This is a genomic window from Sinomonas susongensis (assembly GCF_005877005.1).
Lineage (GTDB): Bacteria > Actinomycetota > Actinomycetes > Actinomycetales > Micrococcaceae > Sinomonas > Sinomonas susongensis.
Window position 1 is genome coordinate 228831 of record NZ_SSNH01000006.1, and the last position, 42500, is coordinate 271330.

40 protein-coding genes and 1 tRNA gene (1 of these 41 only partly in view) are annotated in these 42500 nt (G+C 68.2%); 25 read left to right on the plus strand and 16 right to left on the minus strand.

From position 1 onward, the window contains the following. Positions 1–536: the 3' portion of an FUSC family protein gene (locus E6A21_RS10270; RefSeq protein ID WP_138444040.1), read on the plus strand. Its footprint begins 586 nt before the window's first position; the window shows 536 of its 1122 coding nt (coding positions 587–1122); the start codon falls outside the window, past its left edge; its stop codon occupies positions 534–536. 20 nt (positions 537–556) lie between these two features. Here E6A21_RS10270 and E6A21_RS10275 read toward each other — a convergent pair whose 3' ends face one another. From E6A21_RS10275 to E6A21_RS10285, 3 genes are all read right to left on the minus strand, one after another. Continuing rightward, a complete protein-coding gene (locus E6A21_RS10275) occupies positions 557–925 on the minus strand; it encodes a hypothetical protein (RefSeq protein ID WP_212745909.1) in 369 nt (122 codons plus the stop codon). A gap of 227 nt (positions 926–1152) precedes the next feature. Continuing rightward, on the minus strand, positions 1153–1353 hold the full coding sequence (locus tag E6A21_RS10280; RefSeq protein WP_246036349.1) for a hypothetical protein: 201 nt from the start codon (positions 1351–1353) through the stop codon (positions 1153–1155). A gap of 134 nt (positions 1354–1487) precedes the next feature. Then, positions 1488–1793 (minus strand): helicase associated domain-containing protein, encoded by a 306-nt coding sequence (locus tag E6A21_RS10285; protein WP_138444043.1) that lies wholly within the window; start codon positions 1791–1793, stop codon positions 1488–1490. A 152-nt stretch (positions 1794–1945) separates the two neighbouring features. Between E6A21_RS10285 and E6A21_RS10290 the strand changes: the two genes are divergently transcribed. After that, entirely contained in the window at positions 1946–2914 is a 969-nt protein-coding gene (locus E6A21_RS10290; RefSeq protein ID WP_138444044.1) for a magnesium transporter CorA family protein, read from the plus strand. 266 nt (positions 2915–3180) lie between these two features. Here E6A21_RS10290 and E6A21_RS10295 read toward each other — a convergent pair whose 3' ends face one another. Continuing rightward, entirely contained in the window at positions 3181–3411 is a 231-nt protein-coding gene (locus E6A21_RS10295) for a helix-turn-helix domain-containing protein (RefSeq protein ID WP_138444045.1), read from the minus strand. Between the two features lie 250 nt (positions 3412–3661). Between E6A21_RS10295 and E6A21_RS10300 the strand changes: the two genes are divergently transcribed. From E6A21_RS10300 to E6A21_RS10310, 3 genes are read left to right on the plus strand one after another with little or no spacing between them, the layout of a single operon-like run. Further along, a complete protein-coding gene (locus tag E6A21_RS10300) occupies positions 3662–4927 on the plus strand; it encodes a four-carbon acid sugar kinase family protein (RefSeq protein WP_246036356.1) in 1266 nt (421 codons plus the stop codon). After that, on the plus strand, positions 4924–5943 hold the full coding sequence (pdxA, locus tag E6A21_RS10305) for a 4-hydroxythreonine-4-phosphate dehydrogenase PdxA (RefSeq protein WP_138444047.1): 1020 nt from the start codon (positions 4924–4926) through the stop codon (positions 5941–5943). The genes E6A21_RS10300 and pdxA overlap by 4 nt, the downstream gene beginning before the upstream one ends. Further along, complete coding sequence (locus tag E6A21_RS10310; protein ID WP_138444048.1) at positions 5940–6710, plus strand: DeoR/GlpR family DNA-binding transcription regulator; 771 nt, start codon at positions 5940–5942, stop codon at positions 6708–6710. The genes pdxA and E6A21_RS10310 overlap by 4 nt, the downstream gene beginning before the upstream one ends. Here E6A21_RS10310 and E6A21_RS10315 read toward each other — a convergent pair. Then, entirely contained in the window at positions 6699–7709 is a 1011-nt protein-coding gene (locus tag E6A21_RS10315; RefSeq protein ID WP_138444049.1) for an adenosine deaminase, read from the minus strand. The genes E6A21_RS10310 and E6A21_RS10315 overlap by 12 nt on opposite strands. Before the next feature lie 159 nt (positions 7710–7868). Then, positions 7869–8822, minus strand: coding sequence for an FUSC family protein (locus E6A21_RS10320; RefSeq protein WP_138444050.1), 954 nt, complete (start codon positions 8820–8822; stop codon positions 7869–7871). 200 nt (positions 8823–9022) lie between these two features. On the opposite strand from E6A21_RS10320, the gene E6A21_RS10325 reads away from it, so the two are divergent. The 3 genes from E6A21_RS10325 to E6A21_RS10335 are packed head-to-tail and all read left to right on the plus strand — an operon-like array spanning position 9023 to position 10457. Beyond that, the gene (locus E6A21_RS10325; protein WP_138444051.1) at positions 9023–9895 is read left to right on the plus strand and encodes a hypothetical protein; all 873 of its coding nucleotides are present in this window, start codon (positions 9023–9025) and stop codon (positions 9893–9895) included. Then, positions 9855–10211 carry a hypothetical protein gene (locus E6A21_RS10330; RefSeq protein ID WP_138444052.1) on the plus strand — a complete coding sequence of 119 codons (357 nt, stop codon included), beginning with the start codon at positions 9855–9857 and terminating at the stop codon, positions 10209–10211. Before E6A21_RS10325 ends, E6A21_RS10330 begins: the two co-directional genes overlap by 41 nt. 24 nt (positions 10212–10235) lie before the next feature. Then, positions 10236–10457, plus strand: a complete 222-nt coding sequence (locus E6A21_RS10335; protein ID WP_138444053.1) for a hypothetical protein — start codon at positions 10236–10238, stop codon at positions 10455–10457. A gap of 19 nt (positions 10458–10476) precedes the next feature. Here E6A21_RS10335 and E6A21_RS10340 read toward each other — a convergent pair whose 3' ends face one another. The 4 genes from E6A21_RS10340 to E6A21_RS10355 all read right to left on the minus strand — a co-directional run bounded on the left by E6A21_RS10340 (position 10477) and on the right by E6A21_RS10355 (position 12234). Further along, a complete protein-coding gene (locus E6A21_RS10340) occupies positions 10477–10821 on the minus strand; it encodes a DUF2171 domain-containing protein (protein WP_138444054.1) in 345 nt (114 codons plus the stop codon). A gap of 94 nt (positions 10822–10915) precedes the next feature. Further along, complete coding sequence (locus E6A21_RS10345; protein WP_138444055.1) at positions 10916–11602, minus strand: DUF805 domain-containing protein; 687 nt, start codon at positions 11600–11602, stop codon at positions 10916–10918. Positions 11603–11809: 207 nt separating this feature from the next. Beyond that, positions 11810–11885: transfer RNA gene (locus E6A21_RS10350), tRNA-Thr, on the minus strand. A 64-nt stretch (positions 11886–11949) separates the two neighbouring features. Beyond that, positions 11950–12234 carry a hypothetical protein gene (locus E6A21_RS10355; protein WP_138444056.1) on the minus strand — a complete coding sequence of 95 codons (285 nt, stop codon included), beginning with the start codon at positions 12232–12234 and terminating at the stop codon, positions 11950–11952. Positions 12235–12491: 257 nt separating this feature from the next. Between E6A21_RS10355 and E6A21_RS10360 the strand changes: the two genes are divergently transcribed. Continuing rightward, positions 12492–13214, plus strand: coding sequence for an HAD-IA family hydrolase (locus E6A21_RS10360; RefSeq protein WP_138444057.1), 723 nt, complete (start codon positions 12492–12494; stop codon positions 13212–13214). A gap of 14 nt (positions 13215–13228) precedes the next feature. On the opposite strand, the gene E6A21_RS10365 is transcribed toward E6A21_RS10360, so the two are convergent. Genes E6A21_RS10365 through tmk form a run of 3 tightly spaced genes read right to left on the minus strand, consistent with a single transcriptional unit; the run spans position 13229 to position 16621 of the window. Further along, on the minus strand, positions 13229–14785 hold the full coding sequence (locus E6A21_RS10365) for an alpha/beta hydrolase (protein WP_138444058.1): 1557 nt from the start codon (positions 14783–14785) through the stop codon (positions 13229–13231). Between the two features lie 13 nt (positions 14786–14798). Then, entirely contained in the window at positions 14799–15941 is a 1143-nt protein-coding gene (locus tag E6A21_RS10370; RefSeq protein ID WP_138444059.1) for a DNA polymerase III subunit delta', read from the minus strand. After that, a complete protein-coding gene (tmk, locus tag E6A21_RS10375) occupies positions 15938–16621 on the minus strand; it encodes a dTMP kinase (RefSeq protein WP_138444060.1) in 684 nt (227 codons plus the stop codon). Before tmk ends, E6A21_RS10370 begins: the two co-directional genes overlap by 4 nt. A 50-nt stretch (positions 16622–16671) precedes the next feature. On the opposite strand from tmk, the gene E6A21_RS10380 reads away from it, so the two are divergent. The 4 genes from E6A21_RS10380 to E6A21_RS10395 all read left to right on the plus strand — a co-directional run bounded on the left by E6A21_RS10380 (position 16672) and on the right by E6A21_RS10395 (position 19949). Continuing rightward, the gene (locus E6A21_RS10380) at positions 16672–17868 is read left to right on the plus strand and encodes a trans-sulfuration enzyme family protein (protein WP_138444061.1); all 1197 of its coding nucleotides are present in this window, start codon (positions 16672–16674) and stop codon (positions 17866–17868) included. An 88-nt stretch (positions 17869–17956) separates the two neighbouring features. Continuing rightward, on the plus strand, positions 17957–18265 hold the full coding sequence (locus E6A21_RS10385) for a DUF2516 family protein (RefSeq protein WP_138444062.1): 309 nt from the start codon (positions 17957–17959) through the stop codon (positions 18263–18265). Between the two features lie 48 nt (positions 18266–18313). Beyond that, a complete protein-coding gene (locus tag E6A21_RS10390) occupies positions 18314–19132 on the plus strand; it encodes an O-methyltransferase (protein WP_138444063.1) in 819 nt (272 codons plus the stop codon). A gap of 70 nt (positions 19133–19202) precedes the next feature. After that, positions 19203–19949, plus strand: a complete 747-nt coding sequence (locus E6A21_RS10395; RefSeq protein ID WP_138444064.1) for a phosphoglyceromutase — start codon at positions 19203–19205, stop codon at positions 19947–19949. An 81-nt stretch (positions 19950–20030) separates the two neighbouring features. On the opposite strand, the gene phoU is transcribed toward E6A21_RS10395, so the two are convergent. After that, positions 20031–20690: a phosphate signaling complex protein PhoU gene (gene phoU / locus E6A21_RS10400; RefSeq protein WP_138444065.1), complete on the minus strand. Its 660-nt coding sequence runs from the start codon at positions 20688–20690 to the stop codon at positions 20031–20033. 173 nt (positions 20691–20863) lie between these two features. Here phoU and E6A21_RS10405 point away from each other — a divergent pair, with 173 nt between their 5' ends. Further along, complete coding sequence (locus E6A21_RS10405; RefSeq protein WP_138444066.1) at positions 20864–22135, plus strand: sensor histidine kinase; 1272 nt, start codon at positions 20864–20866, stop codon at positions 22133–22135. Continuing rightward, entirely contained in the window at positions 22132–22812 is a 681-nt protein-coding gene (locus tag E6A21_RS10410) for a response regulator transcription factor (RefSeq protein WP_043124848.1), read from the plus strand. Before E6A21_RS10405 ends, E6A21_RS10410 begins: the two co-directional genes overlap by 4 nt. A gap of 87 nt (positions 22813–22899) precedes the next feature. Here the strand turns inward: E6A21_RS10410 and E6A21_RS10415 are convergent, their stop codons facing one another. Then, entirely contained in the window at positions 22900–23514 is a 615-nt protein-coding gene (locus E6A21_RS10415; protein ID WP_138444067.1) for a hypothetical protein, read from the minus strand. Between the two features lie 247 nt (positions 23515–23761). Here E6A21_RS10415 and E6A21_RS10420 point away from each other — a divergent pair, with 247 nt between their 5' ends. The 7 genes from E6A21_RS10420 to glgX all read left to right on the plus strand — a co-directional run bounded on the left by E6A21_RS10420 (position 23762) and on the right by glgX (position 31604). Next, positions 23762–24244 carry a CarD family transcriptional regulator gene (locus tag E6A21_RS10420; protein ID WP_043124850.1) on the plus strand — a complete coding sequence of 161 codons (483 nt, stop codon included), beginning with the start codon at positions 23762–23764 and terminating at the stop codon, positions 24242–24244. Between the two features lie 451 nt (positions 24245–24695). Then, positions 24696–25562, plus strand: coding sequence for a 2-C-methyl-D-erythritol 4-phosphate cytidylyltransferase (ispD, locus tag E6A21_RS10430; RefSeq protein WP_138444104.1), 867 nt, complete (start codon positions 24696–24698; stop codon positions 25560–25562). Continuing rightward, the gene (ispF, locus tag E6A21_RS10435; RefSeq protein WP_138444069.1) at positions 25559–26080 is read left to right on the plus strand and encodes a 2-C-methyl-D-erythritol 2,4-cyclodiphosphate synthase; all 522 of its coding nucleotides are present in this window, start codon (positions 25559–25561) and stop codon (positions 26078–26080) included. Before ispD ends, ispF begins: the two co-directional genes overlap by 4 nt. Next, positions 26077–27600: a cysteine--tRNA ligase gene (gene cysS / locus E6A21_RS10440; RefSeq protein ID WP_138444070.1), complete on the plus strand. Its 1524-nt coding sequence runs from the start codon at positions 26077–26079 to the stop codon at positions 27598–27600. Before ispF ends, cysS begins: the two co-directional genes overlap by 4 nt. Beyond that, positions 27601–28599 carry a 23S rRNA (guanosine(2251)-2'-O)-methyltransferase RlmB gene (gene rlmB / locus E6A21_RS10445; protein ID WP_138444071.1) on the plus strand — a complete coding sequence of 333 codons (999 nt, stop codon included), beginning with the start codon at positions 27601–27603 and terminating at the stop codon, positions 28597–28599. Between the two features lie 5 nt (positions 28600–28604). Next, positions 28605–29399: a carbon-nitrogen hydrolase family protein gene (locus E6A21_RS10450; RefSeq protein WP_138444105.1), complete on the plus strand. Its 795-nt coding sequence runs from the start codon at positions 28605–28607 to the stop codon at positions 29397–29399. Between the two features lie 57 nt (positions 29400–29456). Then, on the plus strand, positions 29457–31604 hold the full coding sequence (gene glgX, locus E6A21_RS10455; protein ID WP_138444106.1) for a glycogen debranching protein GlgX: 2148 nt from the start codon (positions 29457–29459) through the stop codon (positions 31602–31604). A gap of 10 nt (positions 31605–31614) precedes the next feature. Here glgX and glgP read toward each other — a convergent pair whose 3' ends face one another. After that, positions 31615–34233, minus strand: a complete 2619-nt coding sequence (gene glgP / locus E6A21_RS10460; RefSeq protein WP_212745912.1) for an alpha-glucan family phosphorylase — start codon at positions 34231–34233, stop codon at positions 31615–31617. A gap of 217 nt (positions 34234–34450) precedes the next feature. Here glgP and E6A21_RS10465 point away from each other — a divergent pair, with 217 nt between their 5' ends. The 3 genes from E6A21_RS10465 to glgB all read left to right on the plus strand — a co-directional run bounded on the left by E6A21_RS10465 (position 34451) and on the right by glgB (position 42105). Next, the gene (locus E6A21_RS10465; protein ID WP_138444072.1) at positions 34451–36478 is read left to right on the plus strand and encodes an alpha-1,4-glucan--maltose-1-phosphate maltosyltransferase; all 2028 of its coding nucleotides are present in this window, start codon (positions 34451–34453) and stop codon (positions 36476–36478) included. A gap of 99 nt (positions 36479–36577) precedes the next feature. Continuing rightward, positions 36578–38383 (plus strand): maltose alpha-D-glucosyltransferase, encoded by a 1806-nt coding sequence (treS, locus tag E6A21_RS10470; protein WP_138444073.1) that lies wholly within the window; start codon positions 36578–36580, stop codon positions 38381–38383. Further along, positions 38380–42105, plus strand: coding sequence for a 1,4-alpha-glucan branching protein GlgB (gene glgB / locus E6A21_RS10475; RefSeq protein WP_138444074.1), 3726 nt, complete (start codon positions 38380–38382; stop codon positions 42103–42105). Before treS ends, glgB begins: the two co-directional genes overlap by 4 nt. The last annotated feature ends 395 nt before the right edge of the window (positions 42106–42500 follow it).

A 42500-nucleotide genomic window follows, 5' to 3' on the forward strand; every position in this document is an offset into this window, starting at 1 on the left:
CGCTCGCACGGCAGCTCGAGGACATGGCGGAGGCCATGGACGAATCCTGGCCGCCGGACCACAGCGACTGGGCGGAACGGGACGAGCAGCTCGCACGGACGGCCGGCGAGGTCCGGCAGGCCGTGCACCGCGCCGAGGTGAGCGCGCGCGCCAACCCGCGGCGCCGTCGTCATCCGCGCGACCTCGGCGAGGACCTCAAGGACCTCCGCGCCGTCGAGCGCCTCACCTTCCAGGTCCAGGACATCACCGACGTCCTCGCGAGCGCCATCTGGGAGGAGCGCGCAGGGACCACGGTTCCCCCCGAGCTGACGCGGGAACTCGGAGTAGCGCTTCGAGCATCATCCAAGGTCGTGCGGGCGTGGGGAGAGGACGACGTCGATGGGCTGGTGGAGGAGGCCGAGGGCGCCCTGGCCGTGCTCAGCACGGGGTTCGCCGAGGTCATTTCGAGGGACGTGTCGGTCAACGCCACAGCGTCCGTCGCGATGAGCCTCCGGCGTATGGTCCAGATCGTGAGGAGCCGCTCCTCGGCTCGCTAGCGCTCGCCGGCGCTCGAGTGCTAGCGGGTGGCCGGCCGCTGCGAGGGGCGGGATTCGACGGTTGGGGACCGGGATCCGGCCATTCGGGACTGGGACATGTACGAACGGGACCGGCGACGCTCCGTCGCCGCGACCAGATCGGCGACACTGATCTCGATGCCCTGCCACGGATTCTGACTGCTCGGCAGCACGAGCTCGCTCAACGGCACGTCCCGGCGCTGGGTGCGGCCCGTGCCGCAGACCCACAGCACCTTGGCCCGCGCTTCGCCGACGGACACCAGGTAGCCGTGGACCTCCGCCTTTCCCTTGCGGACGATGACCTTCCGGTTTCCGGCCATGGCGATGGCCAGATCCTCGCGGCTTGCACCGTTCGCGTCGGTAGGTTCCACCACAGCACCCCCTGAGCAGAGGCTCCTACACAGGTACAGGATGGACCGCCGGACGGCAGGGCGCCAGAGACTTTCAGAAGGAATTCAGGCCGGCGTGAGGTCGCTCGGAGAGGAGCCGAAATGGCGCCCGCGAGGGAGGGCCGGACATGGCCGACCGGAGGACTCCCCGGCCCTTCGGAGTCCTCCGGCCGGTATCTCTGGGGGGGGTCTGTGCCTGACGGCTGGCGTCAGAGCACCTTCTTCTCCTCGAGCCTCAGGGCGATGCCGATCGCAAAGAACGTCGGCGCCCAGTGGCCCACGAAGATGCCCCACCGGTCGGATTGAGCGCGGTCATGCCGCGGGTTGATCCGGCTGAAGGTCCAGGAGAGGACCGAGAGCCCGATTGATCCGAATCCCGCCATGTAGGCGTATTCGCTCTTGATTCCCATGTCATGCAGTTTCTCCAGCATGACTCCTCAATGCCCAGCCGCCGCGGTTTGAATCCTCATCGTGCCACCCATCATTTGGGGAAAGGATGAACTCTGACCAGAATCGTGCTCCCAGGCAAAGCCCAGCGGCGCGGTCAGTTCGGCGTGATGGCGTCGATCGACCACTCGTGGCCGAGGATCTCTTCGAGCACCGAGCGGCGCTTTTCGCAGAGGGTTCCGCGCTGGGCGTGCCCCTTCTGGGCCTCGAGCCAGCGGCCGAGGAGGGCTTCATCGGCATGCCGGCCAGTCGGTTCCGGTGCCCTGCGGTGGGTTCTGCAGAAGTCTCTGAGCTGATCGACAGCGGCACCGAACAGCCCGTCCTCGGGCTGCGGCACTTCGCGGACGTCCGTGATCTGGCGGGAAAGCTCCCGCCTCATGAACTCGTCCAAGAATTCCCCCATTCGTTTTACGTGCTTGATGGCCGGGATTATTCAACTTCAAGCTGGGAGCCAGCTGTCAGTTTCCGCGTGACCCTACGCCGTCTCGGGTGGGCACCCAAGTCGCCCAGCATCCTTTCCGAATGCCGGACACATTCCATCGATAGGATGGCCGAATGGTGCGTTCCCGGCTTTACCGCGACGGCAAGCTCGAGCGCGAGGATCTGGCTCTCGATGAAATCGAGGGCATCCTCGCCCAAGATGGAGTGGCGGTCTGGATCGACTACGAGTCGCCCAGCGAAGAGGATCTCGGGGCCATGGAGACGATCTTCGGGCTCCACCGGCTTGCGATCGAGGACGCGATGCACGAGCACCAGCGCCCCAAGCTCGATCGCTACCCAACCCACCTCTTCCTTGCGGCCTACGAGGCCTCGCTCGTTCCGGAGGGGAATGAGCTGACCGTGAGCGAGGTGAAGGCGTTCATCACCCGCAAGGCACTCGTCACCGTCCACGGTGCGGACTTTGCCTCCGAGCGTCTGGCTGAGAAGTGGGACCAGGAGAACGACCTGGCGGGCCACGGCACCGCCTTCCTGCTCTGGGGCCTCGTCGACCTCCTCGTGGACGGCCATTTCGACGTGGTCCAGGACCTCGACGAGCGCATCGAGGGCCTTGAGGACGCCCTTTTCGACGATCACTCGTCGGACCACGATCTCCAGCGGCGCTCCTTCGAGCTTCGGAAGAGCCTCGTACGGCTCCGCCGAATCGTGCTCCCCATGCGCGAGGTGCTCAACACGGTCCTGCGCCGGGACCTCGACATCGCGGACCAGTCGATGCAGCCGTTCTTCCAGGACGTGTACGACCACGTCCTGAGGGCCTCCGACTGGACGGAGTCACTCCGCGATCTGGTCGGCAGCATCCTCGAGACGCACATCAGCATCCAAGGCAACCGGATGAACCTCGTGATGAAGAAGCTCACGAGCTGGGCTGCGATCATCGCGGTCCCCACGGCGGTGACTGGCTTCTTCGGCCAGAATGTGCCGTTCCTCGGGTTCCAGAGCATGCTCGGCCTCATCCTGTCGCTGAGCTTGATCATCGTCGGGGCGTTCGGTCTGTATGTGCTCTTCCGGAGCAAGGAATGGCTCTGACCCACAGGGATGGGCAATCGCCTTACCGTCGGGTAACATCATCGGTTGTGGGTGACGAAACTCACACTCGGCTACTCGGGACTGGGGCATCAATGGACGTAAGCACCATGCGCGAACTCGCGCTGCAGATCAGCGGCATCGATACTGTCGTTGCCCTCTCCGCAACGTCGGGAACTCCCGTGGTGACGCCCTCCGATGCAGCGTCTTCTGGCCACGATGCCCAGGCGCCCTCAGCTCCGGCGACTGCCCGTTAGGCGGCAGGACCTCTAGTAGGACTGGGCCCTCCGGAGCAGTTCACTCGGGTCGACCTCGAGGCTGTCGCAGATCGCCAGGAACGTCATGAGCGGCATGTCGCGGATCCCTGCGAGGTACTGGAACAGGACATCCACGGGCACGCCGGACCGGTAGGCGAGGAGGTCCATGGAGACCTGCCGCGCCGACTTCTCAACGCGTAGCTCTGCGGCGACAGCCGAGACGCGGGTATCCCCGTAAACCATAGAGGGAAAGTACCCGGGGAGAAGGCCGGGCTAACGGCCGTTATGCGAATGTGTCTCCGGTTGCTGGCCCCGCTAGCGAAGGGCACTCAGGCTGCTCGAAAATGCGCATGGTCGGCGCAGAGAGGAATCGATTGACCGCTCAAGGTGCGCTGTGTGAGCATAAATGTGCTCGATAAGAGCAAGAGCTGATGCTCCTCCTGTTCGCCCTGCCTAGTCAATCGAGGGTCATGCCCGTTTGGACCGATGCGTGATGGTCTCCACCGTCGTCATCGCCGATGATCTCACCGGGGCTGCCGATTCCGCCGTCGCGTTCGCTCGCCGGGCCCGCACTGTTGTGGTCACGCGCCCTGGCGCCGAGTGGCCCGAAGCGGAGGTCGTCGCGGTCTCGACGGAGAGCCGTCATCTGGACCCCGAACAAGCCCGAGCCCTCGTGAGGGACGCGACGTGGAAAGCAGCGAGAGCAGGGGCGCTCGTCTTCAAGAAGATCGATTCGCTCCTGCGAGGAAACGTCGGAGCGGAAGTGGCCGGAGTCCTCGACGTCTTGGCGCCCAGAGGCCCCGTGCTTGCAGTCTTGGCGCCAGCGTTCCCCAGAACGGGACGCACGACCGAACGAGGCAGCGTCTTGCTTGACGGCGTCCCTCTTCCTGGTCGTTCGAGCGTGTCCGAGGCGATGGCAGGGGTCGGGCTGAGCTGCGCCGTCGTGCAGCGTGCGGACTGGACCGACGAACAGTCCTTGATCCGACGCCTCCGCGCCTTGCTCGCCTCGGGCATTCAGGCGGCAGTAGCCGACGCCGCGACCGAGGAAGACCTGTCCGCGATCGCAGCGGCGACTGAAGCCTTGGGAAGAGAAGCATTCCTCGTGGGAACCGGTGGCATCGCCGCGCATCTGGCCGGGCGGGCAGAAGCTGGTCGGGCTCCTCTTCCCGACAGGCCAGCGTCTCCCCGCAGGCCACCGCTCGCAGCAGTCGAGCCGCCTCCACCTGCCGGAAGCCGCCCGCTGATGGTGGTGGGCAGCTACTCGACGACGAGCCGGCTTCAGCTGGAGGAGCTGATTCGGATCGGTTTCCCACACGTCCAGCTGCCTCGCCTCAGTGCTCCCCTCGGCCCCGAGGAGCGGGACGCCGTCGGAGCCCTGCACGCCGCCTTGGGTGAGGGCGGCGCCGTGCTGACCCCGCATCTGGGCGATCCCCTCGACAAGTCTCGGGCCGCCCTTGTCTCCCGAGCTCTGGCTTCGGCCGTGGCCGCAGCCGTGCCGTATGCCTCAGCCCTTGTCGTCTCAGGGGGAGAGACCGCGGCTGCGGTGCTCGAGGCGCTGGGCACCCCACTGTTCTGGCCGCACACCGAGCTGCTGCCCGGCGTCGTCCTCGCCGAACTGCCCGGACAGACCCTCCCCTTCGTCATCAAGTCCGGCAGCTTCGGGGGAACGGAGACCTTGGCAGAGGTCGCCGCCCTCCTGGGCTGGACCCACCCCTCGCTTTCCGCCCCACACCCTGAGAAGAGGAGCACGAGGCCATGAGCCTTCCGATCGTTGCCGTCACGATGGGAGACCCAGCAGGGGTCGGTCCCGAGATCATTGCGAAGTCCATGGCGGACGAGAGGCTGCACGAGCAGGCCCGCGTGCTCGTCATCGGGGATCTCCACCGCCTCCAGCAGGCGATGGACATCGTCGGCAGCACGCTGTCTGTCCGCTCCATCGCTTCCGTCGGGGAAGCGCTCTTCGAGCGGTCCGGCATCGACGTCTTCGACATCCCGGGCCTCGACCCTGACCTGCCGTGGGGCGAGCTGTCGCCGCAGGCCGGCCACGCGGCATACCTCTACATCAAGAAGGCGGTCGAGCTCGCTCTCGGCGGCGAGATCGACGCCATCTGCACGGCACCGCTCAACAAGGCCGCACTCCATGCAGCCGGGCACCGGTATCCGGGGCACACGGAACTCCTGGCCGAGCTCACCGGAACCCCCGAGGTCTCGATGATGCTCACCGCTCCGCGCATGCGCGTCATCCACGTGACGACCCATATCGGTCTCATCGATGCGATTGCCAAGATCGACGGTCCGCTCGTCTACCGCACCATCCGTCGCGGCTACGAGCTGCTGGTCCGCGCGGGAATTGAGAACCCACGCATCGGGGTGGCCGCCATCAACCCCCATGCGGGCGAGAATGGGCTCTTCGGCTACGGCGAGGAGGCCGAGAAGATCGCCCCGGGCATCGCACGGGCGGAGGCGGAGGGCATCCACGCGGAGGGGCCGCTTCCTGCTGACACGCTCTTCTTCCGGGCCGGACGCGGCGACTACGACCTCGTCGTCGCCATGTACCACGATCAGGGCCACGGCCCCGTGAAGGTTCTCGGGCTGGAAAACGGAGTGAACATCACGGTCGGCCTTCCCGTCGTCCGGACTTCCGTGGACCACGGCACCGCGTTCGACATCGCCGGCAAGAACCTCGCCGACCACGCGTCCATGCTCGAAGCGCTCCGCGCCGCCGTCGACCTCGCCGGCGTGCGGGACGGATCCACGAAAGAAACGGGGGCATGAACGCTGCCGAGCGGCGCTCGCGCATCGCCGCGAGCCTCGAACTGCGTCCGGCAACCGTGGACGAGCTCGCCGGGGAGTTCGATGTGTCCCTCTCCACCATCCGGCGCGACCTCGACCGCCTGGCCGGCAGTGGGCGGATCCTGCGCACCTACGGAGGCGCGGCCCCTGCCAGTCCGAAGAGGGAGCAGAGCCTGCGGGAGCGTGAACTGACGGCGAGCGAGGCGAAGGAAGCCATCGGACGTCAGGCCGCCTCCCTCGTGGCGCCTGGCTCGGTGAACATCCTCGACGCCGGCACCACCGTCGGGGCGCTTGCCCGCTGCCTGACGGCGCGCGAGGACGTCACCGTCGTCACGAACGGCATGACGACGGCGCGCGCACTCGAGCATGCTGACGGCGTCGAAGTCGTGCTGCTCGGCGGCCGCTTGCGCCACATCAGCTCCGGGACCGTCGGCCCACTCGCAGAGGCGGCCCTCGCCGCTCTGACCGCTGACGCCGCGTTCCTCGGCGCGGACGGTGTGAGCGCCCGCCGGGGGCTCAGCGAAGAGACGGACCAGCAGGCCTCACTCAAGCGAGCCATGGTCCAAGCCGCCGAGCAGCTCTACGTCCTGGCAGACGCAACGAAGCTCGAGGCCAGCGCGGGCCACTGGTGGACTCCCATCGAACGGCCGTGGACCCTCATCACCGACGCCTCGGCGAGCGAAGACCAGCTCCGGCCGTTCCGAGACAATCCTCACGTCACCCTGCTGGTCGTCGAATCAGGCGCGTGAAGCCCACTCGTCGATGAGCGCATGGAGCTCGGCCTTGCGCTCATCACTCGCGAACGATGCCTCGACTGAGTTGCGGGCGAGCCGTTCGAGGGCGCCGTCGAGAGCGGGGAACGCGTCAACGAGCCCGGCCATGTTGTCGGCGAGATAGCCGCCGAAGTAGGCCGGATCGTCCGAGTTGACCGTCACCAGGATCTCTTTGTCGAGCAGGTCCAAGATGGGATGCTCCGCAAGGGTGGGGATGACGGCGAGCTTCACGTTGGAGAGCGGGCAGACCGTCAGTGGGATCCGTTCGCGGCGGAGCCGTTCGATGAGTTCTGGGTCTTCGAGCGAACGGATGCCGTGGTCGATCCGTTCGGCGCCGAGGAGATCGAGGGCTTCCCGCACGTAGGCTGCTGGGCCTTCCTCCCCGGCGTGCGCCACGAGGCGGAGGCCGAGCTCCTTCGCACGGGCGAAGACGGGCGTGAAGAGTTCAGGCGGATAGCCGACCTCGGCGGAATCCAAGCCGACGCCGAGCAGGTCCCCGGCACGATGGGCCAGCGATTCGAGAGTCTCAAGCGCTTCCGCCACCGGGCGGTCGCGAAGGAACGAGAGGATGAGGCCGCCGCTGATCCCCTTCCGTGCGCCGGCTTCGAGGGCGTCGAGCAGGCCGTCGAGGACTTCCTCCGCATCGACTCCGCGGATCGTGTGCGCTTGGGCGTCGAAGAAGATCTCGGCGTGCCGGACCCCTTGCTCGTAAGCCCGCTCGAGATACCGCTCGCCGAGGGTCCGAAAGTCCGCCCGCGTCTGCAGGACGGACATGCAGTCGTAGTACAGATCGAGGAAGGACTGCAGGCTCGTGAACTGGTAGCGCTCCCGGAGCGCCTCGACGGAATCGAAGGGGAGGGCCACACCATTGTTCTCGGCGAGCTCGAAAACCAGCTCGGGTTCGAGCGTTCCCTCGATGTGCAGATGCAATTCCGCGGTGGGCAGCGAAAAGATCCGCGTGTTCGAGGGAGCCATAAGTTCTTCCTTTCCTGATGCCGCTGAAGGGCGGACAGCAAGGAACCTAGCACAGGGTCCGCCGGTGGAAATCCGCGGCGTTTGCAGACGTAAATAGGGGGTATCTGATGTTCAGGCGCCGCTGAGCTCCAAGCGGAGGTGGCGCCGGTGAGTGGTGTTTCATGGGTGGATGCCAGGGGAAGATGGCGGGTCGGATTCCGGCCCGCCATCTCTGCTGATTGCCCCCGCCAGGACGACTGTGAATCCGACCAGTACGCCCAGAATGGTTTCGACGGCGCGGTCTGTGATCATGGCCCGCGGTGAGCCGGGCATTGCGAGCCAGGTCATGAGAAGGATCAGCGGCGTGAAGAAGAACAACGCCAGAGCGTAGTGCCGGAGCATGAACAGCTCGGTCGGGAACTGAAGTGCCACGACGAGGATGCCCATGACCAGCGGTGACGGGTGAGCTGCGAGGATCACTCCTGTCAGGCCGAGTCCAGCAAGCGTTCCGACGACTCTGTGGACACCGCGCCGGACCCGGCCCGAAACGCCGACGGCGGAGAGGGGCACCGCCGCGGCGGCCATGGCCCAATGTGGATGGCCGATACCGATGGCCAGAGCAGTGAGGCCCGAGACGGCGACTGCGGTCGCATAGCCAGCAGCCCTCCGCAACGACGGACGCACGGCGGGCGCGGGCATGATGGGCCTTGCTGCGGCCCGAGGCGAAGAGGCCCCGATGGCCAGCGCGAACGCGGCCGAACCCAGAGCGATCAAGGTCGCCACCAGCGGGTTCGCACGGTCGAGTGCGGCGCAGGCACCGAACGCGAACAGGGCGAAGAAGGGGCCGGCGGGGCGGAAGCCGACCCGGTCGGCGACCAGGGAGGCGAGTCCAGCGAACACCGCTTCGCCCACCACGAGGACTGCCTCCGGGGAGCGGAGGTAGGACAGCCCAGACCCGAGCCCGACCCCGGCCACGAGCAGGGCGCCCGCGAAGGATTGGTGCCGCAGCCGGACGGCACGGTTCGCCCCGCGACCGTACATGCCCGCAAACCCGCCGAACACGGCATCGATCACGAGATCGCTACGCCCGGCGAGCAGCAGAACCACGGTCGGTATGCCGACGCCCAAGGCCATTCTCAGAGCCGGCCAGTGGTCCTGGTCAGCGGGGCCGAGGGCAGCGAATCCCCGCACATGCGAGACCAGCAACCGCACCCTGGCGCTCCCTTCCTCCGCCGCCGCGCCAGCCGCGGGACGAACACCGGCGTTGACGCGGGCACGGAGGCCCTCCTGCCTCTAAGCATAAGTGCCGGCCGTGGGCGGCCCCGGACGGGCTGGTGTCGGAGCGGTCCATCTCCTTCGACCTGACCATCCCGCCCGCGTTCGCCATCGTCGGTCCAAGGGACCAGGTACTGGTGCCGCTCGCCCTCATCGAAAAGGGCGCTCTCCGGCGGGTCGACACCGATGATCCCGACCGGCACCCCATGCCCGTCCTCGGGGCGGCCGACAACAGCAGGCTCACCGCCGAGCTGCTCGCCTTCCTGCTCGACCCGGCCACCGGCCCCGGCGGAGGCGCCCCGTCCGCAGGCCTGCGGCTCCTTTTGGACAGGCTCGTGGGGTTCCGGCCCGGCATCGACAGGGACGCTGACCGTTCGCGGATCGAGTCGGACCTCGGGCAGGCCATCAGGAACGCCTGGCCGGACCCGAGCCCCGAGCAGGCCGAGGATGCCGCCCTCGCCGAGCACATAGCCAAGGGCTTCCTCGACCACTTCCTCTTGATCGTCGCGGTTTCCGGACAGCTCGTGGGGCGGAGGATCGTGCTGAAATTCGGCTACGACCGCGAGGTGGGTGCGCCCGAAAGGGGCAACCGCGTCGGGGCCGTCCGGTTCACTCTGCCCGACGCCGGTCTCAGCCACAGCCAGCACGTCGAGTTCGAGGGACCGCCCGGGCTGAAGGTCGTGGAGCTCGACGTGTCGGAGACGTTCCGCGAGAGGGCGACCGGCAAAGGGGGAGTGGACCATCCTGCCGAGCAGCGCGCCGTCGCCCACATCGCGTTCACCCCGACGCGCCCGCTCTCCGGCGCCGAGGTCCGCGTCGAGATCGCCCCTGTCGGATCGGGCATCCTCACCTTCACCGTTGCCGCGGTCCTCGCTGTTCTCGAGCCTTGTCGTGAGCGAGCGATTGCACTGGTTCCGACCGATCTCCCCTGACTTCCACGCGCCGTCGCAGGCCCTTTCACTGCTGCTGATCGGTCCAGCGTTGTTCCTGTCCTGGATGGCGAGGGCGCCCGAGCATCGTGCTCTGGCAGCGCTCCTGGCACCGCTTCGGCTCATGCTCGTGGTGTGCACCGTGGTGCTGCTCCTCGCCGGGTTCGCCGCCGCCGTCCCGTTGGAGAGGTGGGCCTGGGATGCGGTCTGGGTGGCGGTCCCGGTCCTCGGACTTCTGAATTCAATCGCACTGCTCCTCTATTCGTTGAATGCTCCCGGGTATGTCCGGGCGCTATTCGAGAGACAACCCGCCACGTAGACTTCTGGGTGGAGGGAGGTCGCAATGCGAAACGACAACAAGCGGGCAAAGTCGAACGGCCAGCGGCGGTCCCGCCGCACGTACACGGACTTGTACATCAACATGGGCGGCGGCTCACTCGTCAGCAAGGATCTCCCGCTGACCGAGGAGCAGGCCGATCGCGCCGTCAACTCTCTCCTCGACAGGGCCCAGAAGGCAGTTGCTGCCCGTCGCAATGCCAGCGGGTACCAGCCGAAGAGCGCCTGACTCAGGATTCGCTTCTTCCTCAGGATCGCTTTTTCGCGGCGCCTACCTTGAGCCAGAGGGTGTCACCCTCGACCCGGTCCAGGTCGTCCGAAGCGACATATTCATGGCCTCCGAACAGGCCGGACCTGTCGATCTTCACGTAGCCCAGCCGTAGAAGTCTCTCAGCGGTATGTCTGGGCAGCCTGGAGGTTTCGGCGAAGTCGTCAATGACGCTGCCCACGAGCCCCCCGGTTTCAGGAGCAGTCTGGCCGTCCGCCGTCACTGCATCCGGATCGCCCATCTTGAGGTCGTCGACCTTGCCGATCTTCTTTCCATCCGGCCCGACGACGTGCATTCCTTCTCGTACCTGCTCGATGACCATCATGGTTGGCCTCTTTCCACCGGTCCGGTGAGGGATGCCCACATTGTAGAACCGGCGCCGCGCTACGAGAATGCGCAGAGGCGGCGAACTTGTCCGTTCAGAAGCCGCGTGCGGCGTACGTCGGGACGTCGAAGCGCTGGCCCGCCGGATGCGGCGGCAGCAGGGTGAAGGCGAGCACAACAAAGCCCCCGACGAAGGGGACCAAGGCGATGAGGTACATCCATCCGCTCATGTTCACGTCGTGCAGCCGGCGGACAGTCAGCGCGAGCGTCGGAACAAGGATGGCCAGGGCCCAGATCAGCACGAGGATGTACGCGATGATCGCGACCGGCCCGAGGGTCGGGGTCACGTAGCTCTGTCCGTGGTAGGTGCTCCGGGTGTAGGTCATGCCGGCGAAGACGAAGATTTCCATCAGGAGGCCGACCAGGCTCCCGGCGAGGGTCCACCACCAGTACTCCGCACGGCTCGCGCGGCCCGAGAACGTGGCGTACTTCTTGAAGAACCTCTGGACCGCATCTCTGAACGGGGCACCGTAGTAGGGCGCCCACAGCGGAGGGGCAGTGTTGAAACCGCCTGGGGCATGGCCCGGGTACTGCTGCGGGTACGGGTACTGCTGGCCGTAGGGGTAGGGCTGCGGATATTGGTACGGCCCGCCGTAAGGGTGCTGCTGGCCGTACGGATACGGCTGGCCGTACGGATACGGCCCGCCGTACGGATACGGCTGGTCCGGGGACTGCGGATGGTTGGGGTCCTGCTGAGGGTCGGGATTCTGCGGCGTGGTCATGGGTCCCCCTGCGTCCAATGTGATGACGAGCCGATACTACGGGCCGTTGGACATGTGCGACAGGGGTGCCCCAAGGAGCTCTGGCTCTCGCTGCCCCTTCGGCCGGCCTCGGACGAGCAGCCGTCTAGGGCCCCAAACGGGTGGTGGCAGCGCCGAAACGCAAAAGCCCCTCTCCGATCCGCGTTTCCGCAGGCCGAAGAGGGGCAGTGGAGCCTCCTAGCAGGATCGAACTGCTGACCTTCTCATTACGAGTGAGACGCTCTACCGTCTGAGCTAAGGAGGCAACCGGATAGGCCGCCGAAGCGGAACCACCGAGTGAATACTCTAGTGGAGCGGGCTGTCCGGGGTCAAAACGAACGGTCGGCCGTCGTCCTGCCCAAGTATTCGACCGCACACGCGACGGCCGCGGAGAAGAGCCGCCACGAGCGGTAGTGAGCCGAATCGACGTAGGCGCTCCCGCCCTGGCTTCGCAGGCACGCGAGCGTGCTCTGCCGACCGCCCGGTCGTTCGGGGTACACGACGATGTCCACCGAACCGATCATCCCGAGGGCGAGGCGCGCCCCGGTCCCTTTCAGAGCAGCCCGGAGCTGCCTGCTGACCTGCAGTCTGTCCAGCGCGGTGGTCCCCGTCACCCTGTGCTCCCCATGTTGTCTGGCCGCCCGGGCGGTGGCCGCCACCCTCAGCGTGGCGTCGCCGCTGGGGGAGAACAAGTGCACCGCGCCGTATGACGCAATATTCCCTAAATTCCCTGGGGATCTGGCTCCGAATCTTTCTCGGGAGCTGTTCATCCTGCGTACGCGGCGAATTCAGGGTCGGGACGCGAGTGGATGCCACGGTGGTAATTCAGTCGCCGGAGCTGCCCGGCGCAAGAGAGAATTCGGGAGCCTAAGTGTCTGTGCCGAACCTGCCGCCGGCCGTGGCCCGCTGCATCCGTCTCGCCGTACTCGATCTGAACGGCACGACGGTCGTGGACGGAGGCGCCGCGGAGCGGGCCATCGCCGAGGTGCTGGGCACATTCGGTATTTCGGGGGAGCGGCTCGAAGCAGCGCTTGCAATGTCGCGGCGCAGCGCGGGGCTGGACAGGGCCGAGCTTTTCGAGCGGATCTTCCCGGACGACGCCGAGAGCGCTCGGGCGGCGAGCCGCGCCTTCGCGGTTGCCTATGACCGGATGATCACGGCTGGTTGCCTCAGCCCGGTCCCGGGGGCGGAGGAGACGATTCACGTCCTCCGAGAGCACGGCGTCAAGGTCTGCCTCGCCACCGGATTCGGGCGTCACACGCAGAACAGCGTGCTCGACGCACTCGGCTGGATGGGCCTCGCCGACCTTTCGCTCTGCTCGGAGGACGCGGGCCGGGGACGTCCTTACCCGGACATGGTCCTCACCGCAGTGCTGGCACTCGATCTCGACGACGTGCGAGAGGTCCTCGTTGCCGGGGACACGACGGCGGACATCACCTCGGCCCTCCGCGCGGGGGCCGGCGCCGCAGTCGGCGTCCTGACCGGCGCGCAGATGGCAGGCGAGCTCCGAGCGGCGGGAGCGACCGCCGTCGTCAGTTCGGTCGCAGACCTGCCGAGCCTCCTGTGGGGCCGAGAGGCAATCGCAGCAGGCTAGGGGCGTCGGCCTCTTCAGCAGCGAGTGCCGTCTTTCGGGGCAGCCCCGCCGACGAGGTAGCCGTCCACGGCGTTGTCGATGCAGCTCGAGCCGCGCCCGTACGCAGTGTGGCCCTGGCCATTCCAGGTGAGCAGGCCCGCGTTCCCGAGTTCGTTCCGGAGGGATTGCGCCCACGGGTAGGGAGTGGCCGGGTCTCCGGTGGTGCCGACGACGACGATCGGGCTGCTTCCCGTGTAGTGCGCCGGGGCGGGGGAGCGCACCGGCTTGTACGGCCAGTCGCGGCAGTTGACGCCTCCGTAGGCGAAGAACTGGCCGAAGGTCGGCGAGGCCTGCGTGAGCTGAGCGGCCTCTGCGGCCATGCCCGCAGCGTCCGACGGTTCGGAGTAGTCGAGGCAGTTGTAGGCCATGAAGGCGAAGTTGCTGTTGGAGGAGTACGTTCCGTCCGAGGCGCGGTCGGCCGCGAGGTCGGAGAGCCGGAGCATTGCCGTCCCGTCGCCCCTGAGCGCGCTCGTGAGGGCGTCTGTGAGGGCGCTCCAGTTCTGGTCGTTGTAGAGCGGGATGATCATGCCGTTCACGAAGTCTGTGATCGGCAGGATGCGTCCGCTCGTCGTCGGCATGGGCTGCTTCACGACCGACTGGAGGAGGTTCTGCACCTGGGCGACTGCCTCGTCCTCACTGCCGTGGAGCGGGCAGCCGGAACCGGCCAGGCACGATCGGATGTAGGCGTGGAGGGCATCCTCGAACCCCTTCGCCTGCCCGATCGTGATCTCGCTTGCCGTGAGCGCCGGATCGAGGGCGCCGTCGAGCACGAACCGTCCTACCCGGTCCGAGAAGAGCGAGGCGTAGGTCGCACCGAGGAAGGTCCCGTAGGAGAACCCGAGGTAGTTGAGCTTGGACTGCCCCGCAGCAACGGCCCGGATGACGTCCATGTCCCTGGCAGAGCTCACAGTGTCCGTGTGCGCGAGGACGGGCCCAGTGTTCGCCTTGCACGCGTCGATGACGGTCTTCTGCTCCGCGAAGGACTGTTCGAGGCCGGCCGGCGTCGACGGATCGATGTTCATCTGCCGGGCCGCGTCCTCCTGCGAGGCGTTCAGGCACGTGACCGGCGCGGAGCGCTTCACGCCGCGGGGATCCCAGCCGATGATGTTGTACGCGTCCCTCAGCTTCTGCGAGAACATCTGGGTCGCGGAGTCGCGGACGAGGTCGATTCCGGACGCGCCGGGGCCACCGGGATTCACGAGAAGGCCCGCGGAGGTGTTCTTCCCCCGGAGACGGGCGACGGCGAGCTGGATCGTGTCGCCGTCGGGCTTCGAGTAGTCCACAGGCACGGTGACCTTCGCGCACTCGAGCCCGTTCTCGCACGACGACCACTGGATCTGCTGCTGGTAGAACTTCGCCAGCTCCGGAGGGGCACCAGCGGTGGCCGAGGGGTCCAGCCCCGGCGTCGCCCCCTGGCCCGGGCTCAGGAGGGGCGTGCAGGCGGTGAGGGCAAGCACGATCACCGCGAGGCCCGCGATCACGGCGAGAACCGCGCGGAGGGGAGACCCCTGGTTTGGGGCAGGTGTGCTCACAGGGGCTGTCTCCTCAGATCAGGCTTACTGCCATGGCCTCGACCGCGAGGAGCGGGGCCACATTCGTGGTCGTGATGCGTTGTCTCGTGGTGTTAACCGCATCCATGCGGGTCAGGGTTACGTCGGGGGTCGAAGCTGCCGCGAACTCGGCGATCTCGGCGGCGATCTCCGTGTTCACGGGCTCGACCCCGCCGCCGAGCTGGACCATGAGCACGTCCCGGTAGAACGAGAGCAGGTCCGTGAGGGTCCGATCGAGGGAGTCGGTGACCGAGCGCTTTGCCCGGCGCTTCTGATCCTCTTCGAGCTGGCGCACTTGAGCGCGGAGGCTCGGCGGCAGCTTCTCGTCGCCGGAGACCCCGAGGGTCTCGAGGAGGCGTGCCCGCTCCTGCGCGTCCCGCTCCTCATTGGAGCTCGCGGCCTCGTCGGTTGCGATCTTCACGAGCTGCTCCGCGAGGACCACGGCCTGCGAGACGGTGGAGAGGGTGAGCGGCAGCCGCACAGTCGCGGCGCGCCGCTCGCGCGCGGCCCCGTCGTGGACGAGCCGGCGGGCGATCCCGATGTGGCTCTGCGCCGCGCGGGCAGCCTGTTGCGCGAGCTCGGGGGCCGCGCCGTCGCGCTCCACGAGCAGCGCGGCGACGTCGTCGACGGGCGGCAGGCGCAGGTTCACGGCCCGGCAGCGTGAACGGATCGTGACGAGGACGTCGGCGGGCGACGGCGCGCAGAGCATCCACACTGTCCGGGGTGTGGGCTCCTCGATCGCCTTGAGCAGGACGTTCGTGGTGCGTTCGGCCATGCGGTCGGCGTCCTCGACGACGACGATGCGCCAGCGCCCGGTCGATGGGCGATCGCCCGCCTTGGCGACGAGCTCTCGGGCCTCGTCGATGGTGATCGTGATCTTCTCGGTCCGCACGAAGGTCACGTCGCTGTGGGATTCCGCCAGCACCGTTCGGCACCCCGCGCACACGCCGCACCCACGCTGCGTGACGTCGTCGGCCTCGCAGTTGAGAGCGGCGGCGAACGCCTTCGCCGCCGTCGACCGCCCCGAGCCCGGGGGGCCCGTGAAGAGCCACGCGTGCGTGAGCCCCTCGCCAGCGGCGGCACGCCGCAGCTGGTCGACGACGGGCTCCTGCCCGACGAGCTGCTCCCACACCGTCATGGGCGTGCCTCGAGCACCCGCGTGACCGCTGCGAGGATCCGCTCGGAGAGCTCTTCGAGGCTGCGCCGGCCGTCGAGCACGAGATACGAGTCAGGCCGGGCTTCGGCCAAGTCGAGGAATGCGGTGCGGACGTCGCGGTGGAAGTCGTCGGACTCGGATTCGAGCCGGTCCTCGACTGCATCGTCGGCGGCCCGCCGCGCGCGCCCCTCGCCCTCGTCGACGTCGAGGAGCACCGTGAGATCGGGCCAGAGGCCGTCGGTCGCCCAGACATTGAGATCGCGGACGGGCTCGATGCCGAGACCGCGCGCAACCCCCTGATAGACGATGGAGGACCCTATGTAGCGGTCCGTGATGACCACGCTGCCTCGATCGAGGGCGGGCCGGATCGTCTGGGCGACATGGGCCGCGCGCGCGGCCGCGAAGATGAGGGCCTCGGTCCGTGCGTCGACTTCCCCCTGGCCGTGCTCGAGCACGAGGGACCGCAGCTTCTCTCCGATGGGAGTCCCACCCGGCTCGCGTGTGAGCAGGACCTCGTGGCCGGCTGCAAGGAGCGAGCCCGCGAGGAGCCGGGCCTGAGTCGACTTCCCCGCGCCGTCGCCGCCCTCGAACGCGACGAAGAGGCCACGGGCGGGCCCGGGGCCAGGCGCACTGTCGGGGGTGGCGGGGGAGGAGGAGGTCACCGTCCAAGCCTACCGACTCAGGCCCACTCGCAGAGGCATACCCTAGGGGCATGACCGACGTCCCGGAAGCCGGCTCCCCCCTGCCCGAGTACACCTTCCCGCATCTCGATGCCGCGGCGCTCTGCGCACTCTCGCCTGAGACGCTCGCAGTGGCAGCGGGCCGCCCTGAACGCGGGCACGATACGCCCGTGAACCCGAGTGTCGTCTTCTCGTCGACGTTCGTCGGGCTCGGGTCGGTGGGCGAGGGCGCGAGGGGCTACGCGCGCTTCTCCAACCCCACCTGGGAACCTTTCGAGGAGGCGGTGGCACGTCTCGAAGGCGCCGACATCCCCGCGCTCCTCTTCTCCTCCGGCATGGCCGCCGTCGCGGCCGCTCTGAGCCTCGTTCCGGTGGGCGGCGTGCTCGTCGCCCCCGCCCACGCATACTCGGGCACGCTCGGGCTTGCCCAGGCCAAAGGCGCACGCGGCGAACTCGAGCTCCGCTCCGTGGACATCGCAGACACGGAGGCCGTCACCGCTGCCCTCGACGGCGCCGACGTCCTGTGGGTCGAGAGCCCGACCAACCCCATGATGGAGGTAGCCGACCTCCCCGCCCTCGCCGCCGCCGCGCACGCCGCCGGCGCCCTCGTCGTCGTCGACAACACATTCAGCACCCCGCTCGGGCAGCGACCCCTCGCGGTGGGCGCCGACCTCGTCGTGCACTCCGCCACGAAGTACCTCGCAGGTCACTCCGACGTGCTGCTCGGCCTCGCCGTCACGGCCGACGACGAACTGCGGGCCAGGCTCCTGGGCCATCGAACGCTGCACGGGGCCATCGCCGGGCCCATGGAGGCGTGGCTCGGCCTCCGCGGCCTCCGCACCCTCGCGTTACGGGTCGAGCGCTCGCAGGCGACGGCGGCAGAGCTCGCCCGCCGCCTCGAGGGCCACCCGGCCGTGCGGCGAACCCGGTACCCCGGCCTCCCCTCCGACCCCGGCCACGTCCGCGCCGCGGCCCAGTTCGACGGCTTCGGCTCGATCATCAGCATCGAGCTCGACGACGCCGCAGCAGCGGACGCGCTCGTCGCGGCGCTCGCCCTGTGGCTCCCCGCGACGTCGCTCGGAGGGGTCGAATCCACGATCGAGCGGCGCCGTCGTCACGCCGCCGAACCGGCGACCGTCCCCGAGGGCCTCGTGCGGCTGAGCGTGGGGATCGAGAACGTCGAGGACCTGTGGGCGGATCTGGCCCAGGGGCTCGACGCGCTCGCGTGAGGCCGTGGAGCCCGGGAGACACGGATACGTCTCTTCGCGCTGGTCGTGTGGTCGCGCTGATCGCGCAGATCCTCTGTAGGCTGGGGGAGTGATCGGCAGCTACATCATCGGCTACAGCGACCTCATCGTGGGCTACGCGGTCTCGCTGCTGTGCCTCGTCATCTCCCTGTGGGCCTTCATCGACTGCGCCACCCGCAGGGGAGAGGCCTTCGAAGCGGGATTCAAGCGCACGAAGGGCTTCTGGCTGGGCATCACCGGAGGCGCGACGCTCGTCGGGATCCTCGCTGCGGTGAGCCCCATCAGCCCGCTCTTCGGCCCGAGCCTGTTCACGCTCGCTGCCGTGACCGCCGCCGGCGTCTACCTCGCGGACGTCCGCCCGGCCGTCTCGTCGCGCTGACCTCACTGATCCCCGGAGTGACCGCTACGACCCCGACGGGCTGAGAGCGTGGTCCAGAAGGCGAGCCCGATCAGGGCCACACGCGGGGGCCCCGTGGGGAATGTGACCCGTGGGACCACCAATCCCAACCGTATGCGGCGGGTCGACCGCTGGATCACGGGCGTGCACGGGCGCCGCTTCCGGGCGCTGCCCGCCTCGCCCCTCGCGGTCGACCTCGGCTACGGCGCCTCGCCGGCGACCGCCGTCGAGCTTTTCGAACGGCTCCGCGCGGTGCGGGACGACTTCCGTCTCACCGGCATCGAGATCGAGCCGGGACGGGTCGCGGCGGCCAAGCCGCTCGAGCGTGAGGGGCTCGACTTCCGGCTCGGCGGCTTCGAACTGCCGGTCGACGGCGCTCCCGCGCTCGTGCGCGCGTTCAACGTGCTGCGCCAGTACGAGGAGGCCGACGTCCCAGCGATCTGGGAGCTCGTCTGCTCCCGCCTCGCATCCGGCGGGCTGTTCGTCGAGGGGACGTGCGACGAGATCGGGCGCCGCGCCGCGTGGGTGGCGCTCGACAGCGGGGGCCCGCGGACGCTGTCCGTCGCCTTGCGCTTCGGCTCGTTCGAGCGGCCGTCCGACGTCGCGGAGCGGCTGCCGAAGGCGCTCATCCACCGCAATGTGCCCGGCGAGCGGATCCACGAATTCCTCGCGGCATTCGACGCACTCTGGGCCGCGGCGGCCCCGCTGGCTCCGTTCGGGAACCGTCAGCGGTGGATCACGGCGGCGCGCTCGCTCAAGGACGCAGGCTGGCCCGTGCTGCACGGCCCCGCGCGCTGGCGGCTCGGAGAGCTGACGGTCGCGTGGGAGGCCGTGGCTCCCTCCCGTTGAGCGGTGACGGGGCGGTGTCACGGAAGGAAGGGCACGGGTTCCGTCGATTCGGCCCCGCTAGCATGAGTCCATGACTTACACGCTGATCCTGCTGCGCCATGGGCACAGCGACTGGAACGCCAAGAACCTCTTCACGGGATGGGTGGACGTCGACCTCAACGACCAGGGCCGCGAGGAGGCACAGCGCGGGGGGGAGCTGCTCGCCGAGAAGGGCCTCCTCCCGGACATCCTGTTCACGTCCCGTCTCAAGCGCGCGATCAACACGGCGAACCTCGCGCTCGCCGCTGCCGACCGCGGGTGGATCGACGTGAAGCGCTCATGGCGGCTCAACGAGCGCCACTACGGCGCCCTGCAGGGCAAGGACAAGGCCCAGACGCTCGCCGAATTCGGCGAGGAGCAGTTCATGGAGTGGCGCCGCTCGTACGACGTTCCGCCGCCCCCGCTGGCCGACGACTCGGAGTTCTCGCAGGTGGGCGACCCGCGCTACGCGGACCTCGGCGACGACGTCCCGCGTACCGAGTGCCTCAAGGACGTCCTCGAGCGCCTCCTGCCGTACTGGGAATCGGAGATCAAGGCCGAGCTCGCGGCCGGCAAGACGGTGCTCGTCACGGCGCACGGCAACTCGCTGCGTGCCCTCGTGAAGCATCTGGACGGCATCAGCGATGACGACATCGCTGGCCTCAACATCCCCACGGGCATCCCGCTCGTCTACGAGCTCGACGAGGACTTCCGGCCCACCAGCCCGGGAGGCACGTACCTCGACCCGGCGGCCGCGGCCGCGTCGATCGAGGCCGTGAAGAACCAGGGCAAGAAGTAGCCGAGAACAGACGACGACGGCCGCCCACCGAACAAGGAGGGCGGCCGTCGTCGTCTCTTGGGTTCCGGGGCCGGGCGGGCCTCAGTTCGACGTCATGTCCCCGTCCCACTCACCCGTGACAAGGTAGGAGACCTTGCGGGCGACCGAGACGCCGTGGTCCGCGAAGCGCTCGAAATAGCGGCTGGCAAGGGCAGCATCCACCGCGAGGGCAGGCGAGCCGGTCCACCCGGCGTCGGCGATCGCGCGGAAGACGCTCGCGTGGAGATCGTCGATCTCCGCATTCGTGCCCTGGATTTTCGCGACGAGTGCGAGGTCATGGGTGTCGAGGAGCTGCGCGACGTCCTCGATGAGGGACTTGTCGAGGTCGGCCATCCGCGCGAACGTCCGTGCGAGCGGCGCTGGGACCGCGTTCTCGGGGTACCGGAGGCGGGTCAGCTGAGCGATGTGGCGCGCGAGGTCGCCCATGCGCTCGAGCGACGCGCTCATGCGGAGCGAGCCGACGATGGTGCGGAGGTCGCTCGCCACAGGGCCCTGGAGGGCGAGGATGTCGATGGCGCGCTCGTCGAGCGCGGTCTGGCGGAAGTCGATGCGCGCATCCTCCGCGATGACTTCCTGGGCAAGATCGACGTCCGTGTTCTGGAAGGATTCGACAGCCTTGTCGAGCGCTGTCTCGACCAGCCTTGCGATCTCTACGAGGTCCTCGTGGACCAGCTTGAGCTCTTCTTGGAATACTTTGCGCACGGCGGTGTCCTTCCGTCCTGTCCCCACCCATTGCCCTTTTCGGACACTCCGACTCGTCACACTCTCAGCAGCAGATGAATACTTGTCCGCGCCCATATGAACGATACGTGAACCGGGGCCGGTGGGGGCGGAATGCGGACCGCGGTCCTCACCGCGCCCTCTAAGCTAAAGAGGTGGATCCTCTCGTCGTCGGCATCGTGGCGGGTCTTCTGGGCCTGTCCTTCGGCGCCTTCGGCGTCCTCGCGTTCCGCGCGAGCGAGCGCCAGCGAGCGCTCCTCGAAGAGGGGCCGGGAGATGCGTCGTTCCCCGAGGGGGCGGCCGATGTGCTGTCCGTCCTCGGCAAGGCCTTCGTCGTCGTGGACGCCATCGACAGCGTGGTCCGGGCCAGTCCGGCAGCCTACGCGTACGGCCTCGTCCGCGGGCACACTGTGGTCCACCGGGAGCTCCTCGAGATGACGGCGAAGGTGCGGGGCAACGGCGTCGTCATCGAAAAGCAGCTCGAACTCCCGCGCGGTCCCCTCGGCCAGGGGACGATCATCATCCAGGTCCGCGCGGCCATGCTCGGCGAGGAGTACATCCTCCTCCTCGCGGACGACCGCACCGAGATCACGCGCACCGAGCGGATCCGCAACGACTTCGTCGCGAACGTCTCGCACGAGCTCAAGACTCCGGTAGGCGCGATCTCCCTCCTCGCGGAGGCGCTCGAGGCCAGCCCGGACGACGAGGACGCCGTCCGCCGCTTCGCCCAGCGCATGCGCAAGGAGTCGGTTCGCCTCGCAGCCCTCGTCCAGGACATCATCGAGCTCTCCCGGCTCCAGGGTGCGGACATCGTCCATCAGGGCAAGGTCGTCGACATCAACGAGGTCGTCGCCGATGCCGTGGACCGCTCACGCCTTGCCGCCGAGGCGAAGCACATCTCCGTCGTCGTCGGCGGGTCGAGCCAGGGCAAGGTCTACGGAGACCCCGATCTGCTCGTGAATGCGTTCCGCAACCTCATCGACAACGCGATCCGCTACTCGCCGGAGAACACCAAGGTGGGCGTCGGGCTCCGGGACAAGGACGGCCTCGTGTCGGTGTCGGTCGCCGACCAGGGCGAGGGCCTGCGGCCCGAGGACCAGGAGCGCGTATTCGAGCGCTTCTACCGTGTGGACGCTGCAAGGTCGCGGCAGACGGGCGGCACGGGCCTCGGCCTGAGTATCGTCAAGCATGTCGTCGAGAACCACGGCGGCGAAGTGACCGTGTGGTCGCAGCTCGGCAAGGGCTCGACGTTCACCGTGCGGCTGCCCGAAATGGACGAAGACCAGAACGCGGAGGATCCGCCGACGCGGGCCCAGCGCGCAGAGGCGCAACGCGCAGAGGCCCAGCGCAAAGAGGGCCGCCGCAAGGATGGGCAAGAACGCCAAGATGGGGCCGCACGGCCCCCCGAGCAAGGAGCAATGGCTTGAGCAGGATCCTGATCGTGGAGGACGAAGAGTCGTTCAGCGACCCCCTTTCCTTCCTCCTCGGCAAGGAAGGCTACGAGGTCGAGGTCGTTGACAACGGCACCGACGCCCTCGTCGAGTTCGACCGCAACGGGGCCGACCTCGTGCTGCTCGACCTTCAGCTTCCCGGCACGCCCGGCACCGAGGTGTGCCGCCAGCTGCGCCAGCGCTCGAACGTCCCCGTCATCATGCTGACGGCCAAGGACTCCGAGATCGACAAGGTCGTGGGACTCGAACTGGGCGCGGACGACTACGTCACGAAGCCCTATTCGTCCCGCGAGCTCGTGGCCCGCGTGCGCGCCGTCCTTCGCAGACACGGCGAGCCGGAGGAGCTCATCTCCTCGACCGTTCAGGCGGGCCCGGTGCGGATGGACGTCGAGCGGCACGTGGTGAGTGTCGAGGGCGAGCAGGTGGCCCTCCCGCTCAAGGAGTTCGAGCTGCTCGAGATGCTGCTCCGCAACTCGGGCCGGGTGCTCACGCGCGGGCAGCTCATCGACCGGGTGTGGGGCTCCGACTACGTGGGGGACACGAAGACCCTCGACGTGCACGTCAAGCGGCTTCGCAGCAAGATCGAGCCCGATCCTTCGAGCCCCCGCTACCTCGTCACCGTGCGGGGCCTCGGCTACAAGTTCGAGCCGTAGGCCTCAAGGCGAACGACGACGGCCGCTCACCCCGCGCTGGGAGTGGGCGGCCGTCGTCGTTCGCTGCGAAGCTTCCGGAGGCTACGGTCAGTGGCTCGCCGTCGCTGACGGCGTCGCGGAGCTGGACGCGCTCGACGAAGCAGAGCTCGATGCGCTTGAAGCTGAGTTCGACGTCGCGGAGCTGGACGCGCTCGACGACGGCGTCGGAAGGTACTGGCGGTACTGCGAGAGAGTCCCGTCGAGGACGGGGATCTGAACGTCCTGGGTCGAGCTCCCGTCGGAGACCTTGACGCTCACGAGGGAGCCGGGGATGCCGCCCACCTGGGCGAAGTCGACCGGCGACGCATCGGACTCGAGCCTGATCGTGCCGTTGCTCGGGACGGTCAGGCTGACGGTGCTCTGGCCGGGGGTCGTCATGGTGACCGAGATGTCGTTGGACGACGTGTTGTAGAGGCTGCCGAGCAGTCGGCCGGAGGCGTTGGCGCTCGGCGTCGGCGAGGAGCCCTCCTTGCCCGAGGAAGCGATGAGTGCGTTGCGCAGCTGAAGTGATCCGACGTTGGCATCGATGCCGTCAGACGCCGCGTAGGGGGAGGCGGTCTGCTGCGGGTTGATGTATCCGCAGCCGGTGGCCGTCAGCAGGCCCACGCCGATCGCGGCCGCGAGGGCAACGCGCTTGACGGGGGTCGAAGCAGTGAAACGCACAGCTCGCTCCTGTTGGATGGGTGTAAGAGGTCAGGTCGCCCCTAGCGTAGCCCGAATTTCGACAGACTGTAGATTCCGAGACGTGCCGCGCCGTGACTTGAAGCACTTTCTTGAGGATTCGTCAACCCCCACCCCAGCCGGTCCAGAAAGCGCTCTCCCGCATGATTCCGCCGATCGCGGGCCCTCCCGAGCCCAGATCCAACTATCGGGCGTGATAGACTAGTTAGCGGGAAAGGGGAATGTCCACATGGTTTTTGAGGTTGGCGAGACGGTTGTTTACCCCCACCACGGTGCAGCCAAGATCGAAGAGATCAAAATGCGCACCATCAAGGGCGAAGAGAAGATGTACCTCAAGCTCAAAGTGGCCCAGGGTGACCTGACGATTGAAGTACCAGCTGAAAACGTGGATCTCGTAGGAGTCCGCGATGTTGTGGGCAAGGAAGGTCTCGAGCACGTATTCGACGTCCTTCGTGCCGAATTCACCGAAGAGCCGACCAACTGGTCCCGCCGTTACAAGGCAAATCTTGAGAAGCTCGCTTCCGGCGATGTGATCAAGGTTGCCGAGGTCGTCCGCGACCTGTGGCGCCGCGATCAGGATCGTGGCCTCTCCGCCGGTGAAAAGCGGATGTTGGCCAAGGCCCGTCAGATCCTCATCTCCGAGCTCGCGCTCGCTGAGAAGACGGATGAAGAGCAGGCCGCGAGTGTCCTCGACGAGGTCCTCGCTTCCTGAGTTCCAGACTCCCGAAGGCCCTGCAGCAAACGCTGCGGGGTCTTCGTGTTTTCCGGGACCCTCTGCGTGCCCCAGTTTCACCGCCGGGTTCCCCAGTTTCCGTTCCGGGTTCCCCAACTTCACCACCGGGTTCCCCAGTTTCACCGCCGGGTTCCCCAGTTTCCGTTCCGGGTTCCCCAACCTTCGGAGTGTCCACGCCGCGGGGGCTGCTGAATCACGGGGGATCCCGGCGCAGATGTTGGGGAGTTCGGCGCAGATGTTGGGGAGTTCGGCGTGGAAGTTGGGGAGTTCGGCGCAGATCCTGGGGAGTTCGGCGTGAAAGTCGGGGAGTTGGGAGCGAGGCCTCGGGAACCCGTCAGGGCCAGCGCGCGGACGACGGCGGCGCCCGGGTCAGCGCCCGGCTCCCGCTAGGCTTTCTCCCGTGACTTCGCCCGCCAGCGCCCCAGCGCCAATCCCGCCAGCTGACGCGCCCGACCAGCCGGTCGCCGTCGTCGTGGTTGCGGCAGGGTCCGGAACCCGCCTCGGACACGGGATGCCCAAGGCTCTCGTGCCTGTGGGCGGAGAGCCGATGCTCGTGCACGCGCTCCGCGGCGTCGTCGCCGCGGGAGTCGCACGGCAGGTGTGTGTCGCCGTTCCGGCGGACGACGCCGAGCTGACGGCCGTGTGCCGAGGGTTCGCCCACGAGCTGTCCGCGTCGGAGGGCGCCCCCAGCGCCCCCGAGATCACTATCGTCGAAGGCGGTGCGACGAGGCCGGAATCGGTCCGTGCGGCCCTCACGGCCCTCCACCCGGGAACCGCATACGTCCTGGTGCACGACGCGGCCCGCCCGCTCACGCCCCCCGAGGTGTTCCACCGAGTGGTCGCCGCGCTCCGGCACCGGGCGGCAGCCGTCATTCCCGCGATCCCGGTGACAGACACCGTCAAGAGTGTCGCGCCGACGATCGACGAGGAGGCATCCGTGGCGGGCGAGGTCGTGACCGGGACGCCGGCGCGGGAGACGCTCCGCGCCGTGCAGACCCCGCAGGGCTTCGACGCCGAGACGCTCCTCCGGGCCCACCGCACGTCGGACAGCTGGCCGGAAGAACGTGCTGCTGCCATCACCGATGACGCCATGCTCGTCGAGTCGCTCGGCCTCCCGGTGTACGTGGTCCCTGGTGACCCGCGCTCGCTCAAGATCACGACGCCCCTCGATCTGCAGCTTGCCGAGACACTCGCGGCGGCCGCCGCCGCCCCTGCCCGTCGCAGTTCCGACCCCGCCCAACCCGAACGCGCGCGCACCGGCTCTGCCCCGTCCGCCCAAGCCCAGGAGGCGTCATGATCGTGCCGCGCACCGGCGTCGGCCTCGATGTCCATGCTTACGCGCCGGACGGCGAGCCGCAGCCCCTGTGGCTCGGCGGTCTCCTGTGGGAGGGGGAGCGGGGCCTCGCCGGCCATTCCGACGGCGATGCGGTGGCCCATGCCGCGGCGGACGCATTGTTCTCCGCGGCCGGGGTCGGCGATCTCGGCACGCACTTCGGGACCGGGCGCCCCGAGTACGCGGGCGCGTCGGGCGCCGCGCTGCTCGCCGAGGCGGCCCGCATCGTGCGCGCCGCCGGTTTCGAGATCGGCAACATCGCGGTTCAGCTCATCGCGCAGCGGCCTGTCTTCGGGCCCCGTCGGGAGGAGTCGCAGCGGGTCCTTTCGGAGGCCGCGGGCGCCCCTGTGTGCGTCTCGGCCACGACGAGCGATCACCTCGGCTTCACGGGAAGGCGCGAGGGTGTCGCCGCCGTCGCGACGGCCCTCGTGTACCCCGCGCCGCCACCGGACGCACTCCCGACCGATACCCTTGACGAGTGACCCTGCGCTTCTACGACTCCGCCACCCAGGAAGTCCGTGACTTCCTTCCGCTCGTGCCCGGTCAGGCGACCGTGTACTACTGCGGCGCGACGGTGCAGGGGTCGCCTCACGTCGGGCACGTCCGTTCCGCTATCGTCTTCGACCAGCTGACGCGCTGGCTCGCCTACCGCGGCTTCGAGACGACGGTGGTCCGCAACGTCACCGACATCGACGACAAGATCCTCGCCAAGAGCGAGGCTTCCTTCGAGCCCGGGTTCGTCCCCGAGGGCACCTATCGGCCGCGGGAGCAGTGGTTCGCCCTCGCATACCGCTATGAGCAGGAGTTCGAGGCGGCGTACGAGACGCTCGGAGTCCAGCGCCCCACCTATGAGCCGCGCGCTACCGGCCACATGACGGAGATGCACGAGCTCATCGCACGGCTCATCGAGCGCGGACACGCCTATCCGGCCCAAGACGGCTCGGGAGACGTGTATTTCGACGTCCGCTCGTGGCCCGAGTACGGCGCGCTCACGCATCAGAGCATCGATGACATGCAGGCGGCAACCGACGTCGAAGCCCAATTCAAAGACAGGAAACGGGATCCCCGCGACTTCGCCCTCTGGAAGGGGCACAAGGCCGGCGAGCCCGAGACGGCGAGCTGGCCGAGCCCGTGGGGGCGGGGGCGCCCCGGCTGGCACCTCGAGTGCTCGGCGATGGCCACGAAGTACCTCGGCGCGCGCTTCGACATCCACGGCGGCGGCCTGGACCTGCGCTTCCCGCACCATGAGAACGAGCTCGCGCAGTCGACCGCGGCCGGCGACGGGTTCGCGAACTTCTGGATGCACAACGGCATGGTCACGTTCGAGGGCGAAAAGATGTCGAAGTCCATCGGAAACGTCGTGTCGCCGGCGGAGATGCTAGAGCTTGCGAGCCCCCGGGTCGTCCGCTATTACCTCGGGCAGGCCCACTATCGCTCGGTCCTCGACTACCGTCCGACCTCGCTTCAGGAGGCGGCCGCGGCCGTCGAGCGAATCGACGGCTTCATCGAGAAGGCGCGGGCGAGGACTGGCACCCCGGTGTCGAAGGCAGCGGACGACGGCGCGGGCACGGCCCGCGGGGCAGCAGAAGCCGCTGTCCCCCCGGCCTTCGCGGCTGCCATGGACGACGACCTCAATGTTCCGCAGGCCCTCGCGGTCCTCCACGAGACGGTCCGGCGGGGCAACACCGCGCTCGCCGAGGGAGATGTCGAGGTGGCCGGGCAGGCCCTCGACGAGGTCCTCGCGATGACGTCGGTGCTCGGACTGGATGCCGCGGGCACCGTGGGCCGAACGTCCGACGACGTCGCCCACCGGGCGCTGGGCGCGCTCGTCGCCGCGCAGCTCGCGGCCCGCGCGGAGGCCCGCGCCGCGAAGGACTGGGCCGCCGCGGACGCGATCCGCGAGAACCTCTCGGCGGCGGGAATCCTTGTCGAAGACTCGAGCGATGGGGCCACCTGGAGCCTCGCGCAACCTCAGATCAGCACTACCGGAACGGGAGCATAGATGGCCGCCAACGGGCGCCCCGGCGCACGCAAGACCAACAAGAAGGGTGCGACCGTCGGCACGGGAGGCCACGGGCGGAAAGCGCTCGAGGGCAAGGGACCCACGCCGAAGGCAGAGGACCGTGTCTACCACAAGGCCCACCGGACCAAGGAACTCGCGGCCCGTTCGGCATCGAAGCGACAGGGCCAGCCGGGCCGGCTTGCCGAGGGGCGGGGATCGGGCAGGCCGAGGGGCATGGAGGAGATGGTGACCGGCCGCAACTCCGTGGTCGAGGCGCTCCGCGCGGGGGTCCCGGCAAAGACCCTGTATGTCGCCGTGCGCACCGAGATGGACGATCGGGTCCGCGAGTCCATGAAGCTCGCGGCGGAGGCGGGCATCCCGCTGCTCGAGGCCCAGAAGCCCGAGCTCGACCGGATGACGGGGGACGCGATCCATCAGGGCCTCGCCCTCCAGATCCCGCAGTACGAGTACCCGGACGCGTTCGAGCTCGTCGAGGAGACCATGGGGAAGTGGCACAAGGGCCACATTCCGTCGATGCCTCTGTTCGTTGCGCTCGACGGGATCACCGATCCCCGCAACCTCGGCGCCATCATCCGCTCCGTCTCGGCCTTCTCGGGACAGGGCGTGATCGTGCCCGAGCGCCGGAGTGTGGGGATGACGGCGGCCGCGTGGAAGACGAGCGCGGGCGCTGCCGTTCGCGTTCCCGTTGCGAAGGCCGCGAACCTGAACACCCTGCTGCGCCAGGCCAAGGAGGCAGGGTACTTCGTGCTCGGCCTCGACGGGGACGGCGACGTGAAGCTCCCCGGACTCGAGCTGGCCACCGAGCCGATCGTCCTCGTCGTCGGATCCGAGGGCAAGGGGCTCTCGCGCCTCACGCGCGAGCTCTGCGACCAGATCGTCTCGATCCCGATCGATTCCGGCATGGAATCGCTCAACGCCGGGATGGCGGTCGCGATCTCCCTCTACGAGGTCTCCACTCGGCGGGCCGGAGCCCGCTGATGGCCGTGCGCGTCGCCCTCGTGCAGCTCACCACTGGCCGCGAGCTCGAGGCCAACCTCGAGCTCGTCCGAGCCGGGATCCGGCAGGCGGCGGCGCGTCGTGCTGACATCGTCGTCTTCCCGGAGGCGAGCATGCGCGCCTTCGGGAACTCGCTCGTCGACATCGCCGAGCCGCTCGACGGCCCTTGGGCGACGGCCGTCCGCACGGCCGCCGACGAGGCGGCCGTCGTCGTCGTGGTCGGGATGTTCACGCCGGGGGAACCCGGCACCGTGCGCAACACGCTGCTCGTCCACGGGCGTGGGATCGATACGCATTACGACAAGATCCACCTCTACGACGCGTTCGGGTTCAAGGAGTCGGAGACGGTCACCGCGGGCATCGAGCCCGTCCGATTCGAGCTCGATGGCGTCACATTCGGTCTCGCGACGTGCTATGACGTGCGGTTTCCGGCCCTGTTCACCGCCAACGCGGCCGCCGGAGCCCAGGTTCACATCGTCTGTGCGTCGTGGGGGGCCGGGCCGGGTAAAGCCGACCAGTGGGACCTCCTGGTGCGAGCCCGTGCCGCCGACACGACGAGCTACGTGCTCGCGTGCGGGCAGTCCGACCCGTCCGCGGCGGGAGTCGAGGCGCGCCGCGGTGCGCCGACGGGCATCGGCCGGAGCGCGGTTGTCGGGCCGTACGGCAAGCTCATCGAACGCGCCGGCGATGCTCCGGAGGTCCTGTACGCGGACGTCGACCCCGGGACTGCCGAGGAGGCGCGGCGGGCCCTCCCGGTGCTCGCCAATCGAGTCACCCTCTGAACGGTCGCAACCCTGTGGTCACCGAGCGAAAGTAGGATGGGCGCGATGAGCAGCAACATGACGATGCCGCTGGCCTTCGTGGTCACTCCATCGCAGCCGTTCCCGCTCGGTCTCACGCCAGCACGCAGCGCGGAACAGCAGGCGACCCAGACCGTCAACCTGGCGGTCTACGCTCCCGCGCTCGACGCCGTCGACGTGCACTTCCTCGATCAGGGCGGGACGTGGCACAAGGAGCCGTTGCCGGAGCTCACGGACGGCGTGCACCACGGCCTAGTTGCGGGCATGCCGGAGGGGACCCGCTATGCCTTCGCCGCCCGGACCACGGCGAAGGGCAAAGTGCCTAGGCCTGGGGAGGGACAGCTCCTCCTCGATCCCTACGCTCGCGCGGTGGTCACTGTCGAGCTTCCGGACGAGACCGGCGAGTCGGAGCGGGAGCAGCTCATGGGCGTGCGCGTGCACGACCACTTCGACTGGGGCGGCATCGGCAAGCCCGGAACCCCGTGGCGCGACTCGATCATCTACGAGGCGCACGTTCGAGGCCAGAGCATGCGCCACCCGGACATCCCGGAGGACCTGCGCGGCACCTACGCCGGCATGGCCCACCCCGTGATGATCACCCACCTGCAGCAGCTGGGCATCACCGCCGTCGAGCTCCTTCCCATCCACGTCCACCTCGACGAGTCGCACCTCCAGTACCTCGGCCTCGAGAACTACTGGGGCTACAACACGGCGGCCTTCTTCGCCCCGCACGCGGCCTATGCGACTGCATCAGCCCAGGCAGCAGGGCCCCAGGCGGTGCAGGACGAGGTCAAGGGCATGGTCAAGCTCCTGCACGCCGCCGGCATCGAGGTGATCCTCGACGTCGTCTACAACCACACGGCGGAGGAGGGGCCGAACGGCCCGCTCGTGAACTTCCGCGGGCTGGGGGACAGCAACTACTACCGCACGGATCCCGAGGGTCGGTACATCGATACGACGGGCTGCGGGAACACCCTCGATTTCGGGAACCCGCGCGTCGTCCAACTCGCGCTCGACTCCCTGCGCATGTGGGCAGAGGACTACCAGATCGACGGGTTCCGCTTCGACCTCGCCGTCACGCTCTGCCGTGACGCCCAGCACCAGTTCACGCCCCTGCACCCGTTCCTCGTGGCCGCGGCAGCCGATCCCGTCATCTCGCGGACGAAGCTCATCGCCGAGCCGTGGGACGTCGGCATGGGCGGCTGGCAGACTGGCCGCTTCCCCCAAGGCTGGGCGGACTGGAACGATCACTACCGCGACACAGTCCGCGACTTCTGGCTCTCCGACCGGGGAGCGATCGAGAACGGCGGCCAAGGCGGCCCGACGGCGCGGCTCGCGGACGTCCTCTCAGGCTCGCACGGGCTGTTCGCCGGTTCGGGCCGGACCGCCATAGCGTCGATCAACTTCGTGACCGCCCACGACGGCTTCACGCTTGCCGATCTCACCGCCTACCAACGCAAGCACAATGAGGCGAACGGCGAGCAGAACCGCGACGGCGCAACAGACAACCGGAGCTACAACCACGGCTTCGAGGGCCGAACCGAGGTCGAGTCGATCATCGCGGCGCGCACCCAGTCGGCCAAGAACATGATGGCCACCCTCATGGTGTCCCTCGGCGTCCCCATGATCACTGCCGGCGACGAGTTCGGCCGGACCCAGCAGGGGAACAACAACGCCTACTGTCAGGACAACGAGACGACGTGGCTCAACTGGAACCTCGACTCGGCCGGGCGGGAGCTCCTCGACCACACCCGCTGGCTCATCCGGATCCGGCGCGATTTCCTCGAGCGGCAGCCGCCGAGCTACCCCGCCCGTGAAGAGGGCAACTACTTCCACTGGTTCGGCTCCGACGGGCGGCCCATGGACCCGGACCGCTGGCAGGATCCGCGCCAGCGCGTCCTGCAGTTCCTGCTGGGCTCGCGCGAGGGTTTTCTCGACGGACTCGTCGTGATCAACGGGAGCCCGGAGGAAAGGACCCTCGTGTTCCCCGAGCCGTTTGCGAAGGAGTATGCCTTCGAGCTGCGCTACTCGACCGCTCCCCGCGGCGAACAGCGCATCGGCACGGTCTTCGCAAGCAGCCAGGCCGACGTCGCCGAACCGTGGTCGGTCACCATCTACCGGGCCCGGCTCGGTGCGCCCGCGGAGCAGAAGCCTGCCGCGCGGACGCCGTACGGGAAGACGCCGTGAGGACGGCTCCCTAGCCCGCGTTGACGACGAGGCCGAGTTCCGCCTTGGACGCCAACCCCTCGTGCCTGGGCATGACGCGCACCGTGTAGCCGAACGGGCCCGAGTGCTCGATCATTGCCTTCCCGCTGAACATGTAGCGCCCGTTGCCAAGGTTCTGTGCCGCCTCGAGTTCTTCGATGCGCGTGTGCGTGAGCTCGTCGCTCTCGTCGACCCGACCGTAGCCGAGCTCCACGAGGACGTCGCTCGGGTTGAGGACACCGAGGTTGAGGTATGCGTTGACGTGCAGCGTGTCGCCGATCTGCGGCACCTCGGAGAGCCCGCTCGAGTCGATGTGCTCGACGTGCACCTGTGACCAGTTCGTCCGGATGTGCTTCGTCCACGCGGCGAGCTCGCGGGCCTGCCGGAAGTCGTCGGCACGGGCCGAACGGCCGGAGGCGGCGGCCGGAGTGTAGAGCTCGCGCACGTAGTCTCCGAGCATGCGGTCGGCCGAGACGGCGGGGCCAAGGTGGGAGAGCGTGTGCTTGATCATCGAGATCCAGCTCTTCGGCACGCCGTGCGGCCCGTCGGGAGAGGGCCCCGCGGCACCCGCGGAATCCGCCCCGGCGGCCCGGTTGGGGACGCCGTAGAAGCGCGGCGCGATCTGGTTCTCGAGGAGGTCGTAGAGGGCTCCGGCCTCGACGTCGTCGCGCTCCTGGGCGCTCGCCTTGTCTCCGGCGGTCGGGATCGCCCAGCCGTTCTGCCCGTCGTACATCTCGTCCCACCAGCCGTCGAGGACCGAGAGGTTGAGGGAGCCGTTGATCGCAGCCTTCATCCCCGACGTTCCACAGGCCTCGAGCGGCCGCAGCGGGTTGTTGAGCCAGACGTCGCAGCCGGGGAACAGGGTGCGGGCCATCGCGATGTCGTAGTTCGGGAGGAACGCGATCCGGTGCCGGACCTCGGGGTCGTCCGTGAACCGGACGAGGTCCTGGATCATCCGCTTGCCCGCCTCGTCGGCGGGATGCGACTTTCCGGCGACGACGATCTGGACCGGGCGCTCAGGATCGAGCAGGAGCCGCTTGAGCCGGGCCGGGTCGCGCAGCATGAGCGTGAGCCGCTTGTACGTCGGAACGCGGCGCGCGAAGCCGATCGTGAGCACGTCTGGATCCAGCACCGTGTCGGTCCAGCGCAGCTCGGCGTCTGCCGCGCCGCGCTTCTTCCACGAGGCGCGCACCCGCCGTCGTACGTCCTCGATGAGGCGACCGCGAAGCTTGCGCCGCACCGCCCAGATCTCCTCGTCGCTCACGTTGAAGACGAGGTCCCAGCGTCCGCCCACAGCTGCGCCGGGCTCCATGAGCTCGGCCATCGTCGTGACGCTGGGGTCGATCCAGGTGGGGACGTGCACGCCGTTCGTGACGGACGTGATGGGCACCTCGGAGTGGTCGAAGCCCGGCCACAGCCCGGAGAACATTGCGCGGGAGACCTCGCCGTGAAGCTTGGCGACGCCGTTCGCACGCTGGGCGAGGCGGAGTCCCATGACGGCCATGTTGAACACCGAGGGGTCGCCGCCGTCGTAGCTCTCGCGGCCCAGCTCGAGGATCTTCGCGCTGGGCACATCCGGCGCGAGGCCCGCGTCGAAGAAGTACTTGATCTGCGCGGCATCGAAGCGGTCGATGCCCGCCGCGACAGGGGTGTGGGTCGTGAAGACGGTCGACGCGCGGCCCGCAACGAGTGCCTCGTCCCAGCTGAGCGGGTCCTCGGCTGCCATGAGCTCCTGGATCCGTTCGATCCCCAGGAAGCCAGCGTGGCCCTCGTTCGTGTGGAAGACCTCGGGCGTGTGACAGCCGGTGAGGCGCTCAAAGATCCGGAGCGCCTTGACGCCGCCCATGCCGAGGAGGAGTTCCTGCTGGAGGCGGTGGTCGCCGCCACCTCCGTACAGGCGGTCGGTGACCGCGCGTGCGCCGTCGTCGTTGGCCGGCACGTTCGAGTCGAGCAGGAGGAGCGGGACGCGGCCGACGTCGGCACGCCAGATGCAGGCGTGGAGCTTGCGGCCGTTGGGCAGGGGGAGCGTGACGACGGCGGGGCTGCCGTCCTCCTCCCTCACGAGCGTGAGGGGGAGCGCGTCCGGGTCGAGGACGGGATACGTCTCCTGCTGCCACGCGTCCCGGGAGAGCGCCTGCTTGAAGTAGCCGGACTGGTAGAGGAGGCCGACGCCGATGAGGGGCACCCCGAGGTCCGAGGCCGCCTTGAGGTGGTCGCCCGCGAGGATGCCGAGACCGCCCGAGTACTGGGGCAGGACCTCGGTGATGCCGAACTCCGGCGAGAAGTACGCGATGCACCGGGGCGCCTCGGTGCCGAGCGTCTGGTACCAGCGGGGGTCCTCGAGGTAACGGCGCAGATCCTCGCCCGCCTCGGCCACCCGCTCGACGACGTCTGCGTCGGCCGCGAGCGCGGCAAGCTTCTCCCGTGTGACAGACCCGAGGAAGCCGATCGGATCGTGCCGGCTCTCGGCCCACAGGTCCGGATCGAGGCTCTCGAAGAGGTCCCGCGTGGGTTGATGCCAGGACCAACGCAGATTGGTGGCGAGGGACGCCAGAGCCCCAATCGGTTCGGGGAGGACGGTGCGGACGGTGAATCGACGGATGGCCTTCACGAGCGCCACCCTATCCGAGCGCGACACGATGCTGAATACCCTCAGGTAACGAGCGGGTGAATGACGCACTTCGCCTTCCCCTTACCCGACTTGCTCGTACGTCAAGCCCTTCGCTTTCGCCCGCGTGTCCGGCTATCGTGGCGCATGAATCGGCCCTCTCGGTTCGGTCTTCGCAGATCGAGCCTCGGGGCTGTGTCCGCCGCGAAAGGATTCCGCAGTGCCTGGACTCGAGACCGCGCTTCCCGACAAGCTCCGCTTCGGACGGTTCCCCATCACCGATGTCTCGCCTCTCGTCGAGGGAGGCCGGTTCCCCGCCAAGGCCCTCCCGGGCGAACAGATTCTGGTCGCGGCGACGGCGACCCGCGAAGGGCACGATGCGCTCGGCGTCACCGCCGTCCTCCACAGCCCGCAGGGCGAGGAGAAGCAGCGTGTGCGGCTCGAGTCGCTGGGGCCGGGCCTCGACCGTTGGGGGGGAGTGCTCACGCCGGGCGAGCCCGGCCTCTGGAGCTTCACGATCGAGGCGTGGCACGACCGGTACGGCACCTGGCATCACAACGCGGACGTCAAGATCGCCGCGGGCGTGGACGTCGAGCTCATGCTCGCCGAGGGTGCCGCACTCCTGCGGGACGCGGCCGACGACGAGGCCCGCCCCGAGGCCGACCGCGCCGTCCTGCGTGGGGCGGCGGAGATCCTCGCAGACGGGAATCGGCCCGTCGAGGAGCGGCTGGCGGCCGGGGAAACCCCCGAAGTCCTGGGGGTCATCGAGCGCCGCCCGATCCGCGAGCTTGTGACCGAGACGGAGCACTTCCCGCTCCTCGTCGAGCGTGACCGCGCCGGCCGCGGCGCCTGGTACGAATTCTTCCCCCGCTCCGAGGGGGCCTATCGCGATCCCGAGACCGGGCAGTGGACGTCGGGGAACTTCCGCACGGCGGCGGAACGCCTTCCCGGTGTGGCAGCGATGGGATTCGACGTCATCTACCTCCCGCCGGTCCACCCGATCGGGCACGCGTTCCGCAAGGGGCCCAACAATTCCCTCAACGCGGGCCCGGGCGATCCCGGCTCGCCGTGGGCCATCGGCTCGGCCGAGGGCGGCCACGACGCGATCCATCCTGACCTCGGCACGTTCGATGACTTCGACGCATTCGTCGCCCGTGCGCGCGAGGTCGGCCTCGAGGTGGCCCTCGACCTCGCGCTCCAGGCGTCGCCCGACCATCCCTGGGTCGAGTCCCACCCGGAGTGGTTCACGACCCGGGTGGACGGCTCGATCGCGTACGCCGAGAACCCGCCGAAGAAGTACCAGGACATCTACCCGCTCAACTTCGACAACGACCCCGAGGGCCTGAGCAAGGAGGTGCTGCGGATCGTGAACCTGTGGATCGACCACGGGGTCAGGATCTTCCGCGTCGACAACCCCCACACGAAGCCGGTGTGGTTCTGGGAATGGCTCATCGGCAAGGTCAACGACGAGCACGGCGACATCGTCTTCCTCGCAGAGGCGTTCACTCGGCCGGCGATGATGAAGGCCCTCGGGCGGGCGGGGTTCCAACAGTCCTACACGTATTTCACGTGGCGGAACACGCGCACCGAACTTGAAGAGTTCTTCACGATGATCTCGAAGGACTGGGCTCCGTTCTACCGACCGAACCTCTTCGTGAACACCCCGGACATCCTCACCGAGTACCTGCAGTACGGCGGCATCCCGGCATTCAAGGCCCGCGCCGTGCTCGCGTCCACGGCCGCGCCGACGTGGGGCATGTATGCCGGGTTCGAGCTCTTCGAGCACGTGGCCCGCCCCGGGGCGGAGGAGTACATCGACAACGAGAAGTACGAGTACAAGCAGCGCGATTGGGCGCGAGCCGAGGCCGAGGGCCGCTCCCTCGCGCCGTACATCACGCGGCTGAACGAGATCCGTCGCGCCCATCCGGCGCTCGAGGACCTCCAGAACCTCACGCTCCACTGGAGTACGGACGACGCCACGATCGTGTTCTCGAAGCACAAGGTCCTCGAGGACGGAAGCAAGGACACTCTCATCGTCGTGGTCAACCTCGACCCCCTCAGCGCGCGCGAATCCTCCGTGCACCTGGACCTCGAATCACTTGATCTCGACCCGGATCTCTTCGACAGCGAGGGGAAGTTCCGTGTTGACGACCTCATTTCGGGGCAAAGCTGGCAGTGGGGAGCAGACAACTACGTCCGTCTCGACGCCTACGTCGAACCGGCGCACATCCTGCATGTGCGGCGCTAGGCGGCGGGAGAGGGGCGCTAGCCGACCGCAGCGGCCGGCGCTACCGTAGCCTCACTGCCCGGACACGTCGGCAAGACCGTCGGAAGGAGCACACGCCAGATGAACCTAGGCCAGCAGGCGAAGCAGAACTTCAATGTGAACGCGCCAGGCCTCCAACACGATCCGTACTGGTATCGCAAGGCGGTGTTCTACGAGGTTCTCGTCAGGGCTTTTGCGGACGCCAATGGCGACGGATCTGGCGATATCCAAGGCCTCATCGACAAGCTCGACTACCTGCAGTGGCTCGGGGTCGACTGCCTCTGGCTGCCACCCTTCTTCGAGTCGCCCCTGCGGGACGGTGGCTACGACGTCTCGGACTACGAGTCGGTGCTGCCGGAATTCGGCTCGATCAGCGACTTCCAGCGGCTCGTCGCCGAGGCCCATGCCCGCGGCGTGCGGATCATCATCGACCTTCCGATCAACCACACCTCGGACCAGCACCGCTGGTTTCAGGAGTCGAGGCGGAACCCCGACGGGCCGTACGGCGACTTCTATGTCTGGAGCGATACCGACCAGAAGTACACGGACGCGCGCATCATCTTCATCGACACGGAGGAGTCGAACTGGACGTTCGACCCGATCCGTCGGCAGTTCTTCTGGCACCGCTTCTTCAGCCACCAGCCGGACCTCAACTTCGAGAACCCGGCCGTAGTCGAGGCTGTCTTCGACGTCTTCAGGTTCTGGCTGGACCAGGGCGTCGACGGCATCCGGGCGGATGCCATCCCGTACCTCTTCGAGGAGGAGGGTACCAACTGCGAGAACCTGCCCGCGACCCATGAGTTCCTCGTCAAGCTTCGCGCGATGATGGACCAGAAGTACCCGGGCCGGATCATCATCGCCGAGGCCAACCAGCCCCCGCACGAGGTGGTCGAGTACTTCGGCTCCGAGGAAGCGCCCGAGTGCCATATGGCATTCCACTTCCCGATCATGCCGCGCCTCTACTACGCGCTCCGGGACCAGCGCGCCAAGCCGATCATCGACACCATGATCGACACCCCGGATATACCTCCGGGCGCGCAGTGGGGCACGTTCCTCCGCAACCATGACGAGCTCACGCTCGAGATGGTCACGATCGAGGAGCGCGAGGCCATGCTCGGCTGGTATGCCTCGGACCCTCGGATGCGGGCCAACATCGGCATCCGGCGCCGCCTCGCCCCTCTGCTGGACAATTCCCGCCACGAGATCGAGCTCATCAATGCGCTCCTGCTCTCGCTGCCGGGCAGCCCGTTCCTCTACTACGGGGACGAGGTGGGCATGGGCGACAACATCTGGCTCCAGGATCGCGACGCCGTGCGGACGCCGATGCAGTGGAATCCCGACCGCAACGCGGGCTTCTCGGTCGCGGACCCCGGGAAGCTCTACCTGCCGACGATCCAATCGCTTGTCTACAACTATTCGATGGCGAACGTGGAAGCGGAAATGGCCCACTCGGGTTCGCTCCTGCGCTGGACGAGGAACATCCTCGGAGTGCGCCGCGGACACCCGGTGTTCGGCCTGGGCTCCTACCGGAACATCGGCGCCGACGTCGAACAGGTGCTGGCGTTCGTCCGGGAGCTCAGACCGAACGAGGTTCCCGGGGAACCGGGGGAGACCGTCCTGTGCGTCTTCAACCTGTCGGGCCATCCCGTTGCCGCGCACCTTGACCTCGCGGGCTTCGAGGGACGCGGGCTCCGCGACCTCTTCGGGGGCGAGCCGTTCTCACAGGTCGGCGCCGACGGCCGGTTCCATGTGACCCTGGGCCCGCACGGGTACTACTGGCTGCGGATCCGCAGTGCCGGAAGCGTCCCGAGCAGCCCGTTCACTCAGGCGATGCCGATCATCACCTCGAGCGGTACCGTCACCCACGAGGGGGAACTGGTCGAATGACCCACACCCAAGAAGAGCCCATCCTCACTCCGCCGCTCGCCGAGCTCTTCGAGCGTTGGCTCCCGTCCCAGCGCTGGTACCCGGCCAAGGGCCGTCAGGCTGAGTTCGCCCGCACGGGCAGCATCCGGCTCGAGGACCCCGAGGGCCAGGTGGACATCGAGATCCAGCTGGTCAAGGTCAAGGCCGGCCGGCTCGAGGTCGTGCTCAACGTCCCCGTGACGTACAGGGAGGAGCCGCTCCCGGAAGCCGGGCACGCCCTCATCGGGCGGAGCGAACATTCGGCGTTCGGCCCGAGGTGGATCTACGACGGGGTGCATGACCCTGCGTTCGTCCGCGCGCTCCTGGCCCTCATTTCATCCGGGGGCCCCGCGAAGGCCGGGACGGCTTGGGGCCGCACGAGTGGCGCGGGCCGCATCCCGACCGGCGACGTGACGTGCCGCGTCCTCTCGAGCGAGCAGTCGAACACCTCGATCATCGTTCGGTCGGATGAGGCCGAGGCGATGGTGAAGGTGCTCCGCCAGCCGGCCGACGGTCTCAACCCCGAAGTCGAGCTGGGCGCAGCGCTCGCCCGTGTCGGCGCCGCCGACGTGCCCGCAACCCTCGGATGGGTCGACGGCGCGTGGAGCCTCCACGGCGACGGCTCGGTGCGCGGTCAGCTCGCCGTCGTCCATGAATTCCTGCCCGGCGGGAAGGACCTGTGGCAGCTCGCGCTCGACGCCGCGGCGGCAGGCGAGGAATTCTCGGGGCACGCGCGCGGGCTCGGAGCGGCGACGGCGCGCGTCCACCAGGCGCTCGAGACCAGTCTGGGCAGCGAGGAACTCGACAATGACGCCGCGATCGAGTTCCTGGGCGTCCTCGGCGAGCGGCTCCGGGCTGCATGGCAGGAGGTGCGGGGAAGCGTGGGGCTGCCTGACGAGGCGCTCGAGCGGCTGCTCGAGACTCTCGCGGGCGAGGCGCGGGGCCTGCGCGTCCAGAGGGTCCACGGCGACCTCCACCTCGGCCAGATCCTGCACTTCCCGGACCACTCCGAGCGCCCCTACGCGATCCTCGACTTCGAGGGCGAGCCCCTCCGCCCAGTCGCGGAGCGGAGCCGACCCGACGTGCCGCTCCGCGACGTCGTCGGGATGCTGCGCTCGTTCGACTACGCTGCCGGAGCCGCGGAGCGCACGGTGCCGGCTGCCCGGGTTCCCGCCGGGTGGGCCGATGCTGCGGGCCGCGCCTTCTGGGAGGGCTACGCCGAGGTGCTGCCTCAGCCCGACCCGTTCGACGGGCCGCTCTTCGCGGCCCTCTGGCTCGACAAGGCGCTCTACGAGGTTGCGTACGAAGAGCGGAACCGGCCCGCCTGGGCCGAGATCCCGCTGCGTGCGGTCCGCGCAGCGCTGAGCGCCTACGTTCCCGAGGGAGAGCACGCCGTGCCCCTCGCTCAAAGCAGACTCGCAGAACCGACGGTTGCAAGCCGTCCAGGAGAGGAGAGTGACGTGTCGGAGCACACTGAGCAGGAGGGTGCCGAGACTCGGGGGAGGGTGGATTCCATCGCCCCGATCCCGGTCCCCCAGGATGTCCTGAGCCGCGTCGCGTCCGGATCGTTCCACGCTCCGCACGCAGTCCTCGGAGCACATCTCGGCGAAGGCGGATCCGTGACCATCCGGACGGTCAAGCACCTCGCGACCGGAGTCACCGCGATCACCCCGGAGGGCCGCGTCCCGCTGCACCATGAGTCCCACGGGGTCTGGGTCGTCGCGCTCCCTCCGAGGGAGGACGGCGGCGTGCCCGACTATCGCCTCGAGGTCGAGTACGGCGACGGCCACGTCGTCAACGTCGACGAGCCGTACCGGTTCATGCCGACGCTCGGCGAGCTGGACCTCTACCTGATCGGCGAGGGACGCCACGAACAGCTGTGGAAGGCGCTCGGCGCCCGCGTGCAGCACTACCACTCGGTCCTGGGCGACATCGAGGGGACGGCGTTCTCCGTCTGGGCCCCCAACGCACAGGCCGTCCAGGTGAAGGGCGACTTCAACGGCTGGGACGGACGCGAGCACGCTATGCGGAGCCTCGGCTCCTCCGGAGTGTGGGAGATCTTCATCCCCGGCGTTGTAGCAGGGGCGTGCTACAAGTTCGGCATCCTCACCAAGTCCGGCCACTGGATCGAGCGCGCCGACCCCATGGCATTCGGCACCGAGGTTCCGCCGCGCACGGCCTCGCGCGTCGTCGAGTCGCGGTACGCGTTCAAGGACGAGGAGTGGATGCGGGCCCGCGCAACCCGTGACCCCCACAACCTGCCCATGAGCGTCTACGAGGTGCACCTGGGCTCATGGCGGCCGGGGCTCAGCTACCGGGAGCTCGCGACGGAACTCGTCGAGTACGTCAAGGAGATGGGCTTCACCCACGTCGAGTTCATGCCGGTCGCCGAGCACCCGTTCGGCGGGTCGTGGGGCTACCAGGTCACGTCCTACTACGCCCCCACGTCGCGGTTCGGCCACCCGGACGACTTCCGCTACCTCGTGGACCAGCTCCACCAGGCCGGCATCGGCGTGATCGTGGACTGGGTGCCCGCCCACTTCCCCAAGGATGAATGGGCCCTCGCACGCTTCGACGGCGAGCCCCTCTACGAGCACGCCGATCCGATGCAGGGCGAGCACCCGGACTGGGGCACCTACATCTTCAATTTCGGCCGGACCGAGGTGCGGAACTTCCTCGTGGCGAACGCCCTGTTCTGGTTCGAGGAGTACCACATCGACGGTCTGCGGGTGGACGCCGTCGCGTCGATGCTCTACCTCGACTATTCGCGCAAGGAAGGGGAGTGGCGGCCGAACCAGTTCGGTGGCCGCGAGAACCTCGAGGCGATCTCCTTCCTTCAGGAGGCGAACGCGACGGCGTACAAGCGGAGCCCCGGCATCGTCATGATCGCCGAGGAGTCCACCGCCTTCCCCGGCGTCACGAAGCCGACGTCGATGAACGGGCTCGGCTTCGGGCTCAAGTGGAACATGGGGTGGATGCACGATTCTCTGCAGTACATGCACGAGGACCCGTTCAACCGACGCTGGCACCACAACCAGATCACGTTCTCGATCATGTACGCGTTCAGCGAGAACTTCCTGCTCCCGATCAGCCATGACGAGGTTGTTCACGGCAAGGGCTCGATGCTGCGGAAGATGCCGGGGGACCGCTGGCAGCAGCTCGCCAACCTCCGTGCGTTCTACGCATACCAGTGGGCGCATCCGGGCAAGCAGCTCATCTTCATGGGCTGCGAGTTCGGGCAGGAGGGAGAGTGGAACCAGGAGCACGGCCTCGACTGGTGGCTCGCTGACACGGAACCGCACAAGGGCCTGCAGCGGCTGCTCCGGGACCTCAACAAGGTGTACCGCGAGACGCCTGCCCTCTACAGCCAGGACAACGACCCGGCTGGGTTCGAGTGGATCCGCGGGGACGACGACAACCACAACGTCCTCTCGTTCGTCCGATGGTCTGCCGACGGCCGGCCGCTCGTGTGCCTTGTCAACTTCGCCGGCAACCCCCACCTCGACTACACGACGGGGGTCCCGTTGAGCGGTGCCTGGCGCGAGGTCGTCAACACGGACGCGACGGAGTACGGCGGCTCGGGGGTCACGAATGGCGGCCTCGTCATGGCCGAAGCACGCGAGTGGGACGGGAAGCCCGCATCGGTGACCCTGACGCTGCCGCCGCTGGGCGCCGTGTACCTCGTGCCCGAGTCCCAGGAGTAAGGCAGGAGCAAGGCGGACAGGAGTAAGGCGATGGGCCCGGAATCTGCGGATTCCGGGCCCATCTGTCGGGGCCGCTCCGACGGTTGGCACTCCCTCCGAAGCGGTGGTATAGTCATATCCCGCGCCACCGAGAAGGATGGCGTGAGACCCCCTTGCTCGGTAGCACCGAGTCCGCTGGCCAGCTGGCCGGTTTGACTCGGTGAGGCAGAGCCGGTAGGTTAGGAAAGTTGCTTCGGAGCGGGCCAGAGGTTCTGGTGGGGTTCCGGAGGGGCCTGTTGTTTGAGAACTCAATAGTGTGCCATGTTTGATTCGATGCCGTTTTTTTGAATGGCTGGATTGTCTGGCCTGTGCTGCCGTTGTGGTGGTGTGGGCTGGGTTTTTTGGCTGGGATCGGG

What these genes read in the sequence shown, in the direction of transcription:
- E6A21_RS10280 (WP_246036349.1), bottom strand. Translation starts at nt 1,353, where the DNA reads ATGGGAATCAAGAGCGAATACGCCTACATGGCGGGATTCGGATCAATC.
- E6A21_RS10285 (WP_138444043.1), bottom strand. Translation starts at nt 1,793, where the DNA reads ATGGGGGAATTCTTGGACGAGTTCATGAGGCGGGAGCTTTCCCGCCAG.
- E6A21_RS10290 (WP_138444044.1), top strand. Translation starts at nt 1,946, where the DNA reads ATGGTGCGTTCCCGGCTTTACCGCGACGGCAAGCTCGAGCGCGAGGAT.
- E6A21_RS10295 (WP_138444045.1), bottom strand. Translation starts at nt 3,411, where the DNA reads ATGGTTTACGGGGATACCCGCGTCTCGGCTGTCGCCGCAGAGCTACGC.
- E6A21_RS10300 (WP_246036356.1), top strand. Translation starts at nt 3,662, where the DNA reads ATGGTCTCCACCGTCGTCATCGCCGATGATCTCACCGGGGCTGCCGAT.
- pdxA (WP_138444047.1), top strand. Translation starts at nt 4,924, where the DNA reads ATGAGCCTTCCGATCGTTGCCGTCACGATGGGAGACCCAGCAGGGGTC.
- E6A21_RS10310 (WP_138444048.1), top strand. Translation starts at nt 5,940, where the DNA reads ATGAACGCTGCCGAGCGGCGCTCGCGCATCGCCGCGAGCCTCGAACTG.
- E6A21_RS10315 (WP_138444049.1), bottom strand. Translation starts at nt 7,709, where the DNA reads ATGGCTCCCTCGAACACGCGGATCTTTTCGCTGCCCACCGCGGAATTG.
- E6A21_RS10320 (WP_138444050.1), bottom strand. Translation starts at nt 8,822, where the DNA reads ATGGCCTTGGGCGTCGGCATACCGACCGTGGTTCTGCTGCTCGCCGGG.
- E6A21_RS10335 (WP_138444053.1), top strand. Translation starts at nt 10,236, where the DNA reads ATGCGAAACGACAACAAGCGGGCAAAGTCGAACGGCCAGCGGCGGTCC.
- E6A21_RS10340 (WP_138444054.1), bottom strand. Translation starts at nt 10,821, where the DNA reads ATGATGGTCATCGAGCAGGTACGAGAAGGAATGCACGTCGTCGGGCCG.
- E6A21_RS10345 (WP_138444055.1), bottom strand. Translation starts at nt 11,602, where the DNA reads ATGACCACGCCGCAGAATCCCGACCCTCAGCAGGACCCCAACCATCCG.
- E6A21_RS10370 (WP_138444059.1), bottom strand. Translation starts at nt 15,941, where the DNA reads ATGACGGTGTGGGAGCAGCTCGTCGGGCAGGAGCCCGTCGTCGACCAG.
- E6A21_RS10380 (WP_138444061.1), top strand. Translation starts at nt 16,672, where the DNA reads ATGACCGACGTCCCGGAAGCCGGCTCCCCCCTGCCCGAGTACACCTTC.
- E6A21_RS10395 (WP_138444064.1), top strand. Translation starts at nt 19,203, where the DNA reads ATGACTTACACGCTGATCCTGCTGCGCCATGGGCACAGCGACTGGAAC.
- E6A21_RS10420 (WP_043124850.1), top strand. Translation starts at nt 23,762, where the DNA reads ATGGTTTTTGAGGTTGGCGAGACGGTTGTTTACCCCCACCACGGTGCA.
- ispF (WP_138444069.1), top strand. Translation starts at nt 25,559, where the DNA reads ATGATCGTGCCGCGCACCGGCGTCGGCCTCGATGTCCATGCTTACGCG.
- rlmB (WP_138444071.1), top strand. Translation starts at nt 27,601, where the DNA reads ATGGCCGCCAACGGGCGCCCCGGCGCACGCAAGACCAACAAGAAGGGT.
- glgX (WP_138444106.1), top strand. Translation starts at nt 29,457, where the DNA reads ATGACGATGCCGCTGGCCTTCGTGGTCACTCCATCGCAGCCGTTCCCG.
- treS (WP_138444073.1), top strand. Translation starts at nt 36,578, where the DNA reads ATGAACCTAGGCCAGCAGGCGAAGCAGAACTTCAATGTGAACGCGCCA.
- glgB (WP_138444074.1), top strand. Translation starts at nt 38,380, where the DNA reads ATGACCCACACCCAAGAAGAGCCCATCCTCACTCCGCCGCTCGCCGAG.